The organism is Streptomyces sp. NPDC092296, from assembly GCF_044755465.1.
In the GTDB taxonomy this organism is placed as follows: Bacteria; Actinomycetota; Actinomycetes; order Streptomycetales; family Streptomycetaceae; genus Peterkaempfera.
This window is the reverse complement of the sequence record NZ_JBIVRB010000001.1, coordinates 899,537-954,981: the sequence shown is the minus strand read 5'-3', so window position 1 is coordinate 954,981 and position 55,445 is coordinate 899,537. Positions and strand designations below refer to the sequence as shown.

The 55,445-nt window shown below is 73.0% G+C and carries 53 protein-coding genes and 1 tRNA gene (1 of these 54 cut by a window edge); 23 read left to right on the top strand and 31 right to left on the bottom strand.

What is annotated here, in order from left to right; all coding sequences use genetic code 11:
- The 5 genes from ACIQGZ_RS04455 to ACIQGZ_RS04435 form a co-directional block, all read right to left on the bottom strand.
- Window positions 1–727, bottom strand: the 5' portion of a protein-coding gene (locus tag ACIQGZ_RS04455; RefSeq protein ID WP_402599295.1) for an MFS transporter. It extends 491 nt beyond the left edge of the window; the window shows 727 of its 1,218 coding nt (coding positions 1–727); the start codon lies at window positions 725–727; its stop codon lies beyond the left edge, outside the window.
- Window positions 728–958: 231 nt separating this feature from the next.
- Window positions 959–1,990, bottom strand: coding sequence for an alanine racemase (locus ACIQGZ_RS04450; protein WP_402599294.1), 1,032 nt, complete (start codon window positions 1,988–1,990; stop codon window positions 959–961).
- 45 nt (window positions 1,991–2,035) lie between these two features.
- Window positions 2,036–3,169 carry a lipid II:glycine glycyltransferase FemX gene (locus tag ACIQGZ_RS04445; RefSeq protein WP_402599293.1) on the bottom strand — a complete coding sequence of 378 codons (1,134 nt, stop codon included), beginning with the start codon at window positions 3,167–3,169 and terminating at the stop codon, window positions 2,036–2,038.
- A gap of 158 nt (window positions 3,170–3,327) precedes the next feature.
- Window positions 3,328–3,798: a universal stress protein gene (locus ACIQGZ_RS04440; RefSeq protein ID WP_402599292.1), complete on the bottom strand. Its 471-nt coding sequence runs from the start codon at window positions 3,796–3,798 to the stop codon at window positions 3,328–3,330.
- A gap of 105 nt (window positions 3,799–3,903) precedes the next feature.
- Window positions 3,904–4,530: a TetR family transcriptional regulator gene (locus tag ACIQGZ_RS04435; protein ID WP_402599291.1), complete on the bottom strand. Its 627-nt coding sequence runs from the start codon at window positions 4,528–4,530 to the stop codon at window positions 3,904–3,906.
- A gap of 139 nt (window positions 4,531–4,669) precedes the next feature.
- Between ACIQGZ_RS04435 and ACIQGZ_RS04430 the strand changes: the two genes are divergently transcribed.
- The 3 genes from ACIQGZ_RS04430 to ACIQGZ_RS04420 all read left to right on the top strand — a co-directional run bounded on the left by ACIQGZ_RS04430 (window position 4,670) and on the right by ACIQGZ_RS04420 (window position 8,443).
- Window positions 4,670–5,827 carry an acyl-CoA dehydrogenase family protein gene (locus tag ACIQGZ_RS04430; RefSeq protein ID WP_402599289.1) on the top strand — a complete coding sequence of 386 codons (1,158 nt, stop codon included), beginning with the start codon at window positions 4,670–4,672 and terminating at the stop codon, window positions 5,825–5,827.
- A 158-nt stretch (window positions 5,828–5,985) separates the two neighbouring features.
- Entirely contained in the window at window positions 5,986–7,284 is a 1,299-nt protein-coding gene (locus ACIQGZ_RS04425) for a CaiB/BaiF CoA transferase family protein (RefSeq protein ID WP_402599287.1), read from the top strand.
- Window positions 7,277–8,443, top strand: a complete 1,167-nt coding sequence (locus tag ACIQGZ_RS04420) for a thiolase family protein (protein WP_402599286.1) — start codon at window positions 7,277–7,279, stop codon at window positions 8,441–8,443. Before ACIQGZ_RS04425 ends, ACIQGZ_RS04420 begins: the two co-directional genes overlap by 8 nt.
- A 56-nt stretch (window positions 8,444–8,499) precedes the next feature.
- Here ACIQGZ_RS04420 and ACIQGZ_RS04415 read toward each other — a convergent pair whose 3' ends face one another.
- Window positions 8,500–8,811, bottom strand: a complete 312-nt coding sequence (locus ACIQGZ_RS04415) for a dsRBD fold-containing protein (protein ID WP_402599285.1) — start codon at window positions 8,809–8,811, stop codon at window positions 8,500–8,502.
- A 113-nt stretch (window positions 8,812–8,924) separates the two neighbouring features.
- Between ACIQGZ_RS04415 and ACIQGZ_RS04410 the strand changes: the two genes are divergently transcribed.
- Window positions 8,925–9,785, top strand: coding sequence for an Fpg/Nei family DNA glycosylase (locus ACIQGZ_RS04410; protein ID WP_402599284.1), 861 nt, complete (start codon window positions 8,925–8,927; stop codon window positions 9,783–9,785).
- A gap of 33 nt (window positions 9,786–9,818) precedes the next feature.
- On the opposite strand, the gene ACIQGZ_RS04405 is transcribed toward ACIQGZ_RS04410, so the two are convergent.
- From ACIQGZ_RS04405 to ACIQGZ_RS04395, 3 genes are all read right to left on the bottom strand, one after another.
- Window positions 9,819–10,112, bottom strand: a complete 294-nt coding sequence (locus ACIQGZ_RS04405) for an acylphosphatase (RefSeq protein ID WP_402599283.1) — start codon at window positions 10,110–10,112, stop codon at window positions 9,819–9,821.
- A gap of 134 nt (window positions 10,113–10,246) precedes the next feature.
- Window positions 10,247–11,494 (bottom strand): MFS transporter, encoded by a 1,248-nt coding sequence (locus ACIQGZ_RS04400; protein WP_402599281.1) that lies wholly within the window; start codon window positions 11,492–11,494, stop codon window positions 10,247–10,249.
- Window positions 11,495–11,938: 444 nt separating this feature from the next.
- Window positions 11,939–12,370 carry a hypothetical protein gene (locus tag ACIQGZ_RS04395; RefSeq protein WP_402599280.1) on the bottom strand — a complete coding sequence of 144 codons (432 nt, stop codon included), beginning with the start codon at window positions 12,368–12,370 and terminating at the stop codon, window positions 11,939–11,941.
- A gap of 287 nt (window positions 12,371–12,657) precedes the next feature.
- On the opposite strand from ACIQGZ_RS04395, the gene ACIQGZ_RS04390 reads away from it, so the two are divergent.
- Window positions 12,658–13,596, top strand: a complete 939-nt coding sequence (locus ACIQGZ_RS04390) for a VOC family protein (protein ID WP_402599278.1) — start codon at window positions 12,658–12,660, stop codon at window positions 13,594–13,596.
- Between the two features lie 87 nt (window positions 13,597–13,683).
- Here ACIQGZ_RS04390 and ACIQGZ_RS04385 read toward each other — a convergent pair whose 3' ends face one another.
- Complete coding sequence (locus ACIQGZ_RS04385) at window positions 13,684–13,887, bottom strand: cold-shock protein (RefSeq protein ID WP_402599276.1); 204 nt, start codon at window positions 13,885–13,887, stop codon at window positions 13,684–13,686.
- Between the two features lie 296 nt (window positions 13,888–14,183).
- The gene (gene lpdA / locus ACIQGZ_RS04380; protein WP_402599275.1) at window positions 14,184–15,584 is read right to left on the bottom strand and encodes a dihydrolipoyl dehydrogenase; all 1,401 of its coding nucleotides are present in this window, start codon (window positions 15,582–15,584) and stop codon (window positions 14,184–14,186) included.
- A gap of 142 nt (window positions 15,585–15,726) precedes the next feature.
- Between lpdA and ACIQGZ_RS04375 the strand changes: the two genes are divergently transcribed.
- Both ACIQGZ_RS04375 and ACIQGZ_RS04370 read left to right on the top strand, forming a co-directional pair.
- Window positions 15,727–16,920 carry a damage-control phosphatase ARMT1 family protein gene (locus ACIQGZ_RS04375; protein ID WP_402599274.1) on the top strand — a complete coding sequence of 398 codons (1,194 nt, stop codon included), beginning with the start codon at window positions 15,727–15,729 and terminating at the stop codon, window positions 16,918–16,920.
- A 325-nt stretch (window positions 16,921–17,245) separates the two neighbouring features.
- Window positions 17,246–19,537 (top strand): glycoside hydrolase family 3 N-terminal domain-containing protein, encoded by a 2,292-nt coding sequence (locus tag ACIQGZ_RS04370; RefSeq protein ID WP_402599273.1) that lies wholly within the window; start codon window positions 17,246–17,248, stop codon window positions 19,535–19,537.
- Window positions 19,538–19,650: 113 nt separating this feature from the next.
- Here ACIQGZ_RS04370 and ACIQGZ_RS04365 read toward each other — a convergent pair whose 3' ends face one another.
- The 4 genes from ACIQGZ_RS04365 to ACIQGZ_RS04350 all read right to left on the bottom strand — a co-directional run bounded on the left by ACIQGZ_RS04365 (window position 19,651) and on the right by ACIQGZ_RS04350 (window position 23,784).
- The gene (locus ACIQGZ_RS04365; RefSeq protein ID WP_402599272.1) at window positions 19,651–22,095 is read right to left on the bottom strand and encodes an FtsX-like permease family protein; all 2,445 of its coding nucleotides are present in this window, start codon (window positions 22,093–22,095) and stop codon (window positions 19,651–19,653) included.
- A complete protein-coding gene (locus ACIQGZ_RS04360; protein ID WP_402599271.1) occupies window positions 22,092–22,820 on the bottom strand; it encodes an ABC transporter ATP-binding protein in 729 nt (242 codons plus the stop codon). The genes ACIQGZ_RS04365 and ACIQGZ_RS04360 overlap by 4 nt, the downstream gene beginning before the upstream one ends.
- Window positions 22,820–23,344, bottom strand: a complete 525-nt coding sequence (locus ACIQGZ_RS04355; RefSeq protein ID WP_402599270.1) for a PadR family transcriptional regulator — start codon at window positions 23,342–23,344, stop codon at window positions 22,820–22,822. The genes ACIQGZ_RS04360 and ACIQGZ_RS04355 overlap by 1 nt, the downstream gene beginning before the upstream one ends.
- Before the next feature lie 188 nt (window positions 23,345–23,532).
- Window positions 23,533–23,784: a GntR family transcriptional regulator gene (locus ACIQGZ_RS04350; RefSeq protein WP_402599269.1), complete on the bottom strand. Its 252-nt coding sequence runs from the start codon at window positions 23,782–23,784 to the stop codon at window positions 23,533–23,535.
- Window positions 23,785–23,934: 150 nt separating this feature from the next.
- Here ACIQGZ_RS04350 and ACIQGZ_RS04345 point away from each other — a divergent pair, with 150 nt between their 5' ends.
- The gene (locus tag ACIQGZ_RS04345; RefSeq protein WP_402599268.1) at window positions 23,935–24,108 is read left to right on the top strand and encodes a hypothetical protein; all 174 of its coding nucleotides are present in this window, start codon (window positions 23,935–23,937) and stop codon (window positions 24,106–24,108) included.
- A gap of 97 nt (window positions 24,109–24,205) precedes the next feature.
- Window positions 24,206–24,868, top strand: coding sequence for an HAD family hydrolase (locus ACIQGZ_RS04340; RefSeq protein WP_402599266.1), 663 nt, complete (start codon window positions 24,206–24,208; stop codon window positions 24,866–24,868).
- Here the strand turns inward: ACIQGZ_RS04340 and ACIQGZ_RS04335 are convergent.
- The gene (locus ACIQGZ_RS04335) at window positions 24,849–26,129 is read right to left on the bottom strand and encodes a transcriptional regulator (protein WP_402599265.1); all 1,281 of its coding nucleotides are present in this window, start codon (window positions 26,127–26,129) and stop codon (window positions 24,849–24,851) included. The genes ACIQGZ_RS04340 and ACIQGZ_RS04335 overlap by 20 nt on opposite strands.
- Window positions 26,130–26,451: 322 nt before the next feature.
- On the opposite strand from ACIQGZ_RS04335, the gene ACIQGZ_RS04330 reads away from it, so the two are divergent.
- Together ACIQGZ_RS04330 and ACIQGZ_RS04325 are read left to right on the top strand one after the other, a co-directional pair.
- On the top strand, window positions 26,452–26,628 hold the full coding sequence (locus ACIQGZ_RS04330) for a hypothetical protein (protein WP_402599264.1): 177 nt from the start codon (window positions 26,452–26,454) through the stop codon (window positions 26,626–26,628).
- Window positions 26,629–26,770: 142 nt separating this feature from the next.
- Window positions 26,771–27,463 (top strand): RraA family protein, encoded by a 693-nt coding sequence (locus ACIQGZ_RS04325; protein WP_402599262.1) that lies wholly within the window; start codon window positions 26,771–26,773, stop codon window positions 27,461–27,463.
- A gap of 131 nt (window positions 27,464–27,594) precedes the next feature.
- On the opposite strand, the gene ACIQGZ_RS04320 is transcribed toward ACIQGZ_RS04325, so the two are convergent.
- The 6 genes from ACIQGZ_RS04320 to ACIQGZ_RS04295 all read right to left on the bottom strand — a co-directional run bounded on the left by ACIQGZ_RS04320 (window position 27,595) and on the right by ACIQGZ_RS04295 (window position 32,521).
- Window positions 27,595–27,667: transfer RNA gene (locus ACIQGZ_RS04320), tRNA-Arg, on the bottom strand.
- A gap of 70 nt (window positions 27,668–27,737) precedes the next feature.
- Window positions 27,738–29,105, bottom strand: a complete 1,368-nt coding sequence (locus ACIQGZ_RS04315) for a uracil-xanthine permease family protein (RefSeq protein WP_402599261.1) — start codon at window positions 29,103–29,105, stop codon at window positions 27,738–27,740.
- A 136-nt stretch (window positions 29,106–29,241) separates the two neighbouring features.
- Window positions 29,242–31,686, bottom strand: coding sequence for a glycoside hydrolase family 65 protein (locus ACIQGZ_RS04310; protein ID WP_402599260.1), 2,445 nt, complete (start codon window positions 31,684–31,686; stop codon window positions 29,242–29,244).
- Window positions 31,687–31,806: 120 nt separating this feature from the next.
- Window positions 31,807–31,968, bottom strand: a complete 162-nt coding sequence (locus ACIQGZ_RS04305) for a DUF6126 family protein (protein ID WP_402599258.1) — start codon at window positions 31,966–31,968, stop codon at window positions 31,807–31,809.
- A 20-nt stretch (window positions 31,969–31,988) separates the two neighbouring features.
- Complete coding sequence (locus ACIQGZ_RS04300; RefSeq protein ID WP_402599978.1) at window positions 31,989–32,327, bottom strand: ArsR/SmtB family transcription factor; 339 nt, start codon at window positions 32,325–32,327, stop codon at window positions 31,989–31,991.
- Window positions 32,328–32,329: 2 nt separating this feature from the next.
- A complete protein-coding gene (locus ACIQGZ_RS04295; protein WP_402599257.1) occupies window positions 32,330–32,521 on the bottom strand; it encodes a hypothetical protein in 192 nt (63 codons plus the stop codon).
- Between the two features lie 130 nt (window positions 32,522–32,651).
- On the opposite strand from ACIQGZ_RS04295, the gene ACIQGZ_RS04290 reads away from it, so the two are divergent.
- Window positions 32,652–33,545 carry a universal stress protein gene (locus tag ACIQGZ_RS04290; protein ID WP_402599256.1) on the top strand — a complete coding sequence of 298 codons (894 nt, stop codon included), beginning with the start codon at window positions 32,652–32,654 and terminating at the stop codon, window positions 33,543–33,545.
- 22 nt (window positions 33,546–33,567) lie between these two features.
- On the opposite strand, the gene ACIQGZ_RS04285 is transcribed toward ACIQGZ_RS04290, so the two are convergent.
- On the bottom strand, window positions 33,568–36,057 hold the full coding sequence (locus ACIQGZ_RS04285; RefSeq protein ID WP_402599255.1) for a phosphoketolase: 2,490 nt from the start codon (window positions 36,055–36,057) through the stop codon (window positions 33,568–33,570).
- 209 nt (window positions 36,058–36,266) lie between these two features.
- On the bottom strand, window positions 36,267–37,019 hold the full coding sequence (locus tag ACIQGZ_RS04280; RefSeq protein ID WP_402599253.1) for a uracil-DNA glycosylase: 753 nt from the start codon (window positions 37,017–37,019) through the stop codon (window positions 36,267–36,269).
- Between the two features lie 125 nt (window positions 37,020–37,144).
- On the opposite strand from ACIQGZ_RS04280, the gene ACIQGZ_RS04275 reads away from it, so the two are divergent.
- The 6 genes from ACIQGZ_RS04275 (at window position 37,145) to ACIQGZ_RS04250 (ending at window position 47,212) form a co-directional block, all read left to right on the top strand.
- Window positions 37,145–37,507, top strand: a complete 363-nt coding sequence (locus ACIQGZ_RS04275) for a DUF488 domain-containing protein (RefSeq protein ID WP_402599251.1) — start codon at window positions 37,145–37,147, stop codon at window positions 37,505–37,507.
- A 63-nt stretch (window positions 37,508–37,570) separates the two neighbouring features.
- On the top strand, window positions 37,571–37,981 hold the full coding sequence (locus ACIQGZ_RS04270; protein ID WP_402599250.1) for a cupin domain-containing protein: 411 nt from the start codon (window positions 37,571–37,573) through the stop codon (window positions 37,979–37,981).
- Window positions 37,982–38,070: 89 nt separating this feature from the next.
- Entirely contained in the window at window positions 38,071–39,198 is a 1,128-nt protein-coding gene (locus tag ACIQGZ_RS04265; RefSeq protein ID WP_402599249.1) for a PucR family transcriptional regulator, read from the top strand.
- A 258-nt stretch (window positions 39,199–39,456) separates the two neighbouring features.
- Window positions 39,457–40,185, top strand: a complete 729-nt coding sequence (locus ACIQGZ_RS04260; RefSeq protein WP_402599247.1) for a hypothetical protein — start codon at window positions 39,457–39,459, stop codon at window positions 40,183–40,185.
- Between the two features lie 55 nt (window positions 40,186–40,240).
- Window positions 40,241–42,247, top strand: coding sequence for a flotillin family protein (locus tag ACIQGZ_RS04255; protein ID WP_402599245.1), 2,007 nt, complete (start codon window positions 40,241–40,243; stop codon window positions 42,245–42,247).
- Window positions 42,248–42,280: 33 nt separating this feature from the next.
- Window positions 42,281–47,212 (top strand): DNA repair ATPase, encoded by a 4,932-nt coding sequence (locus ACIQGZ_RS04250; RefSeq protein ID WP_402599243.1) that lies wholly within the window; start codon window positions 42,281–42,283, stop codon window positions 47,210–47,212.
- Window positions 47,213–47,303: 91 nt separating this feature from the next.
- Here ACIQGZ_RS04250 and ACIQGZ_RS04245 read toward each other — a convergent pair whose 3' ends face one another.
- From ACIQGZ_RS04245 to ACIQGZ_RS04225, 5 genes are all read right to left on the bottom strand, one after another.
- On the bottom strand, window positions 47,304–47,546 hold the full coding sequence (locus ACIQGZ_RS04245; RefSeq protein ID WP_402599241.1) for a hypothetical protein: 243 nt from the start codon (window positions 47,544–47,546) through the stop codon (window positions 47,304–47,306).
- A gap of 32 nt (window positions 47,547–47,578) precedes the next feature.
- Window positions 47,579–48,073, bottom strand: a complete 495-nt coding sequence (locus tag ACIQGZ_RS04240; RefSeq protein ID WP_402599239.1) for a glycine-rich domain-containing protein — start codon at window positions 48,071–48,073, stop codon at window positions 47,579–47,581.
- A 216-nt stretch (window positions 48,074–48,289) separates the two neighbouring features.
- Window positions 48,290–49,123, bottom strand: a complete 834-nt coding sequence (locus tag ACIQGZ_RS04235) for a helix-turn-helix domain-containing protein (protein WP_402599237.1) — start codon at window positions 49,121–49,123, stop codon at window positions 48,290–48,292.
- A complete protein-coding gene (locus ACIQGZ_RS04230; RefSeq protein ID WP_402599235.1) occupies window positions 49,113–49,637 on the bottom strand; it encodes a DUF6879 family protein in 525 nt (174 codons plus the stop codon). The genes ACIQGZ_RS04235 and ACIQGZ_RS04230 overlap by 11 nt, the downstream gene beginning before the upstream one ends.
- A complete protein-coding gene (locus ACIQGZ_RS04225) occupies window positions 49,621–49,830 on the bottom strand; it encodes a hypothetical protein (protein ID WP_402599233.1) in 210 nt (69 codons plus the stop codon). The genes ACIQGZ_RS04230 and ACIQGZ_RS04225 overlap by 17 nt, the downstream gene beginning before the upstream one ends.
- A 123-nt stretch (window positions 49,831–49,953) precedes the next feature.
- Here ACIQGZ_RS04225 and ACIQGZ_RS04220 point away from each other — a divergent pair, with 123 nt between their 5' ends.
- The 5 genes from ACIQGZ_RS04220 (at window position 49,954) to ACIQGZ_RS04200 (ending at window position 54,543) form a co-directional block, all read left to right on the top strand.
- Window positions 49,954–50,808, top strand: coding sequence for a serine hydrolase domain-containing protein (locus ACIQGZ_RS04220; protein ID WP_402599232.1), 855 nt, complete (start codon window positions 49,954–49,956; stop codon window positions 50,806–50,808).
- Window positions 50,809–50,955: 147 nt separating this feature from the next.
- Window positions 50,956–51,840 carry a GNAT family N-acetyltransferase gene (locus tag ACIQGZ_RS04215; RefSeq protein WP_402599231.1) on the top strand — a complete coding sequence of 295 codons (885 nt, stop codon included), beginning with the start codon at window positions 50,956–50,958 and terminating at the stop codon, window positions 51,838–51,840.
- Window positions 51,841–52,044: 204 nt separating this feature from the next.
- On the top strand, window positions 52,045–53,703 hold the full coding sequence (gene lysS, locus ACIQGZ_RS04210; protein WP_402599230.1) for a lysine--tRNA ligase: 1,659 nt from the start codon (window positions 52,045–52,047) through the stop codon (window positions 53,701–53,703).
- A 145-nt stretch (window positions 53,704–53,848) separates the two neighbouring features.
- Window positions 53,849–54,022 (top strand): hypothetical protein, encoded by a 174-nt coding sequence (locus tag ACIQGZ_RS04205; RefSeq protein WP_402599229.1) that lies wholly within the window; start codon window positions 53,849–53,851, stop codon window positions 54,020–54,022.
- An 86-nt stretch (window positions 54,023–54,108) separates the two neighbouring features.
- Entirely contained in the window at window positions 54,109–54,543 is a 435-nt protein-coding gene (locus tag ACIQGZ_RS04200) for a VOC family protein (RefSeq protein WP_402599227.1), read from the top strand.
- A 386-nt stretch (window positions 54,544–54,929) separates the two neighbouring features.
- On the opposite strand, the gene ACIQGZ_RS04195 is transcribed toward ACIQGZ_RS04200, so the two are convergent.
- On the bottom strand, window positions 54,930–55,163 hold the full coding sequence (locus ACIQGZ_RS04195) for a DUF397 domain-containing protein (protein ID WP_402599226.1): 234 nt from the start codon (window positions 55,161–55,163) through the stop codon (window positions 54,930–54,932).
- A gap of 27 nt (window positions 55,164–55,190) precedes the next feature.
- Window positions 55,191–55,445 (bottom strand): DUF397 domain-containing protein (locus ACIQGZ_RS04190; protein WP_402599225.1); only part of this gene is annotated, 255 nt, incomplete at its 5' end.

Sequence of the window (55,445 nt, the reverse complement as noted above, 5' to 3'; positions counted from 1 at the left end):
CCGAGCCCAGCAGGCCGGTCACCGCGAAGCCCGAGCCGCTGGTGAGCGAGGTCCGCAGGAAGACGGCACGGATGGCGCCGGGGACGCGCAGCGGTTGCAGCTGGAATCGGAATCCGGTGGGGCTCTCCACCGTCTCCGGGAGCAGCCACAGGCAGCCGATCAGTGCCAGGACGACCAGGGCCAGGTCGATGATCCAGGGCAGTCGCAGCGGGCTGCCGGCCCACTCCGCGAGCACGCCGGCCAGCAGGTTGCCGCCGGCCAGTCCGCCCATGTTGGCGGCGATGGCGACAGTGCCCGCCCGCCGCTGGCGCTCCGGCCGCGCCAGGTCCAGCAGCCCGGCGGTGGCGCCGCCGGTGATCAGGGCGGCGGAGAAGCCGGAGAGCATCCGGGCCACCAGCACCATGGCCAGCCCGTGGGCCACGATGAAGAACACGGCGGCGGCCGCCGAGAGCAGCAGGGAGAGCAGCACCACGGGCCGGCGGCCGATCTGGTCGGACAGCCGCCCGAAGACCAGCAGTCCCGCAACGACACCGATCGCGTACACGGCGAAGATCACCGTGATGGTCAGGTCGGAGAAGCCGAAGGCGCGCACATAGAGCGGGTAGAGCGGGGTGGGCATGGTGGTGCCCGCCATGGAGATCCAGAAGGCGAAGGTGAGCACGGCCCAGACGGCGGGCCCGGGTGGGGTCGCCCCTTCCGCGCCGGGTGCGGCATGGGTGGCGGACATCGACGGCTCCTCGGGGCACGTCGGCGGGCAGGGCAGGCTCTCACCCCGGCCCGGGGCGGATGCGGCGTCCCGACCACGGTAACCCGGGAGACGCAACGTTGCGTCCATGCTCGCGCGACTCGCGGCGGCTTGGGCCGGGAGGGTGCCCGGCGTGCGGCCGAACGCGCAGACGGAACGGGCGCGGGCCGGAGGACCGACCCGCGCCCGTTCCGGCGCCCGACACGGCTGGGCTCAGCGGTCGACGGTCCGGTCGAAGTAGGTGGTGGTGTGCCGCAGGGTGGCCCTCAGTTCCTCACCGACCGTCGGCGGGGCGGTGTCACCGGGCACGAAGAGGATGCTGACCTGCATGTGCGGGGGTTCGGCGAAGGCGGCCTTGCGCCCGCCCCAGCTGAACGGGGAGACGGTGCGGTTGACCGTCGCCAGCCCGGCGCGGGCCAGGTTCTTGGCGCGCGGGGTGACACCGGTCATGTGCTTGGGCGCCTCCAGGCCGACCCCGTGGGCGGTGCCGCCGGCCACCACGACCAGGTGCCCGTCCATCGGTGCCTTGAGCTGCCGGTAGCCGTAGCGGTCGCCCTTGACCACCGGTGTCACGTCCAGCACCGTGCCCCGGCAGTCCAGTGCGCCGTGGTCGCCCAGCCAGAGCCGGGTGCCGATGCGCGGCCGGATCACCGTTCCCGGGTGCAGCCCGCGCAGCCGGCCCAGCTCCTCGGCCGAGAGATGGCTCACGTACACGGCCGGGATCGGCAGCCCGGCGGCGGTCAGCCGCCCGATCCAGGCGGTGCACTCCTGCACCGGGTCATAGCCGTCGGGGTGGTCCAGCGGCAGGTGCAGGGCGAAGCCCTCCAGCCGGACGTCGTCCAGCGCGGCACCCAGCTTGGCCACGTCCTCGGGGTTGATGCCGTGCCGGCGCATGCTGGTCATGCACTCCACCACCACCCGCCGCCCGACCAGGGCGCGGACCCCGGAGACGCTGGCGACGGTGCGGACCACCCGGCCGGGCAGCGGCACCGGGTCCTCACCGATCCGGTACGGGGTGAGGACCAGCACATCGCCGCCGAAGTCCTCCACGGCATCCCGAGCCTCGTACGAGGTGCCGACCGCCAGCATCGGCGCACCCAGCCGGGTGGCCTCCTCAGCCAGCCGCCGGTTGCCGAAGCCGTAGCCGTTGCCCTTGGCCACCGGGACGAGGCCCGGGAACGCGTCCAGCACCGACTGCTGGTGGGCGCGCCAGCGGGCGGTTTCCACGTAGAGCGAGAGCGCCATCCGGATGTGCCTTCCTGCGGTGGTGAGTACGTGGGTGACCGGGGCTCAGCGGGCCACTGCGCGACTCGTCATATACATGTCGAACGCCTTCTGGAGCATCTTGCTCAGCGGGAAGTCCCACTCCCCCAGGTACTCGGCGGCCTGGCCGCCGGTGCCGACCTTGAAGCGGATCAGGCCGAAGAGGTGGTTGTTCTCGTCGAGGGTGTCGCTGATGCCCCGCAGGTCGTAGACGCGCGCACCCAGCGCATGGGCGTCGCGCATCATCTGCCACTGCACCGCGTTGCTCGGCTGCACCTCACGCTTGTGGCTGGCCGAGGCGCCGTAGGAGTACCAGATGTGGTTGCCGTTGCGCAGCATGGTGGTGGCGGCCAGCACCTCGCCGTCGTGGGCGGCCAGGTAGAGCCGCATGGTGTCCGGCGTCTCGGAGTTGAGCGCCTTCCACATGCCCTGGAAGTACGACAGCGGGCGGGGGATGAAGTGGTCGCGCTCACCGGTGTGCTTGTACAGCTCGTGGAAGATCGGCAGGTCCTCGAAGCGGCCCTGGAAGACCTGCACCCCGGCCTTCTCGCTCTTCTTGATGTTGCGGCGCCACTGCTGGTTCATGCCCTTGAGCACGTCGTCCGTGGTGCGGCCCTCCATCGGGACCTGGAACACATAGCGCGGCTGGCCGGCGGAGAAGCCGCCGCCCTCCTCGTCCTCGCTCTGCAGCCAGCCCATCCGACGCAGCCGGTCGACCACCTCGAAGGCGCGCGGCTCGTAGACGTCGGCCTCGATGTCCCGCAGCCGCTTGGCGGTCTTGCCGGCAATGGCCTGCTTGATGGACTCCGCGTTCCAGCGGCGGATGATCACCGGCGGGCCCATCTTCACCGAGAAGGCGCCCTTGGCCTTCAGGTGGGCCAGCATCGGCTGAAGCCAGCGCTCCAGGTCCGGGTCGAACCAGTTGATCACCGGGCCCTCGGGCAGATAGGCCAGGAAGCGCTTGAGCTTCGGCAACTGGCGGTAGAGGACCAGCCCGACACCGACCAGCCGGTCCTGCTCGTCGAACCAGCCGAGGCTCTCCGGACGCCACTCGGCCTTCACGCCGCCCCACGCCGGAACCTGCATGTGGCTGGCGGAGGGCAGGCCGTTGATGAAGGCCAGGTGCTCCTCACGGCTGATGGTGCTCAGGCGCAGGCTCATGGATCGCGAGCTCCTCGTGCGGCGATTGGTGATCGAGGTTGAGCCTACCTGCCGCCACGGCGCGCCCCCTAGGTCTGCGGGCTGACACCGCACCCCGCCGGATCGGCCCTCGGCCGGACGGGCGGCCCGCCCGCGGAGGGACCGGGTGCTCCCCGGGGTCAGGGCACCACGGTGACCGGCCAGCGTCCGGCCTTCACCAGCCGCACCGCGACCGAGCCGACGATGCGGTGCCCGGCGTGCTCGGACGCCCCGACGACCACCGCATCGGCCCGCAGCCGGTCGGCGGTGGTCACCAGTCCGGTGTAGGGGTCACCGGGGAAGGTGTGGAACTCCCAGCGGATGTGCTCATGGTCACCGAAGCGCTTCACCGACAGCCGGATGTACTGGAGCAGTTCCTCCGCGACCTGCTGCCCGGCCTCCAGCAGGCTGCCGCCCATGCCCGAGGAGCCGGCCGCCATCACCGGCTGCACATAGACCAGCACCAGCAGGGCGCCCTGCCTGCGGGCGAGCCCGGCCGCGTAGGCGGCGGCCCGCCACGAGGAGTCCGAGCCGTCCACCCCGGCCACGATCTTCTTCGGGCCGTCGACGCCGTACTCGAATCCCTGCCGCTGCGGTGCTTCCTCCGTCACGGCCCGAGCCTATCCGGACCCGGCCAAATCCAGTCCACAGCGGTCAGTTCCGATCAGAGAGCACCATCGCCGGACCCACGCCAACCCGCCGAACCGCCGACCGGGTCAGCCGACGTGGCGGGCGCGGCGCGGGCGGTACTCCACCAGCGTGAGGGCGAGCGAGACATACCGCTCGACCAGATCGTCCACCGTGAGCTCGCCCTCGGGGCGGTACCACTGGGAGACGGCATTGCACATGGCCAGCACCGCGCGGCGGGCATCCGCCGGGTGCGGGGTACGGAAGACACCCCGGGCGCAGCCGTCGTCGACGACCTGCTGGAACATCCGGCTGGCGGCGGCCTGGCGGCGGCGGAAGGCGGCCCGCTGCTCCTCGTTGAGGCTGCGGTCCTCCGTCAGCTCGACGCTGCTGCGGTCGCGCTGCCCGGCCCGGAACCGGACGGTGGCCTCGACCAGCGCCTCCAACCGCTCGCCCGGATCGTCGCCGGTGGCCGCCAGGGCGGTGTCGCAGGCCCGGCGGAACCGGTCCATGCCCTCGTCCAGGATCGTGTACAGCAGTTCCTGCTTGCCGCCGTAGTAGTGGTAGAGCGCGGAGAGGCTGACCCCGGCCCGCTGGGCGATGTCGCGGATCGAGGTGCCGCCGTAGCCATGCTCGGCGAACTCCTGCCGGGCCGCCTCCAGCAGGGCGCGGTGGCCCGGGGGCCGCGCGGTCTCCCCGTCCACGTCAGTTCCCATCCACGTCACCCACGTCCCGGCACTGATCGAGCGTTCGGCATTCTAGCCGTCAGCGGCCGAGAAGCGCCCTGGACAGTGCTGCTACTGGCGATTAACTTAACAAGCGTTCGCCCATCGACCGCCCAGAAGGGACCCTGTCGTGCGCCGCACCGTCTACACCGAGGACCACGAGACCTTCCGGGCGACCGTCCGTGACTTCGTCGCCAAGGAGGTCGTGCCGGTCCACGCCGAGTGGGAGCAGGCCGGGCACGCACCGCGCGACTTCTACCGCAAGCTCGGTGAGCTGGGCATCTTCGGCATCGAGGTGCCCGAGGAGTACGGCGGCGCCGGGATGGGCGGCTTCAAGTACCAGGCCGTGGTCACCGAGGAGACCATGCGCGCCGGGGTGAGCTTCGGCAGCGCGGGCGTGCACACCGGCCTGGTGCTGCCGTATCTGCTGGAGTACGCCGGCGAGGAGCAGAAGAAGCGCTGGCTGCCCGGCTTCGTCTCCGGCGACCTGATGACCGCCATCGCCATGACCGAGCCCGGCACCGGCTCCGACCTGGCGGGCATCGCCACCACCGCCCGGCTCTCGGCGGACGGCACCCACTACGTCCTCAACGGCGCCAAGACCTTCATCACCGGCGGCGTCCAGGCCGATCTGATGCTGGTGGTCTGCCGCACCTCCCCGGCCACCCCGGAGGACCGCCGGGCCGGCCTGTCGATCCTCTGCGTGGACACGGCCTCCCCCGGCTACACGGTCGGCCGCAAGCTGGAGAAGATCGGCCTGCGCAGTTCGGACACCGCCGAGCTGTCCTTCAGCGACGTCCGGGTGCCGGTGGAGAACCTGCTCGGCGAAGAGGGCCGGGCCTTCTCGTACCTCACCCACAACCTGGTCCAGGAGCGGCTGGCCATCGCGGTGGGCGGCTACGCCTCCGCCGCCGCCGCGGTCGGCTTCGCCGTGCGCTACGTCAAGGACCGCCAGGTCTTCGGCCGCACGGTGGCCGAGTTCCAGAACACCAAGTTCGTGCTCGCGGAGTGCGCCGCCGAGGTGGAGGCCGCAGAGTCGATGGTGGACCGCGCGCTGGAGCTGCACGAGACCGGCGAGCTGACCCCGGCCGACGCCGCCAAGCTGAAGCTGTTCTGCACGGAGGTGTCCGGCCGGGTGATCGACAAGTGCCTCCAGCTGCACGGCGGCTACGGCTACATCCTGGAGTACCCGATAGCCCGGCTGTACACCGACGCCCGGGTCACCCGGATCTACGGCGGCACCAGCGAGGTCATGAAGACCGTCATCGCCAAGTCCCTCGGCCTGTAAGGGCCGCCGGACCCGAGGACCCCGGAGGGGAGCACCATGCGACTCGGCGGCAGCCCGACCGGCCCACCCCCGGCCGGCCCGTCCCCGGCCGTCAGCACCGCCCCCGCCGCCCGCACCCGGCAGCGGCCGGGCGGCCCGCACCGGACGGGGCGCTGAGCATGGCCGGCCCGCTCACCGGGGTCCGGGTGGTGGAGCTGGGCGGCATCGGCCCCGGCCCGTTCGCCGGGATGCTGCTGGCCGACCTGGGCGCCGAGGTGGTCCGGGTCGACCGGCCGCAGGAGCCCGCCCCGCCCGGCCACTCGGTGCTGCTGCGCGGCCGCCGCTCCCTGGCGGCCGACCTCAAGGACCCCGAGGGCGCCGCCGCCGTGCTGCGCGTCATCGATACCGCCGACGCCCTGATCGAGGGCTTCCGGCCCGGTGTCGCGGAGCGGCTGGGCCTCGGCCCGGCCGCGTGCCTGGCCCGCAATCCCCGCCTGGTGTACGGGCGGATGACCGGCTGGGGGCAGGACGGGCCGCTGGCCGGCACCGTCGGCCATGACATCAACTACATCGCGCTCACCGGGGCGCTGCACGCCATCGGCCCGGCCGGCGGCGACCCGGTGGTGCCGCTCAACCTGGTCGGTGACTTCGGCGGCGGCGGCATGCTGCTGGCGCTCGGCCTGGTCAGCGGGGTCCTGCGGGCCCGCGCCGACGGCCGGGGCCAGGTGGTGGACGCCGCCATGACCGACGGCAGCGCCCTGCTGCTCGCCATGGCGTACGGCCTGCTGGGCCAGGGCCTGTGGAGCGAGCAGCGCGGCAGCAGCCTGTTCACCGGTGCCGCGCCCTTCTACACCACCTACCGCTGCGCCGACGGCCGGCATGTCGCGGTGGGCGCCATCGAGCCGCGCTTCCACCGGGCGCTGCTGGACGGCCTGGGGCTGGCGGGTGACGCCGACCTCGCGGCGCAGTACGACCCGGAGCGCTGGCCGGACCAGCGGAAGCGGCTGGCGGCGGTCTTCGCCACCCGTACGCGGGAGGAGTGGGCGGCGCACTTCGCGTCCACCGAGGCGTGTGTCACCCCGGTGCTGTCGCTCACCGAGGCGCCGGGGCATCCGCACAACGCGGCCCGCCGCACCCAGCTGACCGGCGGCGGCCCGGTCCGCCCGGCCCCGGCCCCCCGTTTCTCCGGCACCCCGGCCGCCGAGCCGCCCGCCGCGCCGCAGCCGGGCGCCGACACCCGTGCCGTGCTGGCGGCGGCCGGGCTGACCGGTGCCGAGATCGACCGCCTGGCCGCACGCGGCGTCATCGCCGTCCACCCCGGGCATCCTGACCCCGACGGCCCCGACGGCCCCGACGGCCCCACCGAGCCCGGCTGCCCCGAAACCGGCCCCGAACCCAACCCCGAACCCAACCCCGAAACCCGCCCGGAAACCCGTTCCGGCCGGCCCGATCCCCGAGGAGACCACCGCCATGCGTGACGCAGTCATCGTCGATGCCGTACGCACCCCCGTCGGCCGCCGTGGCGGCGCGCTGGCCGGGGTGCACCCGGCCGACCTCTCCGCCCATGTCCTCACCGCGCTGGCCGCGCGCAACGACCTGGACCCGGCGCTGGTGGACGACGTGGTCTGGGGCTGCGTCACCCAGATCGGCGAGCAGACCGCCTGCATCGGCCGCTACGCGGTGCTGGCGGCGGGCTGGCCGGAGGAGGTGCCGGCGGTGACCGTCGACCGGCAGTGCGGCTCGTCCCAGCAGGCGGTGCACCAGGCCGCCGCCGGGGTGATCGCCGGGCAGTACGACATCGCGGTGGCCGGCGGCGTGGAGTCGATGACCCGGGTGCCGATGGGCTCCTCCTGGGCCGGCGGCGCCTTCGGCGACCCGTACGGGCCGCTGGCCCGAGCCCGCTACGACGGCTTCGAGTTCAACCAGGGCGTCGGCGCGGAGCTGATCGCCGCCGAGTACGGCCTGACCCGCGCCGAGCTGGACGAGTACGCGTTGGCCTCGCACGCCAAGGCGGCCCGCGCCATCGACGAGGGCCGGTTCCAGGGGCAGACCACCCCGGTCCCCGTCACCGGACCGGACGGCGGGCAGCGGCTGTTCGACACCGACGAGGGGGTGCGGCGCGGCTCCACCCCGGAGAAGCTGGCGGCCCTGAAGACGCCGTTCCAGGCCGACGGCGTGGTCTCGGCGGGCAATGCCTCGCAGATCTCCGACGGCTCGGCCGCGCTGCTGGTCACCGCCGGCGAGATCGCCGCCCGGCACGGCTGGTCCCCGCTCGCCCGGGTGCACACCGCGACCGTGGTCGGCGCCGATCCGATCACCATGCTGAAGGGTCCGATCCCGGCCACCGCCAAGGTGCTCAAGCGGTCCGGTCTCGCCCTGGGCGACATCGGCGCCTTCGAGGTCAACGAGGCATTCGCCTCGGTCACCCTGGCCTGGCTGCGGGAGACCGGCGCCGACCCGGCCCTGCTCAACCCGAACGGCGGCGCCATCGCCCTCGGCCACCCGCTGGGCGGTTCCGGTGCCCGCCTGATGACCACACTGCTGCACCACATGCGCGAGGAGGGCATCCGCTACGGGCTCCAGACCATGTGCGAGGGCGGCGGCATGGCCAACGCCACCATCCTCGAACTGCTCTGACCTGCGGGAGCGGGCCGCCCCGTCACCCGCCGATGCCGGTCACATAGCGTCACCGGTCACATGGCCAGATAGGCGTGGCGGTGGGTGGTCTCCTCGATCTCGCCGCCCGCCTTGGCCAGCAGCTGGCGGGCCAGGTCGTCCAGCGCACGGGCGGCGGCGACCTCCTCACCGACCCGCTGCTGGGTGGGGTCGTCGGGGTGGCGGGTGGCGTGTCCGTGCGCCCGCACCTCGTTGCCGTCCCGCAGCCGCAGCAGCGCGGCCGCCTTGGTCCGGCCGCCCCGCTCGCTGAACTCCAACTCGATGTGCCATCCGGCCAGCGTCCGAGTCTGGGTCTGGGTCTGGGTCCTGGACTCCGTCTGGGTCGCCATCGCGATCACCTCCGCACAGATAGGCCCCCTCCCAGAGTGCCCCCGCGACCGGCGTCCCCACCACCCTCCCCATCGGCCGCCGGTGCATCGGCCGCCGGTGCATCATGGGAGACATGCCGGAATCACCCGAAGTGCAGGCCCTGGCCGACCACCTCGGCGAGCGGACGGTGGGCCGTACCGTGCAGCGGCTGGAGGTGGTCGCCTTCCAGGCGCTGAAGACCTTCGACCCGCCGCCGTCCGCACTGCACGGCCGTAGGGTCACCGCCGTGACCAGGCACGGCAAGTTCCTGGACCTGGACGCGGACGGCCTGCACCTGGTGCTGCACCTGGCCAGGGCGGGCTGGGTCCGCTGGAGCGATTCGCTGCCGGCCACCCCGCCGAAGCCGGGCCGGGGCCCGCTGGCGCTGCGGCTGCTGCTGGACGACGGCTCCGGCTGGCAGGTGACCGAGCAGGGCACCACCAAGCGGCTGGCCGCCTATGTCGTACCGGACCCGGCGCAGGTCCCCGGGATCGCCCGGCTGGGCCCCGACCCGCTGGCCGAGGGCTTCTCCCGGGCCGACCTGGCCGCCGTCACCGCCGGCCGCAGCGTCCGGCTCAAGGGCCTGCTCACCGATCAGTCGCTGCTCGCCGGGGTCGGCAACGCGTACTCCGACGAGGTGCTGCACACCGCCCGGCTCTCCCCGTACGCGCTGGCGTCCAGCCTGGACGAGGAGCAGTCGGACCGGCTGTACGCGGCGCTGCGCACCGTGCTGCACGACGCCGTGGAGCGGGCGCGCGGTCTGGCCGCCGGGGAGCTGAAGGCGGAGAAGAAGGCGGGGCTGCGGGTGCACGGCCGGGCGGGTGAGCCGTGCCCGGTGTGCGGCGACACCGTCCGGCAGGTGGTCTTCGCGGAGTCCTCGCTCCAGTACTGCCCGACCTGCCAGACCCGGGGCCGGGTGCTGGCCGACCGCCGGCTGTCGCGCCTGCTGAAGTGACCCCCACCTGCTGGAGTGCGCCGGGGCATCGGCTCAGCGCGGCGTCGGCAGTACGGCGAAGCCGATCAGCCCCTCCGGCGGCTGGTCGCGGACCTCGACCCGGTCGACGGCGGCGGCGGGCGGCCCCTGCCGGGCCCAGGCGACCAGCTGCCGGACGGCGTCGGCGGGGCCCTCGAAAACGGCCTGGACGGTACCGTCCGGCAGGTTGCGCACCCAGCCGGCCACGCCCAGCCCGGCCGCCCGCGACCGGCAACTGTCCCGGTAGCACACCCCCTGGACGGTGCCGTGCACGATCACCTGTCTGCGGATCACCTGGTCGTTGATCATCGCCACCTCCAGCCGCTCGGGTAACCCCGACGGCGCGGAGTATGCCACCGCCCGGGAGCCGCCCGGCCGAGCCGCACCGGCGGACATGGCGCGGCCGCCCGGCGACCAGGTCACCGGGCGGCCGTGAGGAGGTGTCAGGCCGACTGCGCGGTACGGCCGCGCCGCAGCTGCATGCCGAGGGCGACGACGGCGGTGACCGCACCGAGCACGCCGACGGCGTGTGCCAGGGAGCCGATCCCGGCCTTGGCGCCGAGCAGCACCAGCGGGCAGAGGAACTCACCGAGGAAGAAGGCGGAGTTCCACATGCCGGTGCCGCGCCCCCGGTCGGCGAACTTCAGCAGCGCCATGGTGCGGGTCAGCAGGGTGGGCAGCAGCATGCCGGTACCGAAGCAGTTGACCACCGCGCCGATCACCAGCAGCGGGGTGTTGCCCGCGAAGGCCATGATGCCGAAGCCGACGGCGCACAGCCCGAAGACGCCGGGCAGCAGCTTCTCCGGCCGCCCGGCGGCCAGTCGGCTGAAGGTGACCGCGCCGGCCACGGTGGAGGCGCTGGCGATGGCGGTGGCCAGGCCGATGGCGCTGGTGGCGGTGACGTTCAGGTCGTCCAGCAGGTAGGACATCTCCACCGGGACGGTGTAGAAGACGCCCGCGCCGAAGAAGGTGAGCACGCACGGCCAGGCCAGCCGCCGCCACGGGAAGGGCGCCCGCTCCCCGGCGGCCGGGTCGGAGGCGTCCGACTGGTCGGCGGCCTGCGGCGGCCTGCGCAGCGCATGGGCCATCAGCGGGGCGATCAGCAGGCTGACGCCGTACGCCCAGAAGGGGGCGCGCCAGCCGCCGGAGCCCAGCGCGCCGCCGAGCGCGAAGAAGAGGGTGGCCGAGACGGCGGAGCACATGGTCTGCAGGGCCAGGTAGCGGTCCCGGGCCGCGCCGGAGTAGTAGTCGCCGATCAGGGTGGTGCAGCAGGTCATGATGGCGGCCTCGGCCACGCCGACCAGGGCGCGGCTGGCCACGATGGCGCCGAGCGAGTCGAGCCAGAGCGGCGCGGTGCCGAAGACGGCGTAGACCAGGGTGGCGCCGATCAGCAGCTGCTTGCGGCCGAAGCGGTCGGCGACGGTCCCGGCGAAGGGGGCCAGGATCGCCAGCGAGAGGGCCGGGATGGTCAGCGCCATCGGTACCAGCGCGTCGGCGCCCGAGACGTTCTCGAAGTGGTCCTGCATCCGGGGCAGTACGGGGGCGATGAGCACCGCGCCGAGGATGGGCAGGCAGCTGCCCACCATCAGCAGGACGGCCTGGAGCGGGCCCGCGGCGCGGTCCTCGGCCGGATCGGGCGCGGCGGCGGGCGGTGGCACACGGGTGCCCGTCTGGGGGGCGGATGCGGTCATGGTCGTCGTCTCCGGCTGGGCGCGGGCAGGGGCGTCGCCCCAGCGCGGATCGAGGCGGTGGCGGGTGCGACGGGGTTGCCGTGGCGGCACTGCCACAACTTTGATCATCATGCTGGCCGGAGTTGCACGCCGCATAGACCGTTTTTGATCGATTCCCTAAATGGTGATCATTCATCCGATGGATGGCACATCGCCCCGCCGACCCGCGCCGCGATCTCCCGCAGCCAGCGGTGCGCGGCGTCCTGGCCGTGCGCCGGGTGCCACCACCTGGCCTCCTGCACCGGTACGGCCTCGAACGGGCAGGGCGGCGTCCGCAGCGGCGCCGCCGTTGGCGGGCTGGCCGCTCCCGGATGAGCGCGACCCTATGCGTTCCGGCCACCAGCGCCGGCAGCGGTGGGAAGCTCTCCGCCGACACCTCGACCTGCGGTTCCAGCCCCGGCAGGCTCAGCCGCCGGGCCGCCGGCGCGCCGTACGGCCGCTGGCGGACCGCCCAGGGCAGTCGGCCCGGTCGTCCAGGGTGGGGGCGCCGTCCAGCTCGGGACGGTCGTCGGCCGGCAGGCGGAGCCAGCGGTCCCGGTGGAGCTCCACGGCGGCGAATCCGCTGATCACCCCGTACGTCATCAGCAGCCCGTCGACGGCGCCGAGCGTACCGCCGCTGCCGTCCACGCTCCCCGGCCCGACCTGGCGGAAAGTCAACCGTACGCCGGGTGCCTCGGCGTGGATCGCGCGAGCCGGCGCCGCGCCGAAGACCGCCACCGCGTAGTCGGACGGCGACAGGGTGAACTCCCGCTGCTCGCGCTGCGGATCGAAGTGCGGCCGGCTGGTGGACGGGCGCTCCAGCAGGTCGCAGGCGGTCCCGGCGCGGGTGAGCAGCACGGCGCTCAGCGGGGTCGGCTGCTGCGCGACGGCGCTGTGCCGGAGGGCGGTGTCACCGACCCGGGCGTCCCACGCACCCGCCGCGTCGCGAGGCCGGCCCCGGTCCGCTCGGCCCGACAGCCGGTGTCCGGTTGCGGCCGCCGGGACACGTTCCGGCCGTCCTGCCGCATCCGGTGGACGCCGCCGGAGCCCAGCCGATACTGCTGGGTCCGCTCGCCCGTTCGAGCAGCCCATCGGCCCAGCCCGCCCGACCAGCCCAGCCCGTTCCGCAGAAGGAGCCACGCCCCATGCCACCCCGCCTGCTGACCCATCTGCGCCATGTCGATCTGGCCGTGCCCGACTACGACCGGCAGCTCGACTTCTACGCCGGCGTCTGGGGCCTGACCCGGGTCGCCGAGGACTCCGGCATCTCCTTCCTGGCCGCCGAGGGCTCCCCGGAGCAGTACGTCGTACGGCTGCGCCGGGCCGAGGAGAAGCGCCTGGACCTGGTCGCCTTCGGCGCCGCCGACCCGGCCGACGTGGACGCCCTGGCCGAGCGGCTGCTCGCCGCCGGGGTGCGGCTGATCACCCGGCCGGGCACCCTGGACACCCCGGGCGGCGGCTACGGATTCCGGTTCTTCGACGTGGACGGCCGCACCGTGGAGGTCTCGGCCGACGTCGCCGCGCGGCGGCACCGCAAGGTGGCGGAGAAGGAGTCCGTACCGGTCCGCCTCTCCCATGTGGTGCTGAACTCCGCCGACCTGGACCGCACCCGCGCCTGGTACCAGCAGCACCTGGACTTCGCGCTCTCCGACACCCTCAGCTCACCGCACCTGGGCGATGTGATGCACTTCATGCGGATCAACCCGCAGCACCACAGCCTGGCGCTCGCCAAGGGCCCGCACACCTCGCTGCACCACATCTCCTTCGAGCTGCGCGGCATCGACGAGTACCTGCGGGGCACCGGCCGCCTGCTGCGGGCCGGGGTGCGGAAGATCTGGGGCCCCGGCCGCCATCTGGCGGGCGACAACACCTTCTCGTACTTCCTCGACCCGCACGGCAACACGGTGGAGTACACCACCGAGCTGGAGCAGTTGGACGAGGACGCCTGGCACCCGCACGTCTACGACTTCTCCCAGCCCGAGGTCACCGACCAGTGGGGCACCGCCAATCCGATGGACGAGCTGGTCGCCAGGGAGTCCTTCAACGACGTGGATCGCGGCGTTTTCGTCGCCCCACCGGTCTGACGGGGCCGGGCCGGAAAAACGGCAGCGGGCCCCGTACTCGCGTACGGGGCCCGCTGCTGCACGGCCATGCGGCCGGAGCTCATCGGGTCAGATGAGGGTGATGTTCTCCGCCTGCGGGCCCTTCTGGCCCTGCGTGACGTCGAACTGGACCTTCTGGCCCTCCTGGAGCTCACGGAAGCCCTGGGCGTTGATGTTCGAGTAGTGAGCGAAAACGTCGGCGCCGCCGCCGTCCTGCTCGATGAAGCCGAAGCCCTTTTCGCCGTTGAACCACTTCACGGTGCCAGTAGCCATTTTTCTCTCCTTCAGGGTGCAGTGCCGGGGCCCGCACCTTACGGGTCCCGTGTCGCCGCGATGATTTCCCCACCGGAAAGACGCACCGGAAAAAACAAAAGTGCGCCCGTTGGTCACAACCAGCAGGCGCACACACAAGTTCATGGGAACCACAACTGCAACTGATAACGACCTTAGCACGGTCGGCACGTCAGTGGGAGGAACACTTTTTCCGGCGCGCCGTGCCGACCGGTGCCGACCGGCGGCCGGGACGGCGGCGGTGTGCCCGCCGCCCCGGCCGCCGCAAGCCGCTGCCGTCACATGTTGATCATGTGCCCGGCCAGCCCGTGGACGGCCTCCTTGACGGCCTCCCCGAGCGTCGGGTGGGCATGGACGTTGCGGGCCACCTCGTGGACGGTCAGGTCCCACTGCTGGGCGAGGGTGAGCTCGGGCAGCAGCTCGGTCACCTCGGGCCCGATCAGGTGGGCGCCCAGCAGCTCGCCGTGCCGCCCATCGCTGATGATCTTGACGAAGCCCACCGGGTCACCCAGCCCGTGCGCCTTGCCGTTCGCCGTGAACGGGAACTTCTGCACCCGCACGTCGAAGCCGCGCTCCCGGGCCTGCGCCTCCGTCCAGCCGAAGCTGGCGACCTGCGGCTGGCAGTAGGTGGCGCGCGGGATCATCACATAGTCCAGCTCCATCGTCTCGGCGTCCGCGATGGTCTCGGCCGCCACCATCGCCATCGCCTCGGCGGCGTGCGCCAGCATCAGCTTCGCGGTGACGTCACCGATGGCGAAGATGTGCGGCACACTCGTCCGGCACCGGGCGTCCACCTCGACGGCGCCGCGCTCGTTCAGCGCCACCCCGGTGTTCTCCAGGCCGTAGCCGGTGACCCGTGGCTGGAAACCGATGGCCTGGAGCACCTTGTCCGCCTCCAGCGTCTGCCGCTGGCCACCGGTCGACACATGGACCAGCACCCGGTCCCCGGAGTCGTCGATCGACTCGACCCGGGTGGAGGTGAGCACATTGATCCCCAGCTTGCGGTAGCGCTTGGCCAGCTCGGCGGAGACCTCGGCGTCCTCCAGCGGCACCACCCGGTCCAGGAACTCGACCAGCGTCACCTGCACCCCGTAGTTGTGCAGCACATAGGCGAACTCCACGCCGATGGCCCCCGCACCGGCGATCACGATGCTGCCGGGCAGCCGGTCGCTGAGGATCTGCTCCTCGTACGTCACCACCCGCTCGCTCAGCGAGGTGCCCGGCAGCAGCCGGGTGGAGGCGCCGGTGGCCAGAATGCAGTGGTCGAAGGTGAGGGTCTGCACCTCGCCGTCCGCGCCGGTCACCGTCATGGTGTGGGCGTCGGTGAAGCGCCCGGTGCCGTGGTACTCCGGGATGCCGTTCTTCTTCATCAGGTAGTGCACGCCCTTGACCCGGCCCTCGGCCACCCGGCGGCTGCGGGCGAACGCCTCGCCGTAGTCAAAGCTGACCTGCCCGTCCACCCGGATGCCGAAGGTCTTGGCCTCCTGCGTGAAGATGTGCGCCAGCTCGGCGTTGCGCAGCAGCGCCTTGGACGGGATGCAGCCGACGTTGAGGCAGACCCCGCCCCAGTACCGCTCCTCGACCACGGCCACGCTGAGTCCGAGCTGCGCGCTCCGGACGGCGGCGGTGTACCCGCCGGGGCCGGCACCGAGAACTACGACGTCAAAGTGTCCACTCATGGGAAGCACGATAGGCCGACGGCGGCCACCATGCCGCCGGAGTCGGTGAACGTCGGCCATCGCCGCCGACGGGCGGCAGGATGGGGTACGGCCCGGCGGCGATCGGCCCGGCGGCGGCGGAAGAGGAAGAGGTGGTGGGCCCGTGCGGTCCCGGCAGCAGGCGGCGCCCGTGATCACCGGCGGCACCCCCGGCTCATTCCCCTGGCGGGTCTTCCACGAGCGGCACCCGCTGCTGCTGCGCCAGGTCGCGGACGGCCTCCCGTACGGGCCCGCGCAGCGGCGGGAGCTGGAGCGGCTGCTCACCGAGTCCACCAGCGGCGTGATCGAGCCACTGGAGGAGGGCGCCCGGGACGCCACGCGCTGGGTGGCCTGGGGCGGTGGGGAGCAGTACGGGCGGCGCTGGACGGAGGCGCCGTTCCTCTGGGCGGAGAGCTACTTCTACCGGCGGCTGCTGTCCGCCGTCGGCTGGTTCGGCCCCGGGCCGTGGCAGGGCGTCGACCCGTTCGGGCCGGTCAAGGCCGCCGAGCTGGCCGGACCGGCGGTGGACGCCGAGCTGGCCGCCCTGGACGAGCTGGCGACGCTGCCGGACGAGCGGCAGGACCGCGCCCTGCTGCTCTCCTCGCTCTGGGGCAACCGCGCCGACCTGGGCTTCCGGCTCACCGCCGGGCCGGCCGCCGACGCCGGGGCCGACGCGGGGAGTCCGCTGCTCGGCGACGACAGCGCGCTGCTGCTTGCCGCGCTGGAGCAGCGGCCACCGGGCAGGCTGGCCCTGGTCGCGGACAACGCCGGGCGGGAGCTGCTGCCCGACCTGGTCCTGATCGACCGGCTGCTGCACACCGGCCGGGTCACGGCGGCCGACCTGCACGTCAAGCCCTGTCCGTACTACGTCTCCGACGCGACCACCGCCGACGCCGTCGCCGCCGTGCGGCGGCTGCGGGACGCCCCGGGGGCGGCCGGGCGGATCGGCGGGCGGCTGTGGCGGGCGCTGGCCGACGGCACGCTGCGGATCGGTACGCATCCCTTCTTCTCTGCGCCGCTGCCGTTCGAGGCGATGCCGGACGACCTGCGGGCCGCGTTGGGCTCGGCGGCGCTGACGGTGGTCAAGGGCGACCTCAACTACCGGCGGCTGGTCGGTGACCGGCACTGGCCGGTCGACACCCCGTTCGCCGCGCTCACCGGCTGGTTCCCGGGGGCGGTGGCGGCGCTGCGCACCCTGAAGTCCGAGGTCGCGGTGGGGGTCGATCCGGCGGTGGCGGCCCGGCTCGACGCGGCGGAACCGGGCTGGCGCACCAGCGGCGCCCATGCCGTCATCCAGCTCGGCGGGGCACTGGGGTGACGGGCGGGACGGGGGTGCAGCGTTCAACCTGTGAACGCTGTACGGGGGCTTGACCACCGGTCAGCGTTCTGGCTTCATGTGACGCATTGCACAATTGCCGGTTCGAGGGCGGCATGACCACCGGGATGCGCAACTTCATGGACGCATCCCGGCGCCGCCCGGGACCGGAGAGGGCCCGTTCGAGGCGGCCCGTTCAGTGGGACGCGTCGTCCTCCTGGTACCGCCGCTCACCGGTGGTCCGCCCCACGACGCGGACGGCACCGGGTGGCGGCGCGCATCCACCCCGCCCCGCCCGCGTCGGGGCTGCCCCCGGAGGTCCCCGCTCATGCAGCGATTGTCGTTCCGTCGCACGGCTGCCGTCCTCGGCGCCGTGCTGGCGGTCTGTTCCACGGCGGTCACGGCCGCCACGGTCGCCGGTCCGGCAGCGGCCGTCACCCCGCAGGCCGCCGCCGTACTCCCGTACCTCGACCCGTCGCAACCCGTCAGCGCCCGGGTCAGCGACCTGCTCTCCCGGATGACGCTGGACGACAAGATCGGCCAGATGACCCAGGCCGAGCGCGCCGCGCTGACCCCGCAGTCCGACCTGGCGACGTACCGGATCGGCTCGGTGCTCTCCGGCGGCGGCTCGGCGCCCAGCCCCAACACCGCCCAGTCCTGGGCGGACATGTACGACAGCTTCCAGCGCACCGCGCTCACCACCCCGCTGGCCATCCCGATGATCTACGGCGTGGACGCGGTGCACGGTGACAACAACGTGTACGGCGCGACCATGTTCCCGCACAACATCGGCCTCGGCGCCAGCCGCGATTCCGCGCTGGTCCAGCAGATCGGCCGCGCGGTGGCCGAGGAGATCTCCGGCACCGGTGTGGACTGGGACTTCGCGCCGTGCCTGTGCGTCGCCCGCAACGACCGCTGGGGCCGTACCTATGAGTCCTTCGGCGAGACGCCGGAGCTGCCCACCCTGATGACCTCGGAGATCACCGGCCTCCAGGGCGAGACGCTGGGCGGCCCGGCCTCGGTGCTGGCCACCGCCAAGCACTACATGGGCGACGGCGGCACCACCAACGGCACCGACCAGGGCGACACCCAGCTGTCCGAGGCCGACCTGCGCGCCATCCACCTGCCGCCGTTCAAGGCCGCCGTGGACCGGGGCGTCGGCGCGGTGATGGCCTCGTTCAGCAGCTGGAACGGCGTCAAGATGCACGGCAACAAGTACCTGCTCACCGATGTGCTCAAGGGCGAGCTGGGCTTCAAGGGCTTCGTGGTCTCCGACTGGGCGGCCATCGACCAGCTGGACGGGGCGGTCGGCTTCACCGCGTCCGAGATCAGCACCTCGATCAACGCGGGCATCGACATGGTGATGGTGCCCAACGACTACAAGCTGTTCATCAGCCTGCTGCGCGGCGAGGTGCAGAACGGGCACATCCCGATGTCCCGGATCGACGACGCCAACCGCCGCATCCTCACCAAGAAGTTCGAACTCGGCCTGTTCGAGCACCCGCTCACCGACCGCTCGTACACCTCCACCGTCGGCTCGACCGCACACCGGGCGCTGGCCCGGCAGGCCGTGCGGGAGTCGCAGGTGCTGCTGAAGAACGACGGGAACGTCCTGCCGCTGGCCAAGTCGGCGAAGATCTTCGTGGCCGGCAAGTCCGCCGACGACATCGGCAACCAGAGCGGCGGCTGGACCATCAGCTGGCAGGGCGCCAGCGGCAACATCACCCCCGGCACCACCGTGCTCCAGGGGATCAAGGCGACGGTCTCCGACCCGTCCAAGGTCACCTACAACCGGGACGGCACCGGCATCGACTCCAGCTACAACGTGGCGGTCGCGGTGATCGGCGAGACCCCGTACGCGGAGGGCCAGGGCGACCGGCCCGGCTCGCTGGGCCTGGACCAGACCGACCTCAACACCCTGGCCAAGCTGAAGGCCAGCGGCGTACCGGTGGTCGTGGTGCTGGTCTCCGGCCGCCCGCTGGACATCGCCGCGCAGCTGCCGGACTGGAAGGGGCTGGTGGCGGCCTGGCTGCCGGGCACCGAGGGGCAGGGCGTCGCGGACGTGCTGTTCGGTGACTACAACCCGACCGGCAAGCTGCCGATGTCGTGGATGCAGAGCGCCTCGCAGGAGCCGATCAACCAGGGCGACGGCAAGACCCCGCTCTTCGCGTACGGCTACGGGCTGAGCTACACCAAGACCCCGCCGACCAACCCGCCGACGACGCCGCCCACCACCCCGCCGACCACTCCTCCGACCACCCCGCCGACCACCCCGCCGACCACGCCGCCCACCACGCCGCCCGCCGGTGGCGCGGCCTGCTCGGCGGTGCTCACCGTGCCCAGCACCTGGAACGGCGGCTACCAGGCCGCCGTCACGGTGAAGAACTCCGGCAGCACCACCATCCAGGGCTGGAAGGTGACCTGGACGCTGCCCTCCGGCCAGACCATCCCCAGCCTGTGGAACGGCAACCTGACCCAGAGCGGCAGCAACGTCACCGTCACCAACCTCAGCTGGAACGGCACGCTGACCCCCGGCGCCACCACCGACTTCGGCTTCAACGGCGCCACCACCGGCAGCGGCGGCGCGGGACAGCCCACGCTGACCTGCACCCCCTCCTGAACCCCAGAACCCCTGACCCCTGGCAGCAGCTGACCCCTGACACCCGGCACCGCCAAGGCGGCGGCCCCGGCGCGGACCATCGCGCCGGGGCCACCGCCGTTCCTGGCCCGGTATCACTCGTACCGCAGGCCCGACGGCCGCATCATCCGCCACAGCACCGGCAGCGTCACCACCGTCACCAGCAGCACCACGGCCCCGCCCAGGCCGCTGATCCCCAGCACACTCCCCCAGTCGTAGGCGACCGGGTAGGAGAGCAGCTTGAGCAGCACCCCGCCCAGCGCCAGACCGAGCGCGAAGGCGATGACCGTACCGATCAGGACCGGAAGCAGCGCCTGCCAGAAGACCGACACCGCCATGGTGCCCCGGCGGGTGCCGAAGGCCGCCAGCACCGCCAGCACCCGCTTGCGGTCGCGGAACTGCTCCAGCATGCCGACCAGCATGCTCGCGCCGATCAGCAGCAGCAGCGCGGCGGTTCCGGCCAGCAGGGCCCGCTTGATGCCGGTGAAGTGCCGGTCGGCCGCCAGTTCGCCGCTGGTCCAGGCCCGCATCCTCGGGTCCACCGTGGCGGCGACGTTGAGCACCCGCTCGAACGCGTCCGGGGTGCCGGCGCGCAGTCGGAGCAGCACCCTGAGGTCCGAGGCCGCGAGCAGCGTCCGGTCGGCGGCCCTGGGGGTGAGCAGCAGCACCGCGTCCCCGAGCGCGTCGGCCGACTGCGCCTGCTTCAGTACGACGGACCGCCGGGCCGCCGGGACCTGCCACGCCGGGCCGCCCTCGTCGTACCCCAGGTGTACGGTGCTGCCGCCGCTGAGCATCTTCCGGTCGGCTCCGCCTGCCCGGCCCGAGGGGGCGAAGCCGGTGAACACATCGCCGTCCCGGCAGTCCGGCAGGACGGCGACCAGGCGCAGCGCGGCGCAGTCGGCGATCCGGGCCGACGCATAGGCGCTGTCGCCCCGGCCGGCGAGCGGCACATCCGCGAAGCCGACGGCTGCGGCGACCGCCGGGTCGGCCCGGAACCTCGCCGCGATCTGCCCCGCCCGGTGGGCCGACGGGACCTGGCCGGTGACGGGGTCGAGGTAGGCGGTGGTCCGGTACGTCCCGTACCGGGCCTGTTCGTCGACCATGGCGCCGTAGTTGCCGTCGAGTCCGGTGAGCAGGGACTGCAGCGCGATGCCGCCGGCCACGGTGACGGCGATGCCGTTGACGGTCCTGGTGGCGGCGTCGCTGCTCAGTCCCAGTCGGCGGACGGCGAGCTGCCAGGAGACGCCGCCGAAGCCGCCGACCCGGCGGACCACCGCGTCCACGGTCCAGGGCAGCAGGGCGGTCACCCCGATCAGGGCCAGGATGACACCGGCGATCAGCAGCAGCCTGCCCCGGCCGCCGGCTGCGGCCTGCGGGTCCTTGACGGCCACCGAGAGCAGCAGCAGGCCGAGCACCGGCAGCGCGATCCGCCACCACATCCGCCGCCGGCTGCCGCCGGCCCGGCGGACCACGCCGAGCGGCTCGACCGCGACCCGGCGCATGGCCAACCGGGTGACCAGCACCGCGAGCACCGGCACGGCGACCAGCACCAGCACGGTGAGCACCGGTGAGGGGGTGACGTCGGAGGCGTAGAAGCTGTAGCCCTGGCTGCTGAACCGTTCGATCAGCGGGCGTACGGCCAGGAAGAGGCCCGCGCCGAGCAGCACGCCGAGCCCGGCGCCGACCATGGCCTCACCGGCGGCGATCCGCTCGGTGGTCCGCCGGTCGGCGCCGACCAGCCGCAGCGCGGCCAGCCGCCGGTCGCGCTGCTCGCCGCCGAAGCGGACGGCGGAGGCGATGAACACGCCGATCGGCAGCAGCAGGACGACGCAGCCGACGATGCCCAGCACCGCCAGGTCCGGAGAGAGGGGGCTCGATCCGAAGTTCTGGCCGAAGCCGCTGATCCGCTGGGTGGTACCGCCGGCCGCCAGGTGCTCGCCGCCCAGGTAGTAGGCGTACTCGCTCGGGCCGACCAGTCCCGCCCGGCCGATGACACCGGCCACCGGGTGGTTCAGCCGCTCGCGCAGCAGCTTGCCCTCCGGCGAGGCGAGCAGCCGCTTGAGGGCGGGTGAGACGACCATCTGCCCCGGCGCGGGGTACCGGTCCAGGCCGGGCGGCGGCACCGCCTTCGCGCCCTCGGGCTGGATCAGCCGGCCGCGCACCTCCTCGCCGTGGTAGCTGGTGTCGACGTAGGCGATCAGCAGGGTCCGGTCGGTGCGGTGCTGGGCCTGGGGGCCGCCGGCGAGCTCGAACCGGGCTTCGCTGCGCGCCTGCCGACCCTGCATCATCGCCGGGATCGAGGAGGCCAGCAGCAGCATGGCCACGCCGAGCGCCACGCCGACGGCGGTCAGCAGCGCCCGGGTCAGGCTGTCGCGGCCGCCGGTGGCGGCCATCCGGAAGCCCATGGCCAGCTCGTTCAGCGAGCGGGAGGCCACCCGGTCGCGTGGGTCGGCGGGTTGGGGATCGGCGGGTTGGGGGCCGGCGGGTTGGGGGCCGGCGGGTTGGGGATCGGCGGGCCGGCTGCCGTCGGGCGCGGTCACAGGCCGCCGCCCAGGTCACGGGTGCGGCCGTCGCGGACGACGACCTCGCGGTCGGCGTAGGCGGCGACCCTGGCCTCATGGGTGACCAGCAGGACGGCGGCGCCGGTGTCCCGGGCGGCGGCGGTGAGCAGCTGCATCACCCGCTCGCCGTTGAGCGAGTCCAGCGCGCCGGTGGGCTCGTCGGCGAAGACCACCCGGGGGCCGGTGACCAGTGCGCGGGCCACGCCCACCCGCTGGCCCTGGCCGCCGGAGACCTCGCCGGGCCGCTTGGCGGCGACCTCCGCGACCTCCAGCCGCTCCAGCCATTCGGCGGCCCGCTGCTCGGCCTTGGCGCGGCGCAGTCCGTCCAGCCGCAGCGGCAGGGCGACGTTCTCCAGGCAGGACAGCTCGGGGACGAGCTGGCCGAACTGGAAGAGGAAGCCGAACTCGGTACGCCGCAGCGCGCTGAGCCGGGTGTCGGACATCCCGGTGACGTCCTGGTCGCGGTAGCGGATGCTGCCGCCGTCGGGGCGGAGGATGCCGGCCAGACAGTGCATCAGGGTGGACTTGCCGGACCCGGAGGGTCCCATCACGGCGACGATCTCGCCGGGTGCGACGGCCAGCGAGGCGCCGTCCAGGGCGGCGGTCGGGCCGAAGGACTTGCGCAGGGCGGCGCCGGAGAGCAGGGCGCCCGCCGGGTGCCGGAGCGCTTCGGTGGGGACGGGGGCGGTGACGGGAGTGGGCATCAGCTGCGGACCTTCCGCGCGAGTTCGTCGATGCGGGCGGCGGTGAGCTCCAGCCAGCGCAGGTCCGCTTCGAGGTGGAACAGGGCGTAGTCGCAGACCAGTTGGTCCGCGAGGTCACCGGTGGTCTTGCGGCGGGTGAGTTCGCGCATCAGGCGCAGATGCTCGGTCCGCTGCACATCGAGGATGTCGACGGCCGGGCGGCCGGTGAGCAGCGCCAGCACGACCTTGGTGTAGAGGGTGTTCTGCAGGTACGGCTCGGGGCTCTCCGGCTTGGCGAGCCACTGCTCGACGTCGGTGACGCCGGCGCTGGTGATGGCGTACCGCTTGCGGTCGGGACCGGCCCCGGCCTCCACGCCGACGACCTCGACCAGGCCGTTCTTCAGCAGCCGGGAGAGCGTGGCGTACACCTGCCCGTAGTGCAGCGGGCGGTCATGGCCGAAGCGCTCGTCGTAGGCGCGCTTGAGGTCGTACCCGTGGCGCGGGTGGGGCTCCAGCAGCCCGAGGATGGTCTGTCCGAGTGACATGCCGTTGACTATACACACCACGTATACATGCGATGTATACCGCTGGTCGGAGCCGTGCGGGCAGCCGCCAACGAGGCCATGCCTCGGCAACGGGGAGTCAGATCCGCTCAGGTGGATTTCGGGCCGCAGGCCCTTGATGCGCCGCGTCGCTCCGCCCGCCCCCGGTCAGGAGCGGACGGAGCGACAGGTCAGGCGGGGGACTTGTCGGTCTCCGGCCGGCCCGCGACAAAGCTGCCCATGCCGATACGGGTGACGACGAGTCCCTCGGCGCGCAGCGCGCGGACCGCTTTGCGCACGGTGTCGCGGGCGACGTCGAACTCGGCCTCCAACTGCACCTCGGAGAGCTTGTGCTTGGGCGGGTAGCCACCGCTGGAGATGCGGTCTCTGAGCACCTCGGCGATCTGCTCCCACTTGGGCCGGGTGGGGTCGTAGTCGTACACAGGGCGAGCGTACGTACCAGCCCACATGTAGACATAGAGACGCCCAGGGACGCCTATGGATAGCTAGGTGTATACAGGTGCCTACAGTGTTCAGCCCCCAGACCCCGGTCCAGCCAGGCCCGGGGCCGGGCCGCACCAACGGAGGGTGACATGGAGGAGGCCGCCGATGCGCCGCCGAAGAGGTATCAGCCCTGCGGCCGCTGCCGCCGTTGCCGCTCCGGCCACCCCGACCCGAGCGAGCCGCGCGACTGCTACGCCGACCACCTCAACGCCACCGTCACCGCCGCCCTCGCCCGCATCCGCCGCCACCCCGACGGCGACTGACCCTCCGCCACTCCCCCCGGGGCCGCCACCGCGGGCCGCCCGCCCGCACACCCCGGCAGCGCAACGCCCCCTTCCCCCTCCCCCTAGGCTGGTTCCCATGATCCGTGCAGTCGTGTTCGATGTCGGCGAGTGCCTGGTGGACGAGACCCGCGAATACGGCACCTGGGCCGACTGGCTCCAGGTCCCCCGGCACACCTTCGCCGCCGTGTTCGGTGCGGTCGTCGCCCAGGGCCGCGACTACCGCGAGGTCTTCCAGGAGTTCCGGCCCGGCTTCGACCTGTACGCCGAGCGGGAGAAGCGCGCGGCCGCCGGCCGGCCGGAGACCTTCGGCGAGGACGACCTCTACCCGGACGTCCGCCCCGCGCTCACCGCGTTACGGGAGGCCGGATTATGGCTGGGCATCGCAGGCAACCAGACCGTCCGCGCGGGCCGCATCCTGCGCGAACTGTTCACCGATGACGTCGACCTCATCGGCACCAGCGACGACTGGCGGGCGCACAAGCCCGACCCGCTCTTCTTCGACCGGCTCGCCCAGGCCGTGCCCCACCCCGCCGCCGACATCCTCTACGTCGGTGACCGCATCGACAACGACATCCGCCCGGCCGCCGCCGCCCGGCTGGCCACCGCCCTGATCCGGCGCGGCCCCTGGGCCACCATCCAGTGGCACACCCCCGAGGCCCGAACGCTGCCGGACCTGCGGATCGACACCCTGCTCGACCTGCCCGAGCGGATCGCCAAGCTCAACGTTGAAGCGCGCTGAGCGTCGTCCCCCACCCGTAGAGCCGGTCGTCCAGCCGCCGTACGCACTCCAGCTCCGCCCATGGCGTGAGGCCCCGCCGGACCTCGCGGACCCGCTCCATCCCGGTCGCGTACCAGGTCACCGCCAGCTGGTCAAGGGCCTGGTCGGCGCGGGCGCATGCCTCCTCGGGCCGCCGGGCGGCCACTTCCACGGCGGCCAGGTCCCCGAGGACCACCGTGGCCTGCTTGCCCTCGCCGTCACCGAGCAGGCCGAGCGCCCGCTCCAGGCTCTCGCGCGCCTGCGGCAGATGGCCGGCCCGCAGCTGGACGTTCCCCTTGAAGGCGACGATGCGGGCGGGGCTGAACCAGTCCAGCCATGGCGGGCTGGCGGGCCCGCCGCCGTCGGCGAGGACGTTCTCGGCGTGGCCCAGCAGGTGCAGCGCCGTCCGGTGGTCGCCGCAGCGGGTCATGCACTCGGCCTCGACCGCGTCCAGCCAGGCCCACAGCTCACCGGAGGCGGGACCCCGCCGGGCGTAGGTCCGCGCCGCCACCATCCGCTCGGTCGAGTCGTCCCTGCGCCCGGCCCACCCGGGGACGAAGGCGGCGTGCGCGAGGATCGCGCTCCCCAGCAGCGGATCGTCCGCCTCGCCCGCGGCCTGGAGGGCGCGGACCAGGGTGCTGTCGGCGCACTCGGGCTGGCGCAGGTCGAAGAACTCGATCCGGCCCGCGAGCAGCAGACTCTCCGCCAGGGCCTGGGCGACGGCTCGGCGGGGCATGCCCGAGGTCTCCCCGAGGAGCGCGGTGCCGAGGGTGGCGTGCTCGGCCACGGCGGCGTGCAGTTGGGCGGGCGCCACGGACCAGTACAGCCGCCGGTGGGCGGCGGTGATGGCACCGTAGTCGGCCCCGATGGTGCTGGGCTGGGCACTCGCGGCGGTGGGCCGGGGCAGGGCGGCGGGCGCGACCGGCCGTACCGGGAACTCGGTGCGGCCGGGCTCCGGAGGCCGCCCCTCCCCCGCTGCCGGGGAGTCGCCCCAGGCCGGGCGGAAGCCGAGCCGTTCGAGGGGCAGGCCGAGGACGTGGACCAGCAGGCGCTGGTGATCGGCGCGCGGCCACGGCGGAACGGCGGACTCCCACCGCCTGACCTGCCGGACGCTGATGTCGAGCTGCCCCAGACCGAGCTGGAGCGAGGCCCGCAGCAGGGCGTCGGCGAGTGCCTGCTGCGAGGCGTACCCGGCCGCCTGCCGGGCGGCCTTGAGGGCGGTGTTGCCTGCGGGCCGGGGCACCGGGGCACCTCCTCCGGAGGAGACTGCGCTGTGTCAGCTGACGATACTGCCGGGCCGGTCCGGTGGGAGGACCTTTCCACTCGCAAGCGGTAAGCAAAGGCCGCTGGGCGTCCCTTGGAAGTCCTCTGCTCGACCTTCAAAGCGTCCCTTCCGGGCTGGACGATGGACGTGTCCGATCACCAGTGACGCCTCGTCACCTCTGCAGCCTGGGGCCCAACGTGTCGCAACCCCCCGTTTCCCGTGCGTTTCCCCCGCGACCCGGCAGCCGGCCGTTGACCGGCCGGGCCGCTGCCCGCCGCCCCCAGCACCCCGGAGCCCGCTGATGGCCACCGGGATGACGATGCGGGTCTACCGGCGCACCCCCGACGGCGGCCGCCATGACGAACGGGAGATCGTGGTCATCCCCGACCAGAACCCGGACCCGGACGCACTGCGCAGCCGCTTCCCCCCGTGCCGCTGCCCCCGCTGCCGGGAAACCCCGGGCCGGTCACGCCGCTGACAGCGGCCCCTACCGGCGCCCCCTGCTCCCCGGGCGTGCCCGAGTGGCGAGCGGTGGGCGGGGGCGGCCGCCGGTAGGGTCGAAGCGGCGTCCGGTGTGCCGGGTGCCGGTCGGTGATGACGGGACCGAGCCAGGGAGAGCCATGCTGAACGCCTTCGCCGAACTGTCCACGCCGCTGCTGGCCGACGCCTGCGTCCGGACCGGCGTACCACTGCGCGCCGCCCCGCCCGGCATCGGCGCGGTCGTCCCCGGCCACCGGATCGCGGGACGGGCGCTGCCGGCCCGGCACTACGGCAGCGTGGACGTCTTCCTGGAGGCGTTCGGCCGGGCCGAGCCGGGCGACGTCCTGGTCATCGACAACGGCGGCCGGGCGGACGAGGCCTGCATCGGGGACCTGGTGGTGCTGGAGACCGAGGCGGCCGGGCTGGCGGGCCTGGTGGTCTGGGGGCTGCACCGGGACACCCCGGAGCTGGTGGAGATCGGCCTCCCGGTGTTCAGCTACGGCAGCTACCCGCCCGGCCCGGTGCGGGTGGACGAGCGGGAGCCCGAGGCACTGGCCACGGCCCGGTTCGGGCCGCACGTGGTGAGCAGCGACGACATCGTCTTCGGTGACGACGACGGCGTGCTGTTCATCGCGTCCTGGCACACCGAGCAGGTCCTCGCCACCGCCCACCAGCTCCACCGCACCGAACGCGCCCAGGCCGACCGCATCCGCGCCGGCGAGACCCTCCGCCACCAGACGGCCTTCGACGAGTACCTGGCCCAGCGCGCCACCGACCCCACCTACACCTTCCGCCAGCACCTCCGCCGCATCGGCGGCGCCATCGAGGAGTAGACCCGACCTGCCTGCCCGCCCGCCTTCGACACGGAGGGCGCGCAGCTCCGGAACAAAGCAAAAGCCCAGGTCCCCGGCGGTATCCGGTCGACCTGGGCCTTCGTCGTACGTGCCGCCGGAACGGCAGAGTGTGCCCCAGGCAGGATTCGAACCTGCGACACCCGCTTTAGGAGAGCGGTGCTCTATCCCCTGAGCTACTGAGGCCGGCGCACTGGTGATGTGCGTGAGCGCCCGGCGGGGGCGCTCGATGCACAGGGTACCGGATCGTGAGGGCTCAGTTGCGGGGGTTGTCGGGCTCGGTGGCGTCGAGGAGGGGTGGGTCGGACCTGAGGTGGGGTGGGGCGAAGAGGCGGAGGAGGTGGTAGCCGGCGATGGTGACGACGGTGCCGAGGGGGATGCCGTCGAGGGTGAAGTCGGCGGAGAAGCGGATCGAGACGTCACCGATGCCGATGATGATGCCCGCCGCGATGGGGACCAGGTTGAGCGGGTTGCCGAAGTCGACCCGGTTCTGGTGCCAGATCTTGGCGCCGAGCAGGCCGATCATGCCGTACAGGACGACCGTGATCCCGCCGAGCACACCGCCGGGGGTGGCGGCCACCACCGCGCCGAACTTGGGGCACAGGCCGCAGAGGATGGCGAAGAGCGCGGCGCAGAGGTAGGCGGCGGTGGAGTAGACCCGGGTGGCCGCCATGACGCCGATGTTCTCGGCGTAGGTGGTGGTGGCCGGGCCGCCGGCGGCGGTGGAGAGCATGCTCGCGGCGCCGTCCGCGATGATGGCCCGGCCGAGGTCCGGGTCGAGGTCGTCGCCGGTCATCTCGGCGACCGCCTTGACGTGCCCGGCGTTCTCCGCGATGAGCGCGACCACGACGGGGAGTGCCAGCAGCACGGCGGAGAGCTTGAAGTCGGGGGCGTGCAGCGAGGGCAGTCCGAACCAGTCCGCGTGCCGGACGCCTTCGAGGTCGACCCGCCAGTGGTCGGTGACCTGCCCGGCGCCGGTCACCGAGTGGATGCGGCCGAAGACCCGGTCGAACACCCAGGACACCAGGTAACCGAAGATCAGCCCCAGGAAGACCGCGATCCGCGACCAGAAGCCCCGTACGACGACCATCGCGCAGAGCGTGAACGCCATGGTGAGCAGGGCGATCCACTGGTCCTGCGGCCAGTACGTCCTGGCGACCACCGGTGCCAGGTTGAACCCGATGATCATCACCACCGCGCCGGTGACCACCGGCGGCAGCACCGCGTGCACCACCCTGGCGCCCAGCAGTTGGACCACCACGCCGGCCGCCAGCAGCACCGCGCCGACCGCGAACATCGCCCCGGTGACGGTGCCGATGCCGCCGCCGGCCGCCTTGATCGAGGCGGCGACGCCGACGAAGGAGAGGCTGCTGCCCAGGTAGCTGGGGATGCGCCCCCGGGTGATGAGCAGGAAGAGGATGGTGGCGACACCGGAGAGCAGCACCGCGAGGTTGGGGTCCAGACCCATGAGGACCGGAGCGACGAACGTCGCGCCGAACATGGCCACCACATGCTGGGCGCCGAGGCCGGCGGTGCGCGGCCAGGAGAGCCGTTCGCCCGGCCGGACGACCTCGCCGGGGGCGGGCGTGCCTCCGTCCCCGTGGAGCTTCCAGCCGAGGGCCATACCCGTGTCCTTCCGGTCGACGCCGTGCGGCGGCTCCGGCGGGAGCGGCCGGTCGCCGTGGTGATCGTCGGCAATGGTCGCACAGCGTCACCACGGCGCCCGGGGCGGCCCGGCGCAGGGGGGCGACCGGCCCGGCTCAGTGGCAGGACGGCACCGCGAACCGGCGCTCCTCCCCCGGGTGCACCACGGCCGTCCGGCCGCCCAGCTCCACCCGGATCGGCTGCGCCGCCGAGGCCGGTACCGAGATCCGCAGCGCCGCCGGCTCCACGCTGACCCGGACGCCCCAGTTCCCCCGGTAGCGCAGCCGGAAGCCGAACCGGGACAGCGGCGGCATCGGCACCGGGTCCAGCCAGAGGGCGTCCGCGCGGGTCTCCAGACCGGTGAGGCCGCGCTGCACCAGGTCCAGGGTGCCGGCCATGGCGCCCAGGTGGATGCCCTCGGCGGTGGTGCCGCCCTGGATGTCGGCCACGTCGCCGATCAGCGCCTCCTGGCAGTACTGCCAGGCGTCGGCGCGCCGGGCCCGGACCAGCACCCAGCCGTGCACCAGGCCGCTGAGCGTGGAACCGTGGCTGGTGCGGCGCAGGTAGTGGTCGACGGTGCGCCGCCAGATGTCGTCGTCCAGCGTGTGGCCGAGCCGTTCGAAGAGCCCGGCCAGCTCGGCGGGGGCGAAGAGGTAGCCCAGCATCAGCGCATCGGCCTGCTTGGACGCCTGGTAGCGGTTGACGGTGTCGCCCTCCGCCTCCAGGATGCGGTCCAGGCGCCGGATGTCGCCGTAGCGGGCGCGGTAGCCGTCCCAGTCCAGCTCCAGCAGCTCGCCGTAGCCGTCGAACTGGCTGATCACCCCCTGGTGGAAGGGCACGGTGAGCCGGCGCGAGACGTCCTCCCAGCGGTCCAGCTCGGCGGGGTCCAGCGCGAGCCGGTCCAGCAGCTCCTCACGGCGGAAGGGGGGCAGCGCGGGCAGCAGCTCCAGGGCGCGGCAGAGCACCCAGGCGGCGGTGACATTGGTGTACGCGTTGTCGTCCAGGCCGGGCCGGTCCGCGCCTGGGTACGCCTCGTGGTACTCGTCGGGGCCGACGACGCCCAGGATGCGGTACCGGCCGGAGCCCGGGTCAGGCACCGCCGAGGAGGCCCAGAACCGGGCGATCTGTAGCAGCATCTCGGCGCCCTTGCCGTGCAGGAACTCGGTGTCGCCGCTGGCCTGGCAGTACTGCCACACGTCGTACGCGATGGCCGAGCCGACGTGGTGCTGCAACCGGGAGTGATCGGGCAGCCAGCGTCCGGAACGCGGGTTGAGGTGCAGTTCCTGGGTCTCCTCGCGGCCGTCGCCGCCGCTCTGCCACGGGTACATCGCACCGCTGCGGCCCACCGCGCGGGCGGCGAGTACGGCCTGCGGCAGCCGCCGGTGACGGTAGGTGAGCAGGGCGCGGGAGACCTCCGGGAAGTGCAGATTGAGGTACGGCAGCACGAACAGCTCGTCCCAGAAGACATGGCCCCGGTACGCCTCGCCGTGCAGGCCCCGGGCGGGGACGCCGACGTCCAGCTCGGCGGTGTGCGGGGAGAGCGTCTGCAGTACGTGGAATAGGTGCAGGTGCAGGATGCGGCCGGCCTCGCCGGGGACGTCGAGTTCGGCGCGGCGCCACAGGTGCCGCCAGGCGGTGCGGTGTCCGGCCAGCAGCTCGGCGAAGCCGGGGGCCTGCCGGACCCGGTCGAGGGCGGCTTGCAGCGGGTCGGTGACGGCGGGGTCGCGGGAGGTGAACAGCGCCACCGTCTTCTCCACGGTGGCGGGGCGGCCCGGTGCGACCGGCAGCGTGAGCAGTTGGGCGACCCGGCGGTCATCGGCGCCCGAGGCGGTGCCCGAGGCGGTGTCCGAGGGAGCGCCCGAGGCGGTGACAGCGGCGGGGGCCGTGGCCGGGGTGGTACGGGTGCGGGCGGCGAGTGCGATCCGGATGTGGGAACTGGTGGTGCGGCAGCGCAGCCAGACGGTGTCGGGCTCGGCGGTGCCGGTGTCGACGCCGGTCAGCTGGGAGCCGTTCAGCTCGCGGTAGCGGGCGACGCCGGTGTTGGCGACCCGGCCGTTGAGGGCGGATTCCACCTCGACGGTGCCGCTCCAGCCCCGGGCGGTGAAGGTGGTGCGCAGCGCCGCCAGGTACGGGTCGCCCATGTGCACCAGGAGCCGGTGTTCGACCAGCAGCTCACCGCCGGGCACCCGGTACGCCATCCGCCGGGTGAGGGTGCCGGCGTCGAGGTCGAGGCAGAGCCGGTAGTCCGCCAGCTCGGGTCCGCCGGGGGTGAGCCAGTCGGTGGGCGGGCCGCCGCCGGGGTCGGGGAGCCGGTAGCGCAGCGGCAGCCAGTCGGGCAGGTTGACCAGGTCCTCGTTCTCCACCTGGCGGCCGGCGACGGTGGAGGTCAGCCGGTTGTAGACGCCCGCCGCGTAGGTGCCGGGGTAGTGCACCGGACCGGCGTCGGCCTCGGGCGCGGCGCCCCGGGTGGCGAAGCGGCCGTTGCCCAGGGTGCACAGGGCCTCCCGCAGCCGCTCCCGCTCCGGGTCCCACCCCTGGTATTCCCAGGTCCGCTCGGGCAACGGGCTCACTCCTCCGCGCATCGGCCCCCGGTCCCGCCCAGGCTAGGGCGCCCCGGGCACCGGCGCGCGCCGGGCGGGTCGGTGGTGGCGGGCGCGGGCGGGTCGGTGGTGGCGGGCGGGTCAGTGGCGGCCGACGGCGAACATCAGCAGCAGCAGTCCGGCCCAGAGGTGGGTGGCGGCCACATAGATCAGGACCCGGATGGTGGTGGCCCGTTTCTTCTTCTGCTCGACTTCCCTGACGCTGGGGGCGCCGGTGGGGGTGCCGGTCGTGGTGTCGGCCATGGGGGATCGCCTTCCTGCTGTCAGGCCCGGGGGGTGGTGGCGCGCAGCTGGGCGAGCAGTTCGCCCTGGCCGGCGATCATCTCGGTGAGGATGCGGCGGGCGGCCCGCAGCAGCTCCGCGACATCGGGGGTGCTCAGCGCGTACACCACGGTGTTGCCCTCGCGGGTGGAGGTGACCAGCCCGGTGCGGCGCAGCACCGCGAGCTGCTGGGAGAGGCTGGAGGCTTCGATGTCGATCGAGGCCAGCAGCTGGCGCACCGGCAGCGGGCCGTCCTGGAGCAGTTCGAGTACCCGGATGCGGACCGGGTGGCCGAGGGTGCGGAAGAACTCCGCCTTGGCCTGATACAGCGGGACCGGCACGGTCATCCCTCCTCGTCCGCCTCGCCGTCGGTGGCGGGCAGCTTCACTCCATGCAGGTCGGCGAGGCGCAGCAGGCCCCTGATCCGGCCCCGGTACGCCTGTACGCCGTCGTCGTCGCCGGCCCGGCGCGCGTCGGCCAGCTCCCGCCGGGCCGCCGCCAGCTGGAGCAGGAGCTCTTCGTCGAATGCGGCCATCGGCATCTCCAGTCCCTCGGACATCAATGTCCCATCAATATGCAGAATTCTTCAAATTGTCATCCCCCCTCCGGACAGGGTAGGAGTCGGATCGGACGCGTCCGCGTCCCCGAACCACCGTGGAGGACCCATGCAGCCCACCGTCACCGTCGGCGTCGACGGCTCCCCGGAGAGCCTGGCCGCCGCCCGCTGGGCCGCGCGCGAGGCGCAGCGGCGTGCCGCGCCGCTGCGCCTGCTGCTCGCCTGGCCCTGGCTGTTCAACGCGCCGCCCACCGTGCGGGATTCCGACACCGGCGGGGCCCAGGAGATGCTGGGCGGGGTCGAGGCGGGGCTGCGCGCGGACTTCCCGGGGCTGGAGATCAGCGCCGACCGGGTCTCCGACCACCCGGCCGGGGTGCTGGTGGCGGCGGCCGAGGAGTCGGCGCTGCTGGCGCTGGGCTCGCGCGGGCTGGGGGCGCTGTCCGGGTTCCTGGTCGGGTCGGTCGGGCTCCAGGTGCTGACCCGGGCGGCCTGCCCGGTGGTGTTCGTACGGGCCGGGGAGGACGCCGGAGCGGACGCCGGGGCGGACGCCGGGGCGGCGGAGCGCAGCGGTGGCGGGGCGGGCGTGGTGGTCGGCGTCGAGCTGGACCGGCCCTGCGAGGAGGTGCTGGAGTTCGCCTTCGCCACGGCGGCCCGCTGGTCGGTGCCGCTGCGGGCGGTGCACACCTGGAACCTGCCGACCACGTACGGTTACGCCGCCGTGCCGCTCAGCGTGGACCTCACCAGCAGCCTGGCCACCGAGGCCGAACAGCGGCTGACCGAGGTGCTGCTGCCCTGGCGGGAGAAGTACCCGCGGCTGGCGGTGGCGGAGCAGGTGGTGCTGGGGTCGGCCGGCACGGTGCTGAACGAGGCGTCGGAGCGGGCGGCCCTGCTGGCGGTGGGCCGCCGCAACCGCCCGTCCCCGCTGGGCATGCACATCGGCCCGGTAGCCCATGCCGTGCTGCACCACGCCCGCTGCCCGGTCGCGGTGGTGCCGCACGGCTGACCGGGCGGGCCCGGGGCGGCGGTCAGCCGCCCCAGGCCCAGTCGGCGACCTCGGGCAGGTCGACGCCGTGCTCCCGGATCCAGTCGTGGTGCCGGTACCGCACGTCGGCCATCGCCTGCCGCACCCCGGCGGCCCGCACCGCGAGGCCCGGGACCCGGTCGATGACGTCCATGACCAGCCGGTAGCGGTCCAGGTCGTTGCGGAGCACCATGTCGAACGGCGTGGTGGTGGTGCCCTCCTCCTTGTAGCCGCGCACATGCAGCTGGTCGTGGTTGGCGCGGCGGTAGGTCAGCCGGTGCACCAGCCAGGGGTAGCCGTGGTACGCGAAGATCGCCGGCCGGTCGCGGGGGAACAGCGCGTCGTACTCGTGGTCCGGCATGCCGTGCGGGTGCTCGCCCTGCGGCAGCAGCCGGGCGAGGTCGACCACGTTGACCACCCGCACGGCCAGCTCGGGCAGGTGGCGGCGGAGCAGGTCGGCGGCGGCCAGCACCTCCAGGGTGGGTACGTCGCCCGCGCAGGCCAGCACCACGTCCGGCTCCCGGTCGGCGCCGTCGCTGCTCGCCCAGTCCCAGATCCCGGCGCCGCGCGCGCAGTGGGCGCGGGCCTGCGCCAGGTCGAGCCAGTCGAAGGACGGCTGCTTGCCCGCGACCACCACATTGACGTAGTCGCGGCTGCGCAGCACATGGTCGGCCACCGCGAGCAGGGTGTTGGTGTCCGGCGGCAGGTAGACCCGGACCGCTTCCGGGCTCTTGTTGAGGACGTGGTCCACGAAGCCCGGGTCCTGGTGCGAGAAGCCGTTGTGGTCCTGCCGCCACACATGCGAGGTGAGCAGGTAGTTGAGCGAGGCGATCGGGGCCCGCCAGCCGAGTCGGCGGGTGGTGCGCAGCCACTTGATGTGCTGGTTGGCCATCGAGTCCACGATGTGGACGAACGCCTCGTAGCAGGAGAAGAGGCCGTGCCGGCCGGTCAGCAGATAGCCCTCCAGCCAGCCCTGGCAGGTGTGCTCGGAGAGGATCTCCATCACCCGGCCGCCCCGCACCAGGTGCTCGTCCACCGGCAGCACCTCGGCCTCCCATGCCTTGCCGGTGGCGCCGTAGACGGCCTGGAGCCGGTTGGAGGCGGTCTCGTCCGGGCCGACCAGCCGGAAGTCGCGGCGGTCGGCGGTGGCGGCCATCACCTCCTCCAGCAGTTCGCCCAGTACCCGGGTGGGCTCGTGCAGCGAGGCGCCGGGCCGCTCCACGGCCACCGCGTACCGCTCCAGCGGCGGTACGGGCAGTTCGCGCAGCAGCAGGCCGCCGTTGGCGTGCGGGTTGGCGCCGAGCCGGTGCGGCCCCTCCGGCAGTTGGGCGAGCACCTGCGGCCGGGGGCGGCCCTGCTCGTCGAACAGCTCCTCCGGGCGGTAGGAGCGCAGCCACTCCTCCAGCTGCCGCAGATGCTCGGGGTTGGTGCGCACCTCGGGGATCGGCACCTGGTGGGCGCGCCAGGTGCCCTCCACCGGCAGGCCGTCGACCTCGGCCGGGCCGGTCCAGCCCTTGGGGGTGCGCAGTACGATCACCGGCCAGCGGGGGCGGTCGGGGTAGCCCTCGTCGCGGGCGGTGCGCTGGATGATCGCGATGTGGTCCAGGGCGGTGTCCAGCGCGTGGGCCAGCGCCCGGTGCACCTCGGCCGGGTCGTCGCCGGTGACGTGGATCGGGTGGTGGCCGTAGCCGCGCAGCAGCTCGTCCAGTTCCTTCTCCGGGATGCGGGCCAGCACCGCCGGGTTGGCGATCTTGTAGCCGTTGAGGTGCAGGATCGGCAGTACGGCGCCGTCGTGCACCGGGTCGAGGAACTTGGTGGAGTGCCAGGAGGCGGCCAGCGGCCCGGTCTCCGCCTCGCCGTCACCGATCACGCAGGCCACCAGCAGTCCGGGGTTGTCGAACGCGGCGCCGTACGCGTGGGAGAGCGAGTAGCCCAGCTCGCCGCCCTCGTGGATGGAGCCGGGGGTCTCCGGCGCGACATGGCTGGGGATGCCGCCGGGGAAGGAGAACTGCCGGAACAGCCGGGCCATGCCCGCCTCGTCCCGGGTGATGTCGGGGTAGGTCTCGGTGTAGCTGCCCTCCAGCCAGGAGTTGGCCACCACGGCGGGGCCGCCGTGGCCGGGGCCCCAGATGCAGACGGCGTCCAGGCCACGGGCGGCGATCACCCGGTTGAGGTGGGTGTACACCAGGTTGAGGCCGGGCGAGGTGCCCCAGTGGCCCAGCAGCCGGGGCTTGACGTGCTCGGGGCGCAGCGGCTCGCGCAGCATCGGGTTGGCCAGCAGGTAGATCTGGCCGGCCGCGAGGTAGTTGGCCGCCCGCCAGTGGGCGTCCAGCGCCGCCAGCTCCTCGCCGGTCAGCTCCGGGCTCGGGCCGGGGGCGCTGGTCCGGTCTGCGCCGGTCGGGTGTTCGCGGTGCTGGTGTTCGCGGTGCTGGTGTTCGCGGTTCTGGGCCTGGCCGCTCATGACGGTCTCCGCCACGGGTCGGGCGTCGGGCATGGCCTGCTCCTTCGTCGGGTCGGGCTCGTCGGGTCGGGCTCGTCGGGTCGGGCTCGTCAGTACCGGGTCGGTCCGTACGGGGGCCGCCCCGGCACTGACGAGCCTGCTGCGTCGCGGGCGCTCCCGCCAGGGCCGGACGGGCCCGCCGGACGGTACGGGGCCCGGGGCGGTGGCTACCCGGGGAGCCGGGCGCCATACCGGGCGCGGGGTCACAGTCCCGCGTCGGCGGCCCCGCGCCGCAGCACCTCGGAGAGCATCGCCGGGGTCACCCTGCCGGTGGAGACATTGCGCCGACTGGGGTGGTAGCAGCCGTACAGGTGCAGCTCCGGGCCGCCCGCGGCGCCGGCCAGCACCACCCGTACGCCGTGCCCGAAGGCCGGGCGGGGGCGCGGCACCCGCCAGCCGGCGGCGGCCAGCACCGGCAGCACCGCCTGCCAGCCGAAGCCGCCCAGCACCACCGCCGCGCGCAGCGTGGGGCGCAGCAGCTCCAGCTCGCGGGCCAGCCAGGGCCGGCAGGTGTCCCGCTCGGCCGGGGTGGGGCGGTTGCCGGGCGGGGCGCAGCGCACCGGCATGGCGATCCGTACGCCGCGCAGCCGCAGCCCGTCGCCCCTGCCGGTGGCGGTCGGCTGCGAGGCCAGCCCGAGGCCGTACAGGACGGCGTACAGCACATCGCCGGACGGGTCGCCGGTGAAGGCCCGGCCGGTGCGGTTGCCGCCGTGCGCGGCCGGGGCCAGGCCGACCACGGCCAGCGCGGCGTCCGGCGGGCCGAAGCCGGGGACCGGGCGGGACCAGTACTCCTGGTCCCGGTAGGCCGGGCGCCTGACCCGGCCGGCCTGCTCGCGCCAGGCCACCAGCCGGGGGCAGGCCCGGCAGCCGGTCACCGCCGCGTCCAGCCCGGCGAGGTCGGCCGCGCGGGGGGCGCTCCGGGCGGGGTGGGCCGGGTCGTCCGGTGCCTGCTGCATGCCTGCGACCCTCCTGGCGGAGCCGGGTGGCACCCCGCGCCCCCGTACGTAGGATGGACTGGTCCGATGCACCCGGGACAGGTCCGCACGGGCCCGGTCGGCCCGGCGGCACAGGGAGCGCTGCCATGACCAAGAACATCACGTGCCGGAGGATCTACGAGGAAGCCTCGCCCGCCGACGGCGTGCGGGTGCTGGTGGACCGCATCTGGCCGCGCGGCGTGCGCAAGGAGGACGCCCACCTGGACGAGTGGCTGCGTGAGGTCGCCCCCTCCGCCGACCTGCGGCACTGGTACGGGCACCAGCCGGAGCGGTTCGCGGAGTTCCGCCGCCGCTATGAGCGGGAGCTGCGGGACCCCCGGCGGCAGGAGGCGCTTGAGCATCTGCGCGAGATCGCCGAGCATGACGGGATCACGCTGCTCACCGCCACCCGGGACGTCGACCACAGCCAGGCCGCGGTGATCGCGCTCTGGCTGACCGACGAGGACTGACCGACGAGGACTGACCGACGAAGGCCGAGCGACAAGGACCGCGCACCGAAAGAGGTACCGCCCGTGCCAGCTGCCGCCGACGGCCGGATCAGCGCCACCGGACCCCGCGCCCTGTGTGACATCGCCGCGCTGGCCGCCGGGGCCGACGAGGCGGCGGCGGGCGCGCTGTGGCGGCTGGCCGAGTCCGGCCGCCAGCTGGACGCCAACCTGGTCCGGCTGCCGCCCGGCCACCGGGTCGGCACCCACACCGAGCCGGACCTCGATGTGCTGCTGCTGGTGGTCTCCGGCGGCGGCACCCTGACCGGCGGCGGGGAGGAGCAGCGGCTCGCCCCGGGCGGGCTGCTCTGGCTGCCGCACGGCTCCACCCGCGACCTCGCGGCCGGCCCCGACGGCCTGGCCTACCTCACCGTCCACCCCCGCCGCCCCGGCATGCGCATCCGCTCCGCTCCCCCCGGCCCCGGCCCCGGCGCCTGACCCACGAGCGTCCGCCCGGGTTACCGGCGCACACGCGTGCCTCGGTAGCCTTGGACGTTCGGGTGAGGGGCGGCGGCCGAGGAGAGCTGATGCGGCGGGGCGGGGCGATACCGGCGCGGTTCGTGGACGGGTATCCGGAGTTGCTGGCGGAGGTGTCGGCCACCGGCCGGCTGCTGCGCCGCCCGGAGCTGGACGGCCTGCGGGCGCTGGGCGAGCAGGCCGCCGAACAGGGCCACGGGCTGCGGGAGCTGGTCGGCCTCTACCTGCACGCCACCCGGACCGCCTGGGACACCCTGCCCGGCGTCTCCCGGGCCGTCGGCACCCCCGAGCTGCGCCGCACCGGCGGCTGCGTGCTGGCCGCCGCCGATGCGGCGGTCGCCGCGCTGGCCGAGGGCTATGAGCACGCCCAGCAACTGGCGGTGCGGCAGGAGGGCGCGGCCCGGCAGGAGTTCGTCGACGACCTGCTGTACGGCCGCAGCGATCTGGGGCTGCTCTCCGAGCGGGCCGAGCGCTTCGGCCTGCGGCTGGCTCGGGCGCACACCGTGACGGTGGCCTGGAGCGACGAGCCGTACAACGACGCCCATCCGCTGGCCCGCCGGGCGGACCGGGAGCTGGTCGGCCGGTTCGGCGAGCACCAGGTGCTGCTGACCACCAAGGAGGGTCGGCTGGTCTGCATCGCGCCGGACGACGCGACCACCGTGCCGCAGGCGCTGGCCGCGCTGGCCGACGCCCCCGAGGCGTCGTCCGGCAGCGGCGCGGCCGGGTGCGGGACGTTCCAGGTGGCGGTGGGCCGGCCGCACAGCGGTCCCAGCGGCGTGGTGCGCTCGTACGAGGAGGCGCTGAGCGCGGTGGAGCTGGCCGACCGGCTGGAGCTGCGGGCACCGGTGCTGCGCGCCGCCGACCTGCTGGTCTTCCCGGTGCTGCTGCGCGACCGGGCCGCCATGGCGGATCTGGTGCTCACCGTGCTGGGACCGCTGCGGGACGCACGCGGCGGCGCCGGGCCGCTGCTGGAGACGCTGACGGCGTACTCGGCCACCCGCTATGTCGCGGCGGAGGCGGCCCGGCGGCTGGGGCTGAGCGTACGGGCGCTGACGTACCGCCTGGAGCGCATCCACCGGCTGACCGGCTATGACGCCGACGACCCGTTGCAGCGCTTCACCCTGGAGACCGCCGCGATGGGCGCCCGGCTGCTGGACTGGCCGACCCGGGCACTGTGACCCAGGTCACCGGCCCTCCTGGTGAACGCGGCCCGTCCTGCCGGGTTGCTTCGGGTGGCCCGCGACCGGATTACGTACCTACCTCGCGATATCGGCCGCACCCCGGATGTCAAGGAGGGGTAAAGACTGCCGGAATCCGGCAATGCGCGATCCGGTCCGGGTCCGGGACAATCGGCACGCCGGGGACCCGACGCCCACGGGGGCGGGACGTCCCGGCAGCGCGACGGCCGGGAGGCCGGGGAAGGGGAGGTGGCGCACATGGGGGGATTCATCGACGCCGCACTGGGCTTCCCGGCCGTCGTGTTCAGCTTCGCCCTGCTGGTGGTCATCGCCTACTGGGTCTTCGCGATGCTCAGCGGGATCGGCGGCGGCGACCTGGGCCACTCGGGGGACGCGGCGCACGGCCCCGACCTCGACCACGGCGACGTCGCCGGGAGCGACGTGGACGGGGGCGGCACGGACGCCGACCACGGAGGCGGCCACGGCTTCGGCGGTCTGCTGGCCGCCGCCGGGCTCGGCGGCGTACCGGTCACCGTCTCGCTGTCGCTGCTGATCGCGCTCACCTGGTTCGCCGCCCTGGTCGCCACGGTGCTGCTCGGCCGGCTGCACGACTCCGGCACTTCGGGCGCCCTCACCGCCGTGGTCACCGTGCTGGCCACCGCCGCCGCCCTGGTCGCGGGCTGGCTGGTCACCCGGCTGCTGGTCCGGCCGCTGCGCCGGATGCTGCCGAACGTACGGCCGCCGTCCCGCCATGACTTCGTCGGGCTGACCTGCGTGATCCGCACCGGCCGGGTCACCGCCGACTTCGGCCAGGCCGAGGTCACCTCAGCCGACGGCTCGTCAGCGGTCGTCCAGGTGCGGCAGACCGACGACGCGCCGCTGCGCGCGGGCAGTACCGCGCTGATCTTCGACTACGACGCGGACGGCGAGTTCTTCCGGGTCATGCCGTACGGGGTCATGCCGTACGGGGAGCAACCCGTCGGCTGACGCCGCCACCCCGCCCGCACTCTCTCTTCCGCTCCACCGACTCCTGGGACTGCTCATGGACGCCATCACCACGGGCCTCGGCGTGCTCATCGCCGTCGTCCTGCTCATCGCCCTCGGCGCGCTGCTCATGGTCGGCCGCCTGTTCCGCAAGGTGGAGCAGGGCAAGGCACTGATCATCTCCAAGACCCGCACCGTGGACGTCACCTTCACCGGCGCCATGGTGCTGCCGGTGCTGCACAAGGCCGAGGTGATGGACATCTCGGTGAAGACCATCGAAATCGCCCGCACCGGCCGCGAGGGCCTGATCTGCCAGGACAACATCCGGGCCGACATCCGGATCGCCTTCTTCGTACGGGTCAACAAGACCGCCGAGGACGTCATCAAGGTCGCGCAGGCCATCGGCACCGAGCGGGCCAGCCACCAGGAGACCCTCCAGGTGCTCTTCGCCGCGAAGTTCGCGGAGGCGCTGAAGACCGTCGGCAAGCAGCTGGACTTCGTCGACCTCTACACCAAGCGCGAGGAGTTCCGGGACCGGATCATCGGCGTCATCGGCACCGACCTCAACGGCTACCACCTTGAGGACGCCGCGATCGACTACCTCGAGCAGACTCCGATGAGCCAGCTGGACGCGGCCAACATCCTGGACGCCCAGGGCATCCGGAAGATCACCGAGCTGACCTCGCTGGAGCATGTGCGCACCAACGAGTTCCAGCGCACCGAGGAGAAGGAGATCACCCGGCGCAACGTCGACGCCCGCGAAGCCGTACTGGAGCTGGAGCGCCGCCAGGCCGACGCCGAGATCAAGCAGCGCCGGGAGATCGAGACGCTGCGGGCCCGCGAGGAGGCCGAGATCACCCGGGTCCAGGAGGAGGAGCGGCTGAAGGCCCACACCGCCCACCTGCGCACCGAGGAGCTGCTCGGCGTCCAGCGGGAGAACCAGGCCCGCGAGATCGCCGTCGCCGAGAAGAACCGCGAGCGGGTGATCGCGGTCGAGGCCGAGCGGATCGAGAAGGCCCGCCAGCTGGAGGTCATCGCCCGCGAGCGGGAGACCGCACTCACCCGGATCGCCGCCGACAAGGAGGTCGAGGGCGAGAAGCGCTCCATCGCGGACGTGGTGCGCGAGCGGATCGCGGTGGAGAAGACCGTCGCCGAGCAGGAGGAGGCCATCAAGCGGCTGCGGCTGGTGGAGGAGGCCGACCGCAACCGGCAGGCGGTGGTGATCCAGGCCGAGGCGCAGGCCCAGGAGAGCCTGGTCAAGGGGATCAAGGCGGCCGAGGCCGCCGAGCAGGCCGCCGCCTTCAAGGCCCGCGAGGCGCTGGTGATGGCCGAGTCCCGGCAGAAGGCCGCCGTGATGGACGCCAACGCCGCCGTGCGGATGGCCGAGGGCATGCGCGCCAAGGCCGCCGCCGAGGGGCTGGCCGCCGTGGAGGTGCGCGAGCGGGAGGCCGAGGCGATCGAGAAGGTCGGCCTGGCCGAGGCCGCCGTGGAGCAGCAGAAGGCGCTGTCCGGTGCCGCCCTGATCCGGGAGAAGCTGAAGGCGGAGGCCGAGGGCCTGACCGACAAGGCCGCCGCGATGGCCAAGCTGGACGAGGCCGGCCGGGGCCACGAGGAGTACCGGCTGCGGCTGGAGGCGGACAAGGCCGTCCGGCTGGCCGGGCTGGACGCCCAGCGGCAGGTCGCGGAGGCGCAGGCCACGCTGCTGGGCACCGGGCTCCAGCAGGCGAAGATCGACATCGTGGGCGGCGACACCGTCTTCTTCGACCGGCTGGTCAACTCCATCTCGATGGGCAAGGGCGTGGACGGCTTCGTCCAGCACTCCGAGACCGCGCAGGCACTGGGCCGGTCCTGGCTGGACGGCACCGGCGACTTCACCGCCGACCTGACCAAGGTGCTGGGCGCGCTCGGCTCCGGCGACGTGGCCAACCTGGGGCTCTCCGCGCTGGCCGCCCAGCAGCTGAAGGGCTCGGACGAGAGCCGGCTGCGGGCCCTGCTGGCCGAGGCGCAGGCGGCGCAGCACGGGGCGGCGCCCGCCGCCCCGACCGCCAACGGCATCAAGCAGTAACACCGGCGCAGCAGCCCCACCGAGGAGACCCCGATGACCGACACCGCCCCGGCGCCGCAGGCCGCGCAGCTGGACGCCGGCACCTACGAGGTGCTGCGCGCCCGGCTGGCCGACCGGGCCGCCGAGCTGGCCCGCCGGGCCAGGGAGCTGGACGGCAGGCGACGGGACGCCTTCGGCGGTACGCCGCTGGAGCCGACCGCCGCCGGCCGGGCGGCCACCGCCCGGCCCGGGGTGCCGCGCGACCTGGCGGCGGTCGGCTCCCTGCTGGTCCTCGGGGTCTCCCCCACGGCGCTGGACGACACCCCGGCGCCCGGGGAGGTGCTGGCGGCGTACGCGCCCGGCGAGGACGGCCCGCAGCCCGCCACCGTGCCGGGGCTGCTGGACGACCCGGACCTGATCCGGGACTTCGCCGAGCTGCACCGCTACTACCGCGACGCCCGGCTGCTGCGGCTGCACCGCACCGACACCCGGCTGCTGGCCGTCTTCCGCACCGGGCCGGGCCCGGCCGACCTGCGGGTGCTGCGCTGGCGGGTGGACCCGGACGGCGCGGTGGCGTACCTCGACAACCGGGGCGAACCGGATCTGGAGCACCCGGCGCCGTACGACTTCGCCTGGACGGCCGCCACCCGGGAGGACCACCTGCCCGGCCGGCACCCGCAGATCGCGGTGGCGGGCGGCGCGCTCTACGTCTCCACCACCGGCGGCAGCCTCACCGTGCGCAGCGACCCGGACACCGCCGCGCAGCGCGGCGAGCTGTACCGCGAGCCGGTGGACGAGCCGCTCCAGTCGCTGGCCGACGCCGACGTGGAGTACGCCCGGGTGGCGTCGGCGCTGGTGCTGGTGCGGGTGCGCCCGTACAAGGAGCAGACCTGGCGGTATCTGGTGCACAGCGCCGCCACCGGCCGGGTGGTGCGGCTGGACGGGATCGGGCAGGCGTGCCGGCTGCTGCCGGAGGACCAGGGCGTGGTCTTCCCCGGCGGCTACTGCCTGGCCACCGGGACGGTGCGCACCTTCGACACGGGAGTGGCCGGGCTGGAGTTCCAGCGGGCGGTGCGGTCCGCCGACGGCGAGGACGTGCTGTACGCCTTCGCGGACCCGGCGGGCGGGCCGACCCTGCTGCTCGCGTACAACACCATCCGGCAGGAGGCGGCCACCCCGATCGCCTGCGGCGGCTGGGCGCTGCTGCCGGACGGCACGCTGGCGGTGCTCCGGGCCGACCAGGAGTCCTCCCGGCTGCACGCGGTGCAGCTGTGGCGCAGCCCGTTCGCCTCGGACGAGTACCTGGCGCTGCACCGCACCGCCGAGGACGGGCCGCTGACCCGGATCGGCAACCGGGAGCTGGTGCGCGGGGTGGCGGACTGCCTGGCGGCGGTCCGGGCGGCGCAGGGGACCGCCCGAGCGGATGCCGGGTCCACGGCGGGCTTCGAGCAGCTGGTGGCGGCCTGCGGCCGGGCGGTGGACCGCTACCACTGGCTGGGCGAACCGGAGTTGGGCGGGCTGCTGGAGCCGCTGACCGCGCTGCGGGACACCGGGCGGGCGGTGCTGGCGGAGCACCGGCGGGTCGAGGAGCTGGCGGCGCGGGCCGCCGCCGCCGTCACGGAGGCCGCCGAGCGGACCGCTTCGCTGGTGCGCCGGGCCCGGGGCGAGCTGCCGGACACCGCCGAGGGCTGGGTGGAGCAGCTGGCCGGGCTGCGGCGGGCCCGGGGCGGGCTGGCGGTGCTGCGCGACCTGCACCGGGTGGACCTGGGCCGGGTGGACGCGCTTGAGGCGCAGCTGGTCGAGGAGTTGGACGCGGCGGCGGGCCGCGCGGTGGACTTCCTGGCCGGGGAGGACGCCTTCGCTCCGGCGCTGGCGGACGCGGCGGCGCTGACGGCCCGGTCGCGGGAGGCGGCCACCGACGCCGAGGCGGCGGCGGTGGCGGAGCGGATCGCGGCCCGGGTGGACGGGCTGGAGCTGGTCACCGAGGTGGTCGGCGGTCTGGAGGCCGCCGACGCGGTGGTGCGTACCGGCATCCTGGAGCGGATCGGGGAGGCGCTGGGCGCGCTGGGCGGGGCCCGCGCGGTGCTGGAGGCGCGCCGCCGGGAGCTGCGGGAGGCGGAGGGGCGGGCGGCCTTCGAGGCGGAGTTCGCGCTGCTGACGCAGAGTGCGACCGGGGCGCTGGCGGCGGCCACCACGCCGGAGCGCTGCGAGGACCAGTTGGGCAGGCTGCTGCTGCGGCTGGAGGGTCTGGAGACCCGGTTCGCGGACGCCGAGGGGCTGCCGGCCCGGTTGGAGGCCAAGCGGGAGGAGGTCCAGGAGGCGTTCGCGGCCCGCAGGCAGGCGCTGCTGGACGAGCGGGCCCGCAGCGCGGACCGGCGGATGGCGGCCGGGGAGCGGATTCTCGCCGGGGTGCGGCGGCGGGCGGCGACGCTGGGCTCGGCGGAGGAGCTGGGCACCTACTTCGCCACCGACGCGGCGGTGGCCCGGGTGCGGGCCGCCGCCGAGGAGCTGCGCGGGCTCGGTGACCCGGTGCGGGCGCAGGAGCTGGCCGACCGGCTGGACGCGGCCCGCCAGGAGGCCGGGCGGGCGCTGCGGGACCGGCAGGACCTGTCCGGGGTGGACGGCACGCTGCGGCTGGGGCGGCATCACTTCGCGGTGGCCGACCAGCGGCTCGAACTGACCCTGGTGCCGCACGGCGACGGCCTGGCGTTCGCGGTGGCGGGCACCGACTACCGCTCGCCGGTGGCCGATCCGGCGTTCGCCGCCACCCGGGCGTTCTGGGACCAGCCGCTGGCCTCGGAGTCGCCGGAGGTCTACCGCTCGGAGCATCTGGCGGCGCTGGTGCTGGCCGAGGCGGAGCCGTCCTCGGAGGCGCTGGCCGCGCTGTACGCGAGCGCCCAGGAGCCGGACGGGCTGCTGGAGCCGGTCCGCCGGGCGGCGGCCGAGCGCTATGACGAGGGCTATGAGCGCGGGGTGCACGACCGCGACGCGGCGGCGATCCTGGCGGCGCTGCTGCGGCTGCACGCGGGCGCCGGGCTGCTGCGGCACCCGGGTCCGGCGCGGGCCGCGGCCCAGCTGTTCTGGGCGTACGGGACGGACGAGCGGGCCCGGACCGGCTGGCTGACCCGGGCGGGCTCACTGGCCCGCGCCCGTACGGTCTTCGGCGCCTCCCCGGCCGTCGGTGAGCTCTGCGCGGAACTGGACGCGGCGGTGGCCGCCTTCACCGGGCGGGCCGGGCTGCCGGGCGGGCCCGGCGCGGGGGCGTACCTCTTCGAGGAGCTGGCGGGCGGGCAGTCCGGCTTCGCCACCAGCGGCGGTGCGCGGGCGCTGCTGGCCGCCTTCCAGCAGGCGCTGGGCGGCCCGGATTCGACGGCCCGCAAGGAGTACGAGGACGATCTGCGGCAGCTGGAGGGCGAGCTGACCACCCGGCACCAGCTGGTGCTGGCCTGGCTGGGCTCCTGCGCGGCGGCCGGCGGTCTGGACCCGGCCGACCTGCCGGAGGCGGTCGCGGTGGAGCTGCTGGGCACCGCGCTGCCCCGCCGGGACTCGGCCGCCGCGCTGACCGCCACGGTGGACGGCCTGCTGGGCACCCACCCCCGGATCGGCGGCGGCTCGCTGCGGGTGCGGCTGGACGAGCTGCTGGAGCGCACCCGGGTCTTCCGCGCCGAGCGGGTCCCGGCGCACCGGGCCTATCTGCGGCAGCGGGCCGAGCTGGTGGCGGCCGAGCGGCGGCGGCTGCGGCTGGACGCGTACCGGCCCCGGCCACTCGGCGGCTTCGTCCGCAACCGGCTGATCGACCAGGTGTACCTGCCGCTGATCGGTGACAACCTGGCCAAGCAGCTGGGCACGGCGGGCGATTCGGCGTCCACCGACCGGATGGGCCTGCTGATGCTCATCTCGCCGCCCGGCTACGGCAAGACCACGCTGATCGAGTACGTGGCGGCCAAGCTGGGCCTGGTGCTGGTCCGGGTGGACGGGCCGGCGCTGGGCTCGGGCACCACCTCGCTGGACCCGGCCGAGGCGCCGAACGCGACGGCCCGCCAGGAGGTCGAGAAGATCAACTTCGCGCTGGAGCTGGGGAACAACGTCCTGCTGTACCTGGACGACATCCAGCACACCAGCCCCGAACTGCTCCAGAAGTTCATCCCGCTGTGCGACGCCCAGCGCCGGGTGGAGGGCGTGTGGGACGGCCGGGCGCGCAGCCACGACCTGCGGGGGAAGCGGTTCGCGGTCTGCATGGCCGGCAACCCGTACACCGAGTCCGGCCGCCGCTTCCGGGTGCCGGACATGCTCGCCAACCGCGCCGACGTGTGGAACCTGGGCGATGTGCTGGCCGGGCGGGATGACCTGTTCGCCGCCAGCTACCTGGAGAACGCCCTCACCGCCAACCCGGTGCTCGCCCCGCTGGCCGGCCGCGACCCGGCCGACCTGGAACTGCTGGCCGCCATGGCGCTGGGCACCGAACCGGTCCGCGCCGACCGGCTGAGCCACCCCTACCCGCGGGCCGAGCTGGAGGCGGTGCTCGCCGTGCTCCGGCACCTGCTGCGGGCCCGGGACGCGGTACTGGCCAGCAACAGGGCGTACATCGCCTCCGCCGCCCGCTCCGACGCCTCCCGCACCGAGCCGCCCTACCTGCTCCAGGGCTCCTACCGGGACTTCAACCGGCTGACCGAGCGGATCGTCCCGGTGATGGACCCGGCCGAGGTGGACGCGGTGCTGGACGACCACTACCGGGGCGAGGCCCAGGCACTGGGCGCCGACGCGGAGGCCAACCTGCTCAAACTGGCCGAACTGCGCGACCGGCTCGACCCCGACCAGGCCGCCCGCTGGACCGCCGTCAAGGCCGGCTACCTGCGCGACCGGGCCCTCGGCGGCTCCGGCGACGACGCCACCGCCCGCGCCGTGGGCGCCCTGGGCCTCCTCGCCGACCGCATGTCCGCCATCGAAGCCGCCATCACCCACGCCACGGGCCACCCCCGGCCCTGACCGCCGAGCACGCAGAGCGCTCGGCTGGGAAACCCCCGGCCGAGCGCCTGCCCGGACTGCTCGCGGGGCGTTCGCCTGCTGGAGCGGGCGCTCAGCCGTCCTTGGGCGGAACGACGAACCCCCGCGTCGGCCCGGAACCCGGCTTCTCGTCGGGGAACCTGAACGCCAGGGAGGCCAGCGCATCAGCGGTCACATCCCGGCGGGTGCCGGGGTCAACCGTGTCGTACACCCGCCACCCACCGGCAGGGTCCTCCGGATTCTCCGGCGCGACCACCCCCGGAATCCCCAGCCGCCCCAGCACGACGGCAACTCGGCGGCCCTGCTCCGCATCCATGCGTTCCCCTCACGGTTCCGGTGCGCAGCAGCCTACTGGCCGTCCCCGCCCCCTCCCGAGCAGTGCGAAGCGCAGTTCCCTGGGTTGATCGGGCCACACCCACCAGGCTTCGGCGTGTGAGAGCAGTCGGCCGCCACCAAAACCAGAGCCCCAGCCGACCCCACCCACAGCTCACGGTCCACGGTGTGTCCAGCCTGTTCGATGACGGCCACCGTGCGAGTAAGCGCGTGTTCGTCATGGCGCTCGGGGTCGGGGCGCTCGGGCCAGTGGTGCACGAAGCGTCCCAGGCTCTTGCACAGGTTCTCGTACAGGTTGGTGTGCAGGATCAGGGCGTGCCATCCCTCGTCCACCACGTGGGAGGGCGTGATCTTGACGGTGGGGAACTGGGCGGCGGCGTCAATGAACTTGAGCGCTTCCACCACGATCCGCTCGGCCGCAGCCTCTTCCATGTCGGGGTTGTTGTCGATGACGGTTGCGACGACACCACCGAACGCGGCAGGAGTGAGTAATGCGCGTACATCGTGCATGTGCGTTCCTCCCTGTTGTGGCACTTCACAGCCGCCCCGGTAGCTCGACTGTCCAAGGTTTCCGCTACCGGGGTGGTTGATCTATTCGACGCGAACCACCATCGCGAACGAGGTGCGAATGCGCCGGAAGCCGACGTGACCAGACCGGCCCGTATGGCCAATGATCCGCCGAAGAGCGAGGGCTGCGCACCTATATTCACGTTGAGGGGTAGAGGATCACGGGCGGCAGGTGTCGGCCCATTCCGTGAGCAACGCCCTGGCTCCTTCTCCGAACTGCGCGTGACGTTCGTAAATTGCGAACACTTCGAGGTGCTCCGCAATGTCCCTGGCATCCTGGAAAACCATGCGTCCCGTGAATGTCTCGACGGTCACCAGACGCTGATCGTAGATCGTGAAGGTATTCAGCGGCCCACGCCCGACGACCGTCCCTATCGGGACTACACCGATACGTACGTTGGGAAGTCGAGATAGCGAGACAAGGCGATCGATCTGCACCGACATTGCGGCACGCGAAACTACGGCCCATCTGACAGCCTGCTCCGTCAGCACGAAGGTGAACCGTTTCGTGATTTCGTATAGGATCGCCTGCCGCTCCAACTTCCTTGCGATCGTCCTTGACGTTTCCACCGGCGAGTGGCCGAGGCTTGCCTTGATGTACTCGGGCGTCGCCAGCAGGCCCGTAACCATCGCGGGCAGGAAATAGCGAAGCGTCGTCGCTTCTCCTTCGAGACCAGCCAGCTCTGCCTGACGTTTCTCCAACCCCCTGCGCCAGGACGACCGTTTCCCCTGCCATTCGGTATTGGCAAGGCGCGCTAGGGCGGAAACCTCTGCCATGAGTTCGGGGGGTGCTTCGAGTGCCCTGAGAATCAACTCGACATCGACAAGGCCCGGTGTAATCCGTCCAGTCTCGATGTTGCTGAGCTTGGTCTGGGAGATGTTGCAGCGCAGAGCGAGCCAGACCTGCGTACGGCTGGCTCGCTTTCGCATCGTTCGAAGTGTTTCCGCCAGGTCAGCTTTCGACTGGCCCAGCTGACCAGGGTCAAACGTCAAGGCCCCTCACGTACTCCTCGAAAGGCACGGAGTGCCCCAAAGCGATCCGCCTCCACTCCCGATATGGACCCAGATCGCCCTTGTACATCTCGCGATTAATCTGGGTACCGTCCGGCCGGAAGTTCAGGTTCGCGATACGGGCTTCGTCGAACATCCACCAGTCACACCCGGGGAGCGGCAATCCGAAGTCGTCCCGTGTCACGTCCAGGACGCGGATATCTTCTCCAGCAGCGATGTTTCCGGGGATTCCCCACGCAAATTGATACCGCTGGTAGTCGGTAAGCGGACGGCGAACGACGCGGACGCGTCCGATGCGCTTGCCGGATTCGATGTATCCGCGTACCCGCTCGTGCCAGCGGGCATTGTGGTCGGCGGGTCTGCCCTCGCCTCGCAGGAAGCGGGCAACGTTCTCTTGCTCTCTGGGCATGGTGTAGGTCGGCTGGGCCTCGAACCGCCACGCTTCGTGCTCGAAGGCGTCGAAGAACCGACGCCAGTCTTCACCACCCAAGAGCACGGAAGGCCTCCCGCAGAACGTGCTCGGGGATCTCCACCAGCCCTTCGCCGCTGGGTGGAGTGAACGCATCGGATACGTCTCCTTGCACGACAAACGAACCACTCTTGGTCCGGTAGACGTTCGGGCAGTCGTCGTCGTCACAATTGGGTCCGCCGACGTTGCCGGTAAGGCGGGTCAGTCCTCCACGCGCCATCGGGCCCCTCCTCCGGCGCAGGGCCGGTCCCTGGTCGCCAGGAGGACGGTAGGCCGGCGGGGCGTGCGCGGTCCATGGCGGATCGCCGATATTCGTGATGTCGGGTAGACGATCACGGGGGAGATGTTGTACGACATGGCCTCGCTGACCAAGGTCGTGGCCACCTGGCCGCTGATCGGCCGCCAACTCCACTCGATCGATTTGGACTCCCCGGTCCGCAGCGTCCTGCACCAGTTGCCGGCCGATGCGCCGGAGGGGCAGGTGACGGTACGGCAGATCCTCGCCCACACCACCGGCCTGCGGGCCGACACCCGCCTCGACCGGTACCGGGGCATCGGCATCGACCTCGCCGAACTCATCTGCCGGGAAGACCTGATCGCGGTGCCCGGCGCCGGACACCGCTACATCAACCGCGGCTTCATCCTCGCCGGACTCGTCCTGGCCCGGATCACCGGGCGCCGCCTGGACGAACTCGCCACCGACCTGTGGCAGAGCCTGGGCATGACCGGCACCACCTACGGCCCCGACGCCCGAGCCGCCCACGTCGCGCCGACCGGACAGCGCTTCCCCGGTGCCCCTCGACTGTGGGGCCTTCCGCACGACGACAACGCAGCCCTGCTGGGCGGCGTCGCCGGACACGCCGGGGTCTTCTCCACCCCGGCCGACCTCGCCGCCTACGCGGCCGCCCTGCTCAGGGGTCGCGCCGACAGTTCGCCACTCGGCCGCTGGCTGACCGAGAGCATGGTCCCTCAGGCCGCTATCGAGCCCGGCCTGCACCGGGGACTGGCCTGGGTCCTCGCCGACGAGGGCCGTGTCGCGTACCACCACGGCTTCACCGGGACCAGCCTCTACCTCCACCCGGCAACCGGCCGCTACCTGGCCATCTGCACCAACGCCGTCTACCACCGCCAGGACAACCGCACCCGCCTCGCCCCACTGCGGGCCCTCGCACTCAAGGCGATCACCGCCGAACCCTAGGCAGGGCCCGCCCCGCCCCACCTCGGCTCGGCGGCCCCGGGCACGTCCTCACCGTCTCCGTCCACACGACCTGGCCAGCCCCGGCGCAACCGATCCGGGCCCCAACCGGTCAGAGCAGAGTGGAGTACTCGCGAGTAGGGTGCGGGCGTGGAGCTGTCCTGGGATCTGCTGCGCCCCGTGATCTCCGTGCCGTACCTGCCGACACTCGGGCCCGTCCACCCCGATGCGGTGAGCACGGACCTGGTCGCCGCTATCGTCCGGGTCGCCGGGACCGGGGAGTTCCTGCCCCACGACAAGGATCACCGATGGTCCGCCCGCAAGGATGAACACCTCCTCGTCGGTGACGTCCACCAGGACCTGCACCGCACCCTGATCCCCACCATCACCGGCTGCGGCGTCCTGCGCGTCCACCTCTACGGCGCCCCCGAGTACCGCCCGGAAGCCCTGGCAACGGCGGCCAGGCTCGCCGCCGTCCACGACGCCACCACGGCCCGCGTGGTGTGGTTCCGGACCGAGCCGGACCCCGTGGCCGCCTCCACCCGCGTGCAGCTGCGCACCTTCGACCAGTCGGCCCCGGCCGTCGACGGCATCGGGCACCTGGACGTCCTCCCCGAGCCCGTTCGCGTCACGTTCGGCGTGTTCGCCGAGAAGCTGGCCGACGAGGGCTTCGCCTTCCTGCACTCCCGGATCGACAGCGTCGGCCCCGTCCTGACCACCGTCCACGACGACCGTGTGGTGGGCGCCATCGGCCCGATGGAGACGATGCCCGACCCGACCGGCAAGGCCCGGCTACTGCCGCAGTACTTCGGCGTGCTGCCCGAGTACCGGGGTCTCGGACTCGGCAGGCAGCTGTGGCGCGCGGCGATGCACTGGGGCAGCGAGAACGGCGCCGACTACCAGCTGCTACAGACCACTGCGGGGGGGCGCCTCCGACCGGTTGTGCCAGGCCGAGGGACTGGCCGACCTCGGCTTCGTCTGTACCACGACGGTGTGACCACCACCGTCTTCGGCGCCGGCCACCCACGGCCCTGACAAGAAACGACCAGCCAGGCACCTTTCCCATGTCGCGGGGCGCCGACCCCAGGCAGAGCTGCCGCAGAGGGGACCTGGCAAGCGGATCGTCCTCTCTGGAGAGGAGCCGATGACTGTGACGCACTGTCGCGTTGTGGTTCGGATCAGCTGCTGCCAGCTCTAATCTATGAGCACCTGAATCCCCATCAGCCGGAGGACTTTGACGTGGGCGTGAAGCAACAGAGCGATTGGGTGGCCGCAGCTGCGGACCAGGTGATCGCCGAGGGCAAACGCCGTGGCGGGGCTCCGCTGGTGTGCGCGTCCGGGATCAGCCCGTCCGGGCCGGTGCATCTGGGAAACCTGCGGGAGATCATGGTGCCGCACTTCGTGGCGGACGAGATTCGCCGTCGGGGTCTGGAGTGCCGGCATCTGCTGTCCTGGGACGACTACGACCGGCTCCGGAAGGTGCCGGCCGGTGTCCCGGCCGACTTCGCCGAGCACATCGGCCGACCGCTGACCGCTGTGCCCGACCCCTGTGGTGAACACGAGAACTGGGCGGAGCACTTCAAGGCCCCGCTCCGTTCGGCCCTCGCCCAGCTGGGTGTCGAGGTCGATGAGGTCAGCCAGACGCAGATGTACAGCTCCGGGGCCTACCGCGAGCAGATCGTGCACGCGATGCGCCACCGGCAGCAGATCGACGGCGTCCTCGGCCGGTACCGGACGAAGAAGGCCGACGTGGAGGTGGAGCAGGACGAGGAAGACCTGGCTGCCGCCAGCACCGGAAGCTACTACCCGTACCGGCCCTACTGCGAGGTCTGCGGTCGGGACTCCACGACGGTCACCAGCTTCGATGACGACAGCACGGACATGCGGTACCGGTGCGAGTGCAGCCACGAAGGCGGATTCGCACTCGCCGACGCCGACGGGGGGAAGCTGGTCTGGAAGGTGGACTGGCCGATGCGCTGGGCGTTCGAGGGCGTGACCTTCGAGGCCGGCGGCGTCGATCACTCCTCTCCCGGTTCCTCCTTCACCGTCGGGTCGCAGTTGGTGCGCGAGGTGTTCGACGGGCTGCCGCCGTCCTACCTCGGGTACAGCTTCGTTGGGATCAGCGGCATGGCCAAGATGAGCAGCTCGAAGGGAGGCGTGCCCACTCCGATCGACATCCTGGAGGTCCTGGAGCCCGCAGTGCTTCGCTGGCTCTACAGCCGCCGCCAGCCGCGGCAGTCGTTCCAGGTCGCTCTGGACGCGGAGATCCTTCGGCTCTACGACGAGTGGGACGCGCTGGGGCGCAAGGTGGAAGCGGGGACGGCAACGGAGGTCGAGGCAGCGGTGCGGGCCCGCTCGGCCGGTCCGGCGGCCGGGCCGTTGCCCGTCACGCCGCGTCCGCTGCCGTTCCGTACGCTGGCGTCGGTGGCGGACGTGGCGGCCGGCGACCCCGAGCAGACCCTTCGTATCCTGCGGGACTTCACCGTCGAGCAGCCGCTTGCGAGCTTGGAGGAGGCCCGGCCCCGGCTGGACCGGGCGCAGGCGTGGGTGAGCACCTACGTCGCGGCCGAGGAACGGACGCAGGTGCGCACCGAGCCGGACCTCGCGCGGCTGGAGCAGCTGTCTCCGGCCCAGCGGGGGGCGTTGAAGCTGCTGCTGGACGGCTTGGACGAGCACTGGTCACTCGACGGTCTGACTCTGCTGGTCTACGGGGTGCCGAAGGTGCAGGCGGGGCTGCCGTGGGATGCTCCGGCGTCACCGGAGTTGAAGACCGCCCAGCGGGAGCTGTTCGTGCTGCTGTACGAGCTGCTGGTGGGCCGGGACACGGGTCCGAGGCTGCCCACCCTGCTGCTGGCGCTCGGGGCAGACCGGATTCGGTCGCTGCTGACCGTCGCGTAGGCGGCCGGTCGGGCCTCGGCTGTGGCCGGCTGCGGCGCCGGAATGGTGGCGGCCTGGTGGACGGGTGCGGTTGTGCGGGTACGTCGAGGGCCGGGTCGGAGTCTGTTGCTCTGGTCCGGCCCTCAGCATTCGGTCTGGTTGCCGGTTGGAGCCCGGTTCGGGTGAGGATCTGATCGGCGACCTCGGTGGCCGGGCGGTGCTCGGTGTCGATGTGGTCGGCGAAGGCGGGCTGCCGCAGGGCTTCGAGGCAGCGTTCGACCTGGTTGCCCTCCCAGCTGAGCGGCCCCCACTTGTCGGGGCCTTCGCCGCGTTCGCGTAGGCGGTCGCGGATGTCGGCGGCCGGGGCGAGCAGTAGCCAGGGGTGGGCCCGTGGACGGCGAAAGAGCCCGCCTCTACGATGATCCGATGGCGTCGATCAAGCAGTTCCAAGTCACCTTCGACTGCGCAGAACCTGAGCGTGTCGCTCGTTTCTGGTGCGAGGTGTTGGGGTACGTCGTGCCGCCGCCGCCGAAGGGGTTTACTACTTGGGGCGATTTCGATCGCTCGCTGCCGCCTGAGGATCAGGGTTCGGCGTTCGCCTGCATCGATCCCTCGGGTGTGGGCCCGCGACTGTTCTTCCAGCGCGTTCCCGAGGGGAAGGTCGTCAAGAACCGGCTGCATCTTGACGTGCGGGTCGGCACCGGGCTCGTGGGTGAAGAGCGCCTGGCCGCGCTTGAGGCCGAATGCGCACGACTGATCCCGCTCGGCGCGGTACGCGTGCAACTACTGGTTGCCGATGGCGTCAACGAGTCGTGCCTCGTGATGCAGGACATCGAGGGCAACGAGTTCTGTCTCGACTGAGCGGCCGCGCACGCGGCACCTTCGCGAGTCGACTGGTGCAGTCCGCCGTCACGAGGGCCGCCGTCCCGCAGCGCGCCAACGGCCGTGATCCACACCCTTCGGAGTCCGCCAGCAGGGACCGGTACGGGGCGGGCGCCGACCGCGTCCACGGCATCAACGACGACCAGCTGAGGGCGATCCGGACGTTGCTGGGGCACCCTGCTGCTGATCCGCCGACGCCCGGCGCGGCCTGCGGCAGTCCATGTGACGGCGGACGAACGGGGAGAGGCGGGCCACATCCTCGTCGCGGACATCGAACCCGTCCTCCGCAACCGGCCGACGGCCGCGCCGAGCAGTCCCTTCGGGCCCCCTCTGCCGGCGGGGGCCGCAGCTCTGGTCGGGGCCGGTCAGAGCAGGGTGGGGAACTCACCGGCGTTGACGGCCTGGACAAAGCCAGCGAACGCATCCGCCGAAAACACCAGGGCAGGCCCGGCCGGGTCCTTGCTGTCCCGGACCGGCACGGTGCCCGGGTACTGCTCAGCGATCTCAATGCAACCGCCGCCGCCACCGTTGCTGTAGCTGGACTTCCGCCACTGAGCGCGGGTCAGAGCCGGCGCAAGGACAGTGCTCATACGGATCATGCCTCCAGAATCACTCATCGGAGCCGGTCAGAGCAGGGTGGGAAACTCACCGGCGTTGACGGCCCAAACGAAGTCAGCGAACGCGTCGGCCGAGAACACCAACGCCGCCCCCTCCGGGTCCTTGCTGTCCCGAACGGGCACGGTGCCGGGGTACTGCTCAGCGATCTCAATGCAACCGCCGCCATCACCGTTGCTGTAGCTGGACTTCCGCCACTGAGCGCGGGTCAGAGCCGGCGCAAGGACAGTGCTCATACGGATCATGCCTCCAGAATCACTCATCGG

Bases quoted from the DNA above. Each gene is read 5' to 3' on its own strand.
- ACIQGZ_RS04450 (WP_402599294.1), bottom strand. From the start codon at position 1,990: ATGGCGCTCTCGCTCTACGTGGAAACCGCCCGCTGGCGCGCCCACCAG.
- ACIQGZ_RS04445 (WP_402599293.1), bottom strand. From the start codon at position 3,169: ATGAGCCTGCGCCTGAGCACCATCAGCCGTGAGGAGCACCTGGCCTTC.
- ACIQGZ_RS04435 (WP_402599291.1), bottom strand. From the start codon at position 4,530: ATGGGAACTGACGTGGACGGGGAGACCGCGCGGCCCCCGGGCCACCGC.
- ACIQGZ_RS04425 (WP_402599287.1), top strand. From the start codon at position 5,986: ATGGCCGGCCCGCTCACCGGGGTCCGGGTGGTGGAGCTGGGCGGCATC.
- ACIQGZ_RS04420 (WP_402599286.1), top strand. From the start codon at position 7,277: ATGCGTGACGCAGTCATCGTCGATGCCGTACGCACCCCCGTCGGCCGC.
- ACIQGZ_RS04415 (WP_402599285.1), bottom strand. From the start codon at position 8,811: ATGGCGACCCAGACGGAGTCCAGGACCCAGACCCAGACCCAGACTCGG.
- ACIQGZ_RS04410 (WP_402599284.1), top strand. From the start codon at position 8,925: ATGCCGGAATCACCCGAAGTGCAGGCCCTGGCCGACCACCTCGGCGAG.
- ACIQGZ_RS04405 (WP_402599283.1), bottom strand. From the start codon at position 10,112: ATGATCAACGACCAGGTGATCCGCAGACAGGTGATCGTGCACGGCACC.
- ACIQGZ_RS04400 (WP_402599281.1), bottom strand. From the start codon at position 11,494: ATGACCGCATCCGCCCCCCAGACGGGCACCCGTGTGCCACCGCCCGCC.
- ACIQGZ_RS04390 (WP_402599278.1), top strand. From the start codon at position 12,658: ATGCCACCCCGCCTGCTGACCCATCTGCGCCATGTCGATCTGGCCGTG.
- ACIQGZ_RS04385 (WP_402599276.1), bottom strand. From the start codon at position 13,887: ATGGCTACTGGCACCGTGAAGTGGTTCAACGGCGAAAAGGGCTTCGGC.
- lpdA (WP_402599275.1), bottom strand. From the start codon at position 15,584: ATGAGTGGACACTTTGACGTCGTAGTTCTCGGTGCCGGCCCCGGCGGG.
- ACIQGZ_RS04370 (WP_402599273.1), top strand. From the start codon at position 17,246: ATGCAGCGATTGTCGTTCCGTCGCACGGCTGCCGTCCTCGGCGCCGTG.
- ACIQGZ_RS04360 (WP_402599271.1), bottom strand. From the start codon at position 22,820: ATGCCCACTCCCGTCACCGCCCCCGTCCCCACCGAAGCGCTCCGGCAC.
- ACIQGZ_RS04355 (WP_402599270.1), bottom strand. From the start codon at position 23,344: ATGTCACTCGGACAGACCATCCTCGGGCTGCTGGAGCCCCACCCGCGC.
- ACIQGZ_RS04345 (WP_402599268.1), top strand. From the start codon at position 23,935: ATGGAGGAGGCCGCCGATGCGCCGCCGAAGAGGTATCAGCCCTGCGGC.
- ACIQGZ_RS04340 (WP_402599266.1), top strand. From the start codon at position 24,206: ATGATCCGTGCAGTCGTGTTCGATGTCGGCGAGTGCCTGGTGGACGAG.
- ACIQGZ_RS04330 (WP_402599264.1), top strand. From the start codon at position 26,452: ATGGCCACCGGGATGACGATGCGGGTCTACCGGCGCACCCCCGACGGC.
- ACIQGZ_RS04325 (WP_402599262.1), top strand. From the start codon at position 26,771: ATGCTGAACGCCTTCGCCGAACTGTCCACGCCGCTGCTGGCCGACGCC.
- ACIQGZ_RS04315 (WP_402599261.1), bottom strand. From the start codon at position 29,105: ATGGCCCTCGGCTGGAAGCTCCACGGGGACGGAGGCACGCCCGCCCCC.
- ACIQGZ_RS04305 (WP_402599258.1), bottom strand. From the start codon at position 31,968: ATGGCCGACACCACGACCGGCACCCCCACCGGCGCCCCCAGCGTCAGG.
- ACIQGZ_RS04295 (WP_402599257.1), bottom strand. From the start codon at position 32,521: ATGGCCGCATTCGACGAAGAGCTCCTGCTCCAGCTGGCGGCGGCCCGG.
- ACIQGZ_RS04290 (WP_402599256.1), top strand. From the start codon at position 32,652: ATGCAGCCCACCGTCACCGTCGGCGTCGACGGCTCCCCGGAGAGCCTG.
- ACIQGZ_RS04285 (WP_402599255.1), bottom strand. From the start codon at position 36,057: ATGCCCGACGCCCGACCCGTGGCGGAGACCGTCATGAGCGGCCAGGCC.
- ACIQGZ_RS04280 (WP_402599253.1), bottom strand. From the start codon at position 37,019: ATGCAGCAGGCACCGGACGACCCGGCCCACCCCGCCCGGAGCGCCCCC.
- ACIQGZ_RS04275 (WP_402599251.1), top strand. From the start codon at position 37,145: ATGACCAAGAACATCACGTGCCGGAGGATCTACGAGGAAGCCTCGCCC.
- ACIQGZ_RS04265 (WP_402599249.1), top strand. From the start codon at position 38,071: ATGCGGCGGGGCGGGGCGATACCGGCGCGGTTCGTGGACGGGTATCCG.
- ACIQGZ_RS04260 (WP_402599247.1), top strand. From the start codon at position 39,457: ATGGGGGGATTCATCGACGCCGCACTGGGCTTCCCGGCCGTCGTGTTC.
- ACIQGZ_RS04255 (WP_402599245.1), top strand. From the start codon at position 40,241: ATGGACGCCATCACCACGGGCCTCGGCGTGCTCATCGCCGTCGTCCTG.
- ACIQGZ_RS04250 (WP_402599243.1), top strand. From the start codon at position 42,281: ATGACCGACACCGCCCCGGCGCCGCAGGCCGCGCAGCTGGACGCCGGC.
- ACIQGZ_RS04245 (WP_402599241.1), bottom strand. From the start codon at position 47,546: ATGGATGCGGAGCAGGGCCGCCGAGTTGCCGTCGTGCTGGGGCGGCTG.
- ACIQGZ_RS04240 (WP_402599239.1), bottom strand. From the start codon at position 48,073: ATGCACGATGTACGCGCATTACTCACTCCTGCCGCGTTCGGTGGTGTC.
- ACIQGZ_RS04225 (WP_402599233.1), bottom strand. From the start codon at position 49,830: ATGGCGCGTGGAGGACTGACCCGCCTTACCGGCAACGTCGGCGGACCC.
- ACIQGZ_RS04220 (WP_402599232.1), top strand. From the start codon at position 49,954: ATGTTGTACGACATGGCCTCGCTGACCAAGGTCGTGGCCACCTGGCCG.
- ACIQGZ_RS04200 (WP_402599227.1), top strand. From the start codon at position 54,109: ATGGCGTCGATCAAGCAGTTCCAAGTCACCTTCGACTGCGCAGAACCT.
- ACIQGZ_RS04195 (WP_402599226.1), bottom strand. From the start codon at position 55,163: ATGATCCGTATGAGCACTGTCCTTGCGCCGGCTCTGACCCGCGCTCAG.